This is a genomic window from Bartonella senegalensis OS02, assembly GCF_000312545.1.
Taxonomy (GTDB): domain Bacteria; phylum Pseudomonadota; class Alphaproteobacteria; order Rhizobiales; family Rhizobiaceae; genus Bartonella; species Bartonella senegalensis.
This window is the reverse complement of sequence record NZ_HE997542.1, coordinates 34,095-91,765: the sequence shown is the minus strand read 5'-3', so window position 1 is coordinate 91,765 and position 57,671 is coordinate 34,095. Positions and strand designations below refer to the sequence as shown.

At 38.6% G+C, this 57,671-nt stretch carries 54 protein-coding genes, 1 tRNA gene and 2 pseudogenes (1 of these 57 only partly in view); 12 read left to right on the top strand and 45 right to left on the bottom strand.

Annotated features, from left to right (window positions below):
• A protein-coding gene (locus BN200_RS06210; RefSeq protein WP_034989266.1) for an SPOR domain-containing protein crosses the window boundary here: on the top strand, nucleotides 1–1,711 show its 3' portion. Its footprint begins 812 nt before the window's first position; the window shows 1,711 of its 2,523 coding nt (coding positions 813–2,523); the start codon falls outside the window, past its left edge; the stop codon is at nucleotides 1,709–1,711.
• A 145-nt stretch (nucleotides 1,712–1,856) separates the two neighbouring features.
• On the opposite strand, the gene BN200_RS06205 is transcribed toward BN200_RS06210, so the two are convergent.
• On the bottom strand, nucleotides 1,857–2,201 hold the full coding sequence (locus BN200_RS06205) for a hypothetical protein (protein ID WP_019221683.1): 345 nt from the start codon (nucleotides 2,199–2,201) through the stop codon (nucleotides 1,857–1,859).
• A gap of 300 nt (nucleotides 2,202–2,501) precedes the next feature.
• On the opposite strand from BN200_RS06205, the gene BN200_RS06200 reads away from it, so the two are divergent.
• The gene (locus BN200_RS06200; RefSeq protein WP_019221682.1) at nucleotides 2,502–3,608 is read left to right on the top strand and encodes a branched-chain amino acid aminotransferase; all 1,107 of its coding nucleotides are present in this window, start codon (nucleotides 2,502–2,504) and stop codon (nucleotides 3,606–3,608) included.
• A gap of 128 nt (nucleotides 3,609–3,736) precedes the next feature.
• Here the strand turns inward: BN200_RS06200 and glpX are convergent, their stop codons facing one another.
• Together glpX and BN200_RS06190 are read right to left on the bottom strand one after the other, a co-directional pair.
• Nucleotides 3,737–4,723: a class II fructose-bisphosphatase gene (glpX, locus tag BN200_RS06195; protein ID WP_019221680.1), complete on the bottom strand. Its 987-nt coding sequence runs from the start codon at nucleotides 4,721–4,723 to the stop codon at nucleotides 3,737–3,739.
• Between the two features lie 149 nt (nucleotides 4,724–4,872).
• Nucleotides 4,873–6,183 carry a homoserine dehydrogenase gene (locus BN200_RS06190; RefSeq protein WP_019221679.1) on the bottom strand — a complete coding sequence of 437 codons (1,311 nt, stop codon included), beginning with the start codon at nucleotides 6,181–6,183 and terminating at the stop codon, nucleotides 4,873–4,875.
• 1,699 nt (nucleotides 6,184–7,882) lie between these two features.
• Here BN200_RS06190 and BN200_RS06185 point away from each other — a divergent pair.
• From BN200_RS06185 to BN200_RS06175, 3 genes are all read left to right on the top strand, one after another.
• A tRNA-Glu gene (locus BN200_RS06185) sits at nucleotides 7,883–7,957 on the top strand.
• Nucleotides 7,958–8,516: 559 nt separating this feature from the next.
• Entirely contained in the window at nucleotides 8,517–9,731 is a 1,215-nt protein-coding gene (locus BN200_RS06180; protein ID WP_019221677.1) for an NADP-dependent isocitrate dehydrogenase, read from the top strand.
• A 128-nt stretch (nucleotides 9,732–9,859) separates the two neighbouring features.
• Entirely contained in the window at nucleotides 9,860–11,287 is a 1,428-nt protein-coding gene (locus BN200_RS06175) for an MFS transporter (RefSeq protein WP_019221676.1), read from the top strand.
• Nucleotides 11,288–11,325: 38 nt separating this feature from the next.
• On the opposite strand, the pseudogene BN200_RS06170 reads toward BN200_RS06175, so the two are convergent.
• From BN200_RS06170 to ssb, 9 genes and pseudogenes are all read right to left on the bottom strand, one after another.
• A pseudogene (locus tag BN200_RS06170) lies at nucleotides 11,326–12,524 on the bottom strand (MFS transporter).
• Between the two features lie 1,303 nt (nucleotides 12,525–13,827).
• Nucleotides 13,828–14,946, bottom strand: a complete 1,119-nt coding sequence (gene tgt, locus BN200_RS06165) for a tRNA guanosine(34) transglycosylase Tgt (RefSeq protein ID WP_019221675.1) — start codon at nucleotides 14,944–14,946, stop codon at nucleotides 13,828–13,830.
• A gap of 2,272 nt (nucleotides 14,947–17,218) precedes the next feature.
• Nucleotides 17,219–17,431 (bottom strand): hypothetical protein, encoded by a 213-nt coding sequence (locus BN200_RS09380; RefSeq protein WP_034989193.1) that lies wholly within the window; start codon nucleotides 17,429–17,431, stop codon nucleotides 17,219–17,221.
• Between the two features lie 105 nt (nucleotides 17,432–17,536).
• Nucleotides 17,537–17,728, bottom strand: coding sequence for a hypothetical protein (locus tag BN200_RS06155; protein ID WP_019221672.1), 192 nt, complete (start codon nucleotides 17,726–17,728; stop codon nucleotides 17,537–17,539).
• 1,048 nt (nucleotides 17,729–18,776) lie between these two features.
• Entirely contained in the window at nucleotides 18,777–19,289 is a 513-nt protein-coding gene (locus BN200_RS06150) for a peptidylprolyl isomerase (RefSeq protein ID WP_019221669.1), read from the bottom strand.
• 19 nt (nucleotides 19,290–19,308) lie between these two features.
• Nucleotides 19,309–19,899 (bottom strand): peptidylprolyl isomerase, encoded by a 591-nt coding sequence (locus BN200_RS06145; protein ID WP_019221668.1) that lies wholly within the window; start codon nucleotides 19,897–19,899, stop codon nucleotides 19,309–19,311.
• The gene (gene coaD / locus BN200_RS06140; RefSeq protein ID WP_034989263.1) at nucleotides 19,889–20,407 is read right to left on the bottom strand and encodes a pantetheine-phosphate adenylyltransferase; all 519 of its coding nucleotides are present in this window, start codon (nucleotides 20,405–20,407) and stop codon (nucleotides 19,889–19,891) included. Before coaD ends, BN200_RS06145 begins: the two co-directional genes overlap by 11 nt.
• A gap of 24 nt (nucleotides 20,408–20,431) precedes the next feature.
• Nucleotides 20,432–23,227 (bottom strand): DNA gyrase subunit A, encoded by a 2,796-nt coding sequence (gene gyrA, locus BN200_RS06135; RefSeq protein ID WP_034989261.1) that lies wholly within the window; start codon nucleotides 23,225–23,227, stop codon nucleotides 20,432–20,434.
• A 231-nt stretch (nucleotides 23,228–23,458) separates the two neighbouring features.
• On the bottom strand, nucleotides 23,459–23,977 hold the full coding sequence (gene ssb, locus BN200_RS06130) for a single-stranded DNA-binding protein (RefSeq protein ID WP_019221665.1): 519 nt from the start codon (nucleotides 23,975–23,977) through the stop codon (nucleotides 23,459–23,461).
• Between the two features lie 343 nt (nucleotides 23,978–24,320).
• Here ssb and uvrA point away from each other — a divergent pair, with 343 nt between their 5' ends.
• From uvrA to BN200_RS06110, 4 genes are all read left to right on the top strand, one after another.
• Complete coding sequence (gene uvrA / locus BN200_RS06125; RefSeq protein WP_019221664.1) at nucleotides 24,321–27,221, top strand: excinuclease ABC subunit UvrA; 2,901 nt, start codon at nucleotides 24,321–24,323, stop codon at nucleotides 27,219–27,221.
• Nucleotides 27,222–27,510: 289 nt separating this feature from the next.
• Nucleotides 27,511–27,849: a P-II family nitrogen regulator gene (locus BN200_RS06120; RefSeq protein WP_019221663.1), complete on the top strand. Its 339-nt coding sequence runs from the start codon at nucleotides 27,511–27,513 to the stop codon at nucleotides 27,847–27,849.
• A 56-nt stretch (nucleotides 27,850–27,905) separates the two neighbouring features.
• Nucleotides 27,906–29,315, top strand: coding sequence for a type I glutamate--ammonia ligase (gene glnA, locus BN200_RS06115; protein WP_019221662.1), 1,410 nt, complete (start codon nucleotides 27,906–27,908; stop codon nucleotides 29,313–29,315).
• Nucleotides 29,316–29,466: 151 nt separating this feature from the next.
• Nucleotides 29,467–30,027, top strand: a complete 561-nt coding sequence (locus BN200_RS06110) for a hypothetical protein (RefSeq protein WP_019221661.1) — start codon at nucleotides 29,467–29,469, stop codon at nucleotides 30,025–30,027.
• A gap of 45 nt (nucleotides 30,028–30,072) precedes the next feature.
• Here BN200_RS06110 and BN200_RS06105 read toward each other — a convergent pair whose 3' ends face one another.
• A complete protein-coding gene (locus BN200_RS06105) occupies nucleotides 30,073–30,855 on the bottom strand; it encodes an ATP12 family chaperone protein (RefSeq protein WP_019221660.1) in 783 nt (260 codons plus the stop codon).
• Between the two features lie 801 nt (nucleotides 30,856–31,656).
• Between BN200_RS06105 and BN200_RS09715 the strand changes: the two are divergent.
• Together BN200_RS09715 and BN200_RS10110 are read left to right on the top strand one after the other, a co-directional pair.
• Nucleotides 31,657–31,901: pseudogene (locus BN200_RS09715) on the top strand (integrase); the annotation flags it as partial.
• Between the two features lie 313 nt (nucleotides 31,902–32,214).
• Nucleotides 32,215–32,313, top strand: coding sequence for a hypothetical protein (locus tag BN200_RS10110; protein WP_154645986.1), 99 nt, complete (start codon nucleotides 32,215–32,217; stop codon nucleotides 32,311–32,313).
• 342 nt (nucleotides 32,314–32,655) lie between these two features.
• Here the strand turns inward: BN200_RS10110 and BN200_RS06100 are convergent, their stop codons facing one another.
• A complete protein-coding gene (locus BN200_RS06100; RefSeq protein ID WP_019221659.1) occupies nucleotides 32,656–33,639 on the bottom strand; it encodes an RluA family pseudouridine synthase in 984 nt (327 codons plus the stop codon).
• A 215-nt stretch (nucleotides 33,640–33,854) separates the two neighbouring features.
• Between BN200_RS06100 and BN200_RS06095 the strand changes: the two genes are divergently transcribed.
• Nucleotides 33,855–35,714: a glucan ABC transporter ATP-binding protein/ permease gene (locus BN200_RS06095; RefSeq protein ID WP_019221658.1), complete on the top strand. Its 1,860-nt coding sequence runs from the start codon at nucleotides 33,855–33,857 to the stop codon at nucleotides 35,712–35,714.
• A 10-nt stretch (nucleotides 35,715–35,724) separates the two neighbouring features.
• Here BN200_RS06095 and alaS read toward each other — a convergent pair whose 3' ends face one another.
• The 31 genes from alaS to rpsJ all read right to left on the bottom strand — a co-directional run bounded on the left by alaS (nucleotide 35,725) and on the right by rpsJ (nucleotide 57,622).
• The gene (gene alaS / locus BN200_RS06090; RefSeq protein ID WP_019221657.1) at nucleotides 35,725–38,388 is read right to left on the bottom strand and encodes an alanine--tRNA ligase; all 2,664 of its coding nucleotides are present in this window, start codon (nucleotides 38,386–38,388) and stop codon (nucleotides 35,725–35,727) included.
• 210 nt (nucleotides 38,389–38,598) lie between these two features.
• Nucleotides 38,599–39,642, bottom strand: a complete 1,044-nt coding sequence (gene recA, locus BN200_RS06085) for a recombinase RecA (RefSeq protein ID WP_019221655.1) — start codon at nucleotides 39,640–39,642, stop codon at nucleotides 38,599–38,601.
• Nucleotides 39,643–40,255: 613 nt separating this feature from the next.
• On the bottom strand, nucleotides 40,256–41,575 hold the full coding sequence (locus tag BN200_RS06080; protein ID WP_019221654.1) for a replication-associated recombination protein A: 1,320 nt from the start codon (nucleotides 41,573–41,575) through the stop codon (nucleotides 40,256–40,258).
• Nucleotides 41,576–41,583: 8 nt separating this feature from the next.
• Entirely contained in the window at nucleotides 41,584–42,978 is a 1,395-nt protein-coding gene (locus BN200_RS06075) for a DegQ family serine endoprotease (protein WP_019221653.1), read from the bottom strand.
• 277 nt (nucleotides 42,979–43,255) lie between these two features.
• Nucleotides 43,256–43,684 carry a 50S ribosomal protein L17 gene (rplQ, locus tag BN200_RS06070; protein WP_019221652.1) on the bottom strand — a complete coding sequence of 143 codons (429 nt, stop codon included), beginning with the start codon at nucleotides 43,682–43,684 and terminating at the stop codon, nucleotides 43,256–43,258.
• Nucleotides 43,685–43,709: 25 nt separating this feature from the next.
• The gene (locus BN200_RS06065) at nucleotides 43,710–44,723 is read right to left on the bottom strand and encodes a DNA-directed RNA polymerase subunit alpha (RefSeq protein ID WP_019221651.1); all 1,014 of its coding nucleotides are present in this window, start codon (nucleotides 44,721–44,723) and stop codon (nucleotides 43,710–43,712) included.
• A 94-nt stretch (nucleotides 44,724–44,817) separates the two neighbouring features.
• A complete protein-coding gene (gene rpsK / locus BN200_RS06060) occupies nucleotides 44,818–45,207 on the bottom strand; it encodes a 30S ribosomal protein S11 (RefSeq protein ID WP_005865097.1) in 390 nt (129 codons plus the stop codon).
• Between the two features lie 159 nt (nucleotides 45,208–45,366).
• Nucleotides 45,367–45,735: a 30S ribosomal protein S13 gene (gene rpsM, locus BN200_RS06055; protein WP_019221650.1), complete on the bottom strand. Its 369-nt coding sequence runs from the start codon at nucleotides 45,733–45,735 to the stop codon at nucleotides 45,367–45,369.
• Nucleotides 45,736–45,913: 178 nt separating this feature from the next.
• Nucleotides 45,914–46,492 (bottom strand): adenylate kinase, encoded by a 579-nt coding sequence (locus BN200_RS06050; protein ID WP_019221649.1) that lies wholly within the window; start codon nucleotides 46,490–46,492, stop codon nucleotides 45,914–45,916.
• A complete protein-coding gene (gene secY, locus BN200_RS06045; protein WP_019221648.1) occupies nucleotides 46,489–47,835 on the bottom strand; it encodes a preprotein translocase subunit SecY in 1,347 nt (448 codons plus the stop codon). The genes BN200_RS06050 and secY overlap by 4 nt, the downstream gene beginning before the upstream one ends.
• A 158-nt stretch (nucleotides 47,836–47,993) precedes the next feature.
• On the bottom strand, nucleotides 47,994–48,461 hold the full coding sequence (gene rplO, locus BN200_RS06040; RefSeq protein ID WP_019221647.1) for a 50S ribosomal protein L15: 468 nt from the start codon (nucleotides 48,459–48,461) through the stop codon (nucleotides 47,994–47,996).
• A gap of 20 nt (nucleotides 48,462–48,481) precedes the next feature.
• Nucleotides 48,482–48,688, bottom strand: a complete 207-nt coding sequence (rpmD, locus tag BN200_RS06035) for a 50S ribosomal protein L30 (protein WP_019221646.1) — start codon at nucleotides 48,686–48,688, stop codon at nucleotides 48,482–48,484.
• 31 nt (nucleotides 48,689–48,719) lie between these two features.
• Nucleotides 48,720–49,268, bottom strand: coding sequence for a 30S ribosomal protein S5 (rpsE, locus tag BN200_RS06030; RefSeq protein WP_019221645.1), 549 nt, complete (start codon nucleotides 49,266–49,268; stop codon nucleotides 48,720–48,722).
• 115 nt (nucleotides 49,269–49,383) lie between these two features.
• On the bottom strand, nucleotides 49,384–49,746 hold the full coding sequence (gene rplR / locus BN200_RS06025) for a 50S ribosomal protein L18 (protein ID WP_019221644.1): 363 nt from the start codon (nucleotides 49,744–49,746) through the stop codon (nucleotides 49,384–49,386).
• A gap of 12 nt (nucleotides 49,747–49,758) precedes the next feature.
• Entirely contained in the window at nucleotides 49,759–50,292 is a 534-nt protein-coding gene (gene rplF / locus BN200_RS06020) for a 50S ribosomal protein L6 (protein WP_019221643.1), read from the bottom strand.
• A 38-nt stretch (nucleotides 50,293–50,330) separates the two neighbouring features.
• Nucleotides 50,331–50,729, bottom strand: a complete 399-nt coding sequence (gene rpsH / locus BN200_RS06015) for a 30S ribosomal protein S8 (RefSeq protein WP_019221642.1) — start codon at nucleotides 50,727–50,729, stop codon at nucleotides 50,331–50,333.
• A 14-nt stretch (nucleotides 50,730–50,743) separates the two neighbouring features.
• The gene (gene rpsN, locus BN200_RS06010) at nucleotides 50,744–51,049 is read right to left on the bottom strand and encodes a 30S ribosomal protein S14 (RefSeq protein ID WP_019221641.1); all 306 of its coding nucleotides are present in this window, start codon (nucleotides 51,047–51,049) and stop codon (nucleotides 50,744–50,746) included.
• Nucleotides 51,050–51,073: 24 nt separating this feature from the next.
• Entirely contained in the window at nucleotides 51,074–51,631 is a 558-nt protein-coding gene (gene rplE / locus BN200_RS06005) for a 50S ribosomal protein L5 (protein WP_019221640.1), read from the bottom strand.
• Complete coding sequence (gene rplX / locus BN200_RS06000) at nucleotides 51,624–51,938, bottom strand: 50S ribosomal protein L24 (RefSeq protein ID WP_019221639.1); 315 nt, start codon at nucleotides 51,936–51,938, stop codon at nucleotides 51,624–51,626. The genes rplE and rplX overlap by 8 nt, the downstream gene beginning before the upstream one ends.
• An 18-nt stretch (nucleotides 51,939–51,956) precedes the next feature.
• Nucleotides 51,957–52,325 carry a 50S ribosomal protein L14 gene (gene rplN, locus BN200_RS05995; RefSeq protein WP_019221638.1) on the bottom strand — a complete coding sequence of 123 codons (369 nt, stop codon included), beginning with the start codon at nucleotides 52,323–52,325 and terminating at the stop codon, nucleotides 51,957–51,959.
• A gap of 140 nt (nucleotides 52,326–52,465) precedes the next feature.
• On the bottom strand, nucleotides 52,466–52,708 hold the full coding sequence (rpsQ, locus tag BN200_RS05990; protein ID WP_019221637.1) for a 30S ribosomal protein S17: 243 nt from the start codon (nucleotides 52,706–52,708) through the stop codon (nucleotides 52,466–52,468).
• A gap of 11 nt (nucleotides 52,709–52,719) precedes the next feature.
• On the bottom strand, nucleotides 52,720–52,920 hold the full coding sequence (gene rpmC / locus BN200_RS05985) for a 50S ribosomal protein L29 (RefSeq protein ID WP_019221636.1): 201 nt from the start codon (nucleotides 52,918–52,920) through the stop codon (nucleotides 52,720–52,722).
• A 12-nt stretch (nucleotides 52,921–52,932) separates the two neighbouring features.
• On the bottom strand, nucleotides 52,933–53,346 hold the full coding sequence (rplP, locus tag BN200_RS05980; protein WP_019221635.1) for a 50S ribosomal protein L16: 414 nt from the start codon (nucleotides 53,344–53,346) through the stop codon (nucleotides 52,933–52,935).
• Between the two features lie 35 nt (nucleotides 53,347–53,381).
• Nucleotides 53,382–54,095, bottom strand: coding sequence for a 30S ribosomal protein S3 (gene rpsC, locus BN200_RS05975; RefSeq protein ID WP_019221634.1), 714 nt, complete (start codon nucleotides 54,093–54,095; stop codon nucleotides 53,382–53,384).
• Nucleotides 54,095–54,484 (bottom strand): 50S ribosomal protein L22, encoded by a 390-nt coding sequence (rplV, locus tag BN200_RS05970; RefSeq protein ID WP_019221633.1) that lies wholly within the window; start codon nucleotides 54,482–54,484, stop codon nucleotides 54,095–54,097. The genes rpsC and rplV overlap by 1 nt, the downstream gene beginning before the upstream one ends.
• A 2-nt stretch (nucleotides 54,485–54,486) precedes the next feature.
• Complete coding sequence (gene rpsS, locus BN200_RS05965) at nucleotides 54,487–54,765, bottom strand: 30S ribosomal protein S19 (protein ID WP_019221632.1); 279 nt, start codon at nucleotides 54,763–54,765, stop codon at nucleotides 54,487–54,489.
• A 15-nt stretch (nucleotides 54,766–54,780) separates the two neighbouring features.
• Nucleotides 54,781–55,614: a 50S ribosomal protein L2 gene (gene rplB / locus BN200_RS05960; protein ID WP_019221631.1), complete on the bottom strand. Its 834-nt coding sequence runs from the start codon at nucleotides 55,612–55,614 to the stop codon at nucleotides 54,781–54,783.
• A gap of 21 nt (nucleotides 55,615–55,635) precedes the next feature.
• Complete coding sequence (locus tag BN200_RS05955; RefSeq protein WP_019221630.1) at nucleotides 55,636–55,929, bottom strand: 50S ribosomal protein L23; 294 nt, start codon at nucleotides 55,927–55,929, stop codon at nucleotides 55,636–55,638.
• Entirely contained in the window at nucleotides 55,926–56,546 is a 621-nt protein-coding gene (gene rplD, locus BN200_RS05950) for a 50S ribosomal protein L4 (RefSeq protein WP_019221629.1), read from the bottom strand. The genes BN200_RS05955 and rplD overlap by 4 nt, the downstream gene beginning before the upstream one ends.
• Entirely contained in the window at nucleotides 56,546–57,286 is a 741-nt protein-coding gene (rplC, locus tag BN200_RS05945) for a 50S ribosomal protein L3 (RefSeq protein WP_019221628.1), read from the bottom strand. Before rplC ends, rplD begins: the two co-directional genes overlap by 1 nt.
• A gap of 27 nt (nucleotides 57,287–57,313) precedes the next feature.
• The gene (gene rpsJ, locus BN200_RS05940) at nucleotides 57,314–57,622 is read right to left on the bottom strand and encodes a 30S ribosomal protein S10 (protein ID WP_004855744.1); all 309 of its coding nucleotides are present in this window, start codon (nucleotides 57,620–57,622) and stop codon (nucleotides 57,314–57,316) included.
• Between the last annotated feature and the right edge of the window lie 49 nt (nucleotides 57,623–57,671).

The window sequence follows — 57,671 nt, the reverse complement described above, 5'->3', positions numbered from 1 at the left end:
TCCACCATCTTTGGATTCGGCGCAAACCAACAAGCCATCTGATTTAAAAGATTTTCTACAAGAAAATCATACTGATTCCTATCCTCAATTTTATGAAGAGAAATTCTCAAAACAAGAAACTTCTGCTGCACAAACTCCCCCATATGTTGATTCTCAAGCCCAATACATCAATAATACTGAAAATATCTCTAAGCAAAACAATGAAAAAGAGGTTGCTTATAAACAAAAGAATTTAAATGAGAGGTTATCCTCATCAGGTGTCTTTAAGGATACGCAAAAAAATCATTTTTTTGCTCATAACACTACTGTGCACAGGGATACTCCTCCTCCAAATGTCGATACTTATAAATTTGCTGAAGAAATCGTAGAAAAAACTGCACCGATTATGGTTCCAGAAGTTCCATATGAAATCCCAGAATATAATGTACCTACTGATGGTTTAAAAGAAGAGTTTGCCGATGTATTGAATGTAGGAAATATTCCAGCAGAAAATTTTTCACAGCCAAAACAACAAGATGAAGTTTTCAATGAAATCTTTCATCAAACCATACAAAATTCAAAAGAAAATGCTTCTATAAATCGCCAAGAACAGGGTTCCAATCATTTTTCTGCGAACAATATGGGGTATTATTCCTCCTCTCTTACGGAAAATTTATCATACACAGATGCAGATGAACCCGCCATTCATTCATCAACGCCTCCTCCTCTAAAGAATTCTATTGTTAGTAAAACTCTTACCAAGAGTGTTATTCTTCTTATTTTGATAGCAGTTGGTTTTGTAAGTTATTCTCGCTTTTTTATGTCCTCACAAAAGAATGAAAGCACACCTATTATCCACGCTGACAACACACCTTTTAAATTCAAGCAAGAATCAACAGAAACAAAGAGTGATGTCGCGTATAATTTAGATATTTATAAACAAACAACAGGACAAACTGAAAAACAAGAAAACACGCAACAATTTCTTATTGATAATTCGGAACACCCTGAAGATTTAGCAGCATTAAATCAACAAGAATCTCCAAGCCTTTCTCCCTCTTCTGTTGATGATTCTGATGTTGAAGATGCAGTAACAGAAGCTCTCAATCATACTGTTCCAACGCAAGAAGTACAAACTGTTATTGTAAAACAAGATGGCACAGTTATGCTCGCCCCAATGAATCAAACAGAGAAAAAAACTGCGGACGAACATGAAGCAGAAAAGATCGAGCAGACTACTGTGGATCAACCTCAAAAATCCCAATCCGTTTCTTCACAATTTTCTAATACAAAAAACAAAGAAACAGAAGATAATCTCAGGACCGATATTGATCAAATAATCTCTGAAAATATTTCGACAGCAAATGTTGAGAAAAAAACTGAAAATTCATTTGTACCACTTCCTTCACATACAAAGAGCAATTCACAAGTACAAACGCCTGCAGCTTCTCGCGAAATCCCGCCAGTTCAGGTGCGCACACAGAATTCAGAAAATTATTATGTACAGCTTGCATCTCAACCAACACAAGCACTTGCTCAGGATTCTTTGAAAAAAATGAAGTCTAAATTTGGATTCCTTATCGGCACGCGTCCTTTAAATATTCAGTCTGCTCTCATACCTGGAAAAGGAACCTATTACCGTGTTCGTATTCAAGCACAAAACCGTAGTGAAGCGATAAACCTTTGTGAAGACATCAAAAGTTCTGGAGGAAGTTGCTTCATCACACGCTAAACAAATGCTAAACACATAATGCAACAGTTTTAACAGCCGTTGCATTATTGTTTTTTCTCCCAATGAAGTAATGACTTGTTTTATTGCAGATTTTATTGCAGAAATGAGTATCCTATCAGATTTTTTCCAGTTCAAGAATTTAAGATTATTGAACACCTTGATCAGCACTTGGTTGAATTCTTTCCTCTGAAGAATTTTGCTGATAAAATGAAGGCGATCTCATATCCTTATGGCTATAAGGGACTGGAACTGTCGGATTTAAATCTTGTCTCGGGCGTGTAATAGTTTGACTTGGTTCTATGGTGTTACCATGAGAGATCCGTTCGGGAGATTTTGTAAAAAAAGATCCTAAAAAGCCAAAAATAAACCAGAGAACGAAAAGGGCAAGAAGAATAGCAAAAATGCCTTTGCCAAGTGAATTGCGCTGTTCACGCTCTGTCTTTTCTGCAGCTATCCGCTCCTCATATGTTTGGTAATTTCTATCAATCATAGTGAATTCCTTTTCCTAATTCCCCTAGCTTTGCTTAAAAGATATACATATACGAAATTATTCAGGTCCTTATTTTGTGAAAACGACAAAGAGGTATAAAGGTTCCAGATGACTTGATAGAATTGCGAAGAAAAATCATGAAAAAAGAAATAAACAATACCTCTCAAGAGCCTTCTCTTTCAATTCTATAATAAGGCATTGACACAAATCATTTGCTAATAATAAAGTTGTGATGAAAGCAGTTCATTGTTTTTTATAATAAAAAATACTTAGCAATAAAACGTATCAAAGGTTTTACTTATGAAATCTCCTACATCATCAATCCCATTTAAAATAGAAAAACATCCATCCCCTCTATCAAACGAAGAGCGTAAGCGTATTCTCCAAAATCCTGGTTTTGGTCAATTTTTTACAGATCACATGGTGATCATTAACTGGACGAAAGAGAAAGGTTGGCATAACGCTGTCATCTCTCAATACAAATCTTTAGAAATTAATCCAGCAAGTACTGTTCTGCATTATGGGCAAGAGATTTTTGAAGGTCTCAAAGCATATCGTGCAAAAGATGGACGTATTTTGTTATTTCGCCCTAATGCCAATGCACAGCGTTTTATAGAATCGGCAAGACGATTAGCCATGCCAGAATTGCCAGAAGATGTTTTTTTAGATGCCGTTCATCAATTAGTAAAAATTGATCAGAAGTGGGTTTCTGGAAATCCCAATGCGAGCCTCTATATACGTCCATTCATGTTTGGCAGTGAGAACTTTTTGGGTGTTCGCCCTTCTAAAGAATATATTTTCTGTATCATAGCCTCTCCTGTTGAATCCTATTTCAAAGGAGAAGAAAAACCTGTCAGCGTATGGCTTGAAACAGATTATAGCCGTGCTGGTCCAGGCGGAACAGGTGTAGCAAAATGTGGTGGTAACTATGCAGCAAGCTTACTTGCACAAAAGAATGCAGAACAAAACAATTGTAGTCAAGTACTTTTCCTTGACATGGTTGAACATAAGTGGATTGAAGAACTAGGCGGTATGAATGTTTGCTTTATTATGGCAGATAATACACTTGTAACCCCTCCACTTAATGGCACCATCCTTCCAGGAATAACTCGTCATTCAATTTTACAGTTGGCACAACAAATGGGTTTAACAACAGAAGAACGCCCTTATTCTTTTAAAGCGCTCCAGGAAGATGCACGAAGTGGTCAGCTGAAAGAAGTTTTTGCTTGCGGTACTGCTGCTGTTGTCACATCAATCGGCCATTTCAAATATAAAGATGGTGAACTTGTTATTGGAAATGGAATGATTGGCGAGGTCACAAAGCAACTTCGTACACAACTTGTTGACCTACAAAAAGGCAATAGAGAAGATGAAAATGGCTGGGTACATTCTATTCAGATCTCATAGCAATAAAAAAGATATTTCTAAATATAACTGTCGATGCTTCCATAAGTGCAGCTCTGAAAACCTTCATGGAAGCATCTGCTTGCAAAAGATCTGTTCTATTTTTTAATAACAACAGCAAAAAGAGAGAATTAATCAAATTTTGAATGGTCTCTATGCTGTGCTTTGATATTACGAACAGTACCAGTACCTGAACGCATCACAAGGGTTTCTGTTTGAATGTAACGAGAAGTGAATTTAACACCTGAGAGCATATTTCCGTCCGTTACACCTGTTGCAGAAAATAAAACATCACCCTTTGCCATTTCTTCCATTGTATAAACTTTATGAGGATTATCGATTCCCATTTTAGCTGCACGTGCGATTTTTTCATCTGTATCAAGCAGCAAACATCCTTGCATCTGCCCACCGATACAGCGTAATGCTGCGGAAGCTAACACACCCTCTGGTGCCCCCCCAATACCCATATAGATATCAATGCCTGTTTCCTCTGGATCAGTTGTATCAATAACGGCAGCAACATCCCCATCACCAATTAAGCGAATTGATGCCCCTGTTGATCGTACTTCATCAATCAGTTTTTCGTGGCGAGGCCGATCCATAATACAAACAGTAATCTGATTAACAGCCACTCCCTTAGCCCTTGCAAGGGCGTGAATATTATCGCTAGGAGAAACATCTATATCAACAATCCCCTTTGGATAACCAGGACCAATAGCAATTTTTTTCATATAAACATCAGGAGCATAAAGGAGGTTACCCTTTTCAGCAATTGCAACCACAGCTAAAGAATTAGGAAGATTTTTTGCACAAATTGTGGTTCCTTCAAGTGGATCAAGTGCAATATCAATTGCCAATCCATTTTGAAGACCTACTTTTTCTCCAATATAAAGCATAGGAGCTTCATCACGTTCACCCTCGCCAATGACCACTGTACCATCAACAGGCAATCGATTAAGTTCCTGACGCATTGCATCTACAGCTGCTTGATCAGCAGCCTTTTCATCACCACGCCCGCGCCAGCGTGCAGCTGCAACAGCAGCGCGTTCAGTGACACGTACTAACTCAAGCGTTAGAATACGATCAAGTCCATTTAATTTTTTTTGAGTTGTGGGCATATGAAAAATCCTACTGAATGAGTACTATAAAAAATATGAGTATTTATCACCAAGCATTTAAAATAAAGCTTTTGACAAAGATGAGAACTTTCTAAAAGAAAAAACACTCAAGCTTCCTCTTTGCTATTATATAAAACAAAGTGTCAATTCTATACCATAGGTTCGATACGAATAAATTGAGACTTTGCAATAAGATGACCATCTTTTTCAATAGCAGTAAGTGCTTGTTGTACATTCACCTCTGTTGTTTCATGAGTTATTAAAATAATTGTTTTCACACTCTGACTTTCTACAAAAGGTCTTTGAACAATCGACTCTAATGAAATGTGATTATCAGCCATATGCCTTGCAACCGCTGCAAAAACACCAGCGCGATCATAAACATTCAAACGAATAAAGTAACCACCCGCATGATGAGAGATACGTGCTTTTTTGTGAGGAATAAGTCCCAATGCTGGTCTTCCTAAAACAGGTGCATATTGAAAACCAGAACGTGCTTTCGCTATATCAGCCAAATCACCAATAACCGCTGATGCTGTTGCCATTCCTCCAGCACCAGGACCAGAAAGCAGTAATTCCCCTAATAAATCACTTTGAATAGAAAGAGCATTCGTCACACCGTGAATCTGCGCAATCATTGATGATGTCGGTACCATTGTTGGATGAACACGTTGCTCGATTCCAGTATCGGTTTTTAATGCAACCCCTAACAACTTAATGCGATACCCCAATTCATCAGCTGCACGGATATCAATCTGTGAAATATTACTAATTCCTTCGACATACACATCGTCTAATGAAACCGTTGTTCCAAATGCCAAACTTGTCAATAAAGCTAATTTATGGGCGGTATCATTTCCCCCAATATCGAAAGTGGGATCAGCTTCAGCATAACCAAGCCTCTGCGCATCTGCCAAACAATCTTTAAATGAAAGTCCTTCAGTAAACATGCGTGTTAATATATAATTACAAGTTCCATTAAGAATACCATAAATCCGTGATACGTGGTTACCGACAAGTGATTCTCTCATCGCTTTAATGACAGGAATTCCCCCTGCAACGGCAGCTTCAAAATGAACAAAAATCCCTTTTTTTTCTGCACTAACCGCAAGTGCCTCCCCATGCCGAGCAAGGAGCGCTTTATTGGCAGTAACTACATGATGTCCGCTCTCAAGTGCCTTTTTAACAGCTGCATGCACAACATCTGATTCGCCACCAATGAGCTCAACAAAAACGTCAATCTCATCAGAAGACGCCATGTCCACAGGGGAATCAAACCATTTTACATTACTAAGATTAATTCCCCGATTGCGATTTTTGTCACGCGCACTAACAGCAACAACTTTGATTGATCGTCCGCATTGACAAGCAAAACTCTCGGCTTTTTCGTATAAAATTCGAACAACTGAACTCCCAACCGTACCAAGTCCTGCAATGCCAACTTTTAAAGTTTCTTCCATTATCTAATTGCTTACCTTAAATCTTTACTCAAAAACGTCACATGATGTGCAAATTAACGCAAAATGATACTCTGCAACCTATAAAATCTAAAAAAGTCTCCTACTCTCTCTAACCTAATTTTTTTCTAATATGATAACATTGCTTGTTCAATTAAAATTCCTAGAGAACACAAATATTTATCTTTTTCAAAGACTAAAAACTTTTATAAAGTGATTGATTTAAATACTGAAGACTGCAATGAGTACAAGAGAAACTTGCACTTACGCCCCCACAGTTCTTTTATACATCTTTCGCATGATAGCAAGATACAAAGAAATCTTATTTTTAAAAGGCATTCCTAATGATAACTTTTATAAAAATAGAAATGCATCATACTCTAATAGGATTTTACATACATAAAAAACTATAACTCATCTTTTTCCAAGGGAAAAACTGATCTGCTTATCTTAACATTAAAACATGTTTGACACATGAACTAAACTGTTACAGATACTCTCAATGGAAAATTTTAAAACCTACAGATTCAGATTGTCATAAATAAATTTAGAAAAGAACAGTTTCATTTCTGAGAAAAAACAAAATCTTTTCCATAAAAAATAAATTCAAGAAACAAAAAGTTCTCAACGAACAATCCACAACTGCTTTTTGAAAACTTACAAAATATAGGCAGAATGCCTTTCCCAATTTAATAACGATTGAACAAATAACAGTCTTTCATAAGATAAATTTAAGAGAATGGATGAAATAAGACAGGCTAAAAGATAATACCATACTATCATTGCACAGCTTGCTCTCTCTGAAAAGTCTCTTTCCTTTCATCCAAAAGTCTTAAACACCCTACAGCTTAAATGAGATCTTACATCAAAGCAGAAATTACAAAAGCTGATTTAATATACAATGCAATCCTGAAATATTGCAAATAAAGGTGAAATTTGGAAACCCCAAATTTGATATCAACTGATCGACAAAAGCTTAAAATACTAGAAAATTAAGATTGTTCATACTTCAATCATCTCTCTGCATAAAAAACATCTCTAGACAAAAACAATTCAGATGTAAGGAGTAAGACTGTAATTTTTTCAAAGTTTTCTCAGCTTTAATTATTTGAGAGGTGAATATGAAGAGTAATGATTGACTTGTGCTTTACGCAATATGATTCAATGTTTTTCATTTTTAATGGGAGGAATTCTCTTTTATTCCATTAAATCAATCTATAAACTTATACATAAGAGGTAATTTTACACGATAGCATTATTAATGAAATGAGCAATAAATATTGCTGTTTTATTTCAGTAAAATGCTCTAAATTAACTTCTTTACTACAAAAAATTCTAAAATAATACTGTTTTTCATGAAAGATTTTAAGGAATTAAAGCAAGATTCTCACCATGCACACACCGTACAAAACAATAACATACTATACCTCAAAACAGCTGATTTTATTTCTCTACTTTTTTATAAAACAGAAACAACAAAAAGAACATTCGATTGTCATGACTCTAACAGCAAAACTTTCTATTCAGTATTAGAAATCTTCTTTATATTCTTTCACACAAAATTTTAAAAAGTAAAAAACGAGATGAGAGTAATAGAAGCGTAGGCAAAAAATAATTTAATAAAAACACATTTTTTTCAAAAAAATTACACAGAGGGCTTGCGAAGTAAAAAGATCCTCTCTATAAGCCTCATCATTGGTTTGCGCCCATCGTCTAGCGGTCAGGACGCCGCCCTTTCACGGCGGAAACAGGGGTTCGATTCCCCTTGGGCGTACCATGCTTGTTTTTTATCAAATAACATGCTGATTTCTCATATCTTTTTTTAGGGTTAGGGGCACTAGAATAAAGGTGCGGGAATAAGATTTCTTAATACGGCTAACCAGCTTGTCCCTTTTTGATAGATTTTTCTAATAATTCTTTCAAAGATTCTAAACTTTCTTAGAGTAAATCGTTTAAAATTCTAATACATATAAGAGAAGTTTCATTGTTAAGCGAATCATAAGAGCTTATGTAAGGACTTTATAGCAAGCATTTGTTTCTCTTATAAAAAAATCTGTATGTTCAGCTAAAGCATAAAGCCACCCTTTGATTTTTCCTATTCCAAGTGGGTGTGCACTTTTCTCCAATCTCTCCAGAAGACAAAAATGTGACAAACATCCTAATTTCTCAGTGAAATCTATAAAACATGAGTCTCTCAATTAAAATTTTACACTCTATAAATGATATGCTCTAATCGTGTCACATTTAAATGGCCCCTTATCATTCCTGTTTTTACTTTTCATTATAAGCCTGGAAGTGCTATAAAATAATTTCACTTAAACGAAAAAGGACTTCTAATGATAAAGATTAAAGTGGAAAACCCCGTTGTTGAAATCGATGGGGATGAGATGACCCGTATCATCTGGAAATATATCAAAGAAAAATTGATCTATCCCTATTTGGATATTGAACTTAAATATTACGACCTTTCCGTGGAAAATCGTGATGCAACCAATGATCAGGTAACTATCGATTCCGCTAATGCTATTAAAAAATATGGTGTTGGTATAAAATGTGCAACCATCACACCGGATGAATCGCGTGTTAAAGAATTCAACTTAAAAAAAATGTGGAAATCACCCAATGGCACAATCCGTAATATTTTAGGAGGTGTCATCTTTCGCGAGCCTATTATCTGTAAAAATGTTCCCCGCCTCATTCCTAACTGGACAAAACCAATCATTATCGGACGTCATGCTTTTGCTGATCAATATAAAGCAACAGATTTCAAATTCCCTGGCAAAGGAAAATTAAGTATTAAATTTGTTGGTGATGACAATCAAGTTATCGAACATGATGTTTTTGATGCCCCAAGTGCAGGGGTTGCCATGGCTATGTATAACCTTGATCAATCAATTCGTGATTTTGCTAGGGCATCTTTTAATTATGGACTACAACGGAATCTTCCAGTTTATCTTTCAACAAAAAACACCATTCTGAAAGCCTATGATGGTCGTTTTAAAGACATCTTTCAACAAATATTTGATGTAGAGTTTAAAGCTGAATTTGAAAACCGCAAATTATATTATGAACATCGCCTGATTGATGACATGGTTGCTTCTGCGGTGAAGTGGTCAGGGGGCTACGTGTGGGCCTGTAAAAACTATGATGGTGATGTCCAATCAGATATTGTTGCTCAAGGCTTTGGTTCCCTTGGTCTTATGACTTCTGTTCTCATGACACCAGATGGTAAAATCGTTGAAGCAGAAGCTGCACACGGTACAGTAACACGCCATTACCGTCAGTATCAAAAGAATGAAGAAACATCAACAAATTCTATTGCCTCTATTTTTGCATGGACACGTGGACTGGCGCACCGTGCCAAACTTGATAACAATGAGAAATTAAAAAACTTTTCCGAGACATTGGAAAACGTTTGTATTAAAACCGTTGAAGAAGGATTTATGACCAAAGATCTTGCACTTCTGATTGGACCTAAACAAAAATGGCTTTCCACGACAGGTTTTCTCGATAAAATTGCTGAAAATCTCAAAAAAGCAATGGAAAATTAAATCATCATTTCATTTAAATTCCAAAATTCCAAAGCTCTACAAAAGGAGGGCTTTGAAACCTCTCTTGGCAAAGACAAAAAACTCGCTTATAAATTAGAAAAGATGGATTTTTTATAAATAGTAAAAAAGTGAAAAAACAGAATTGGTCTGCACTTTTATCGGGTGAGAATGGTATCCGCTTTTTAACGTTTACAGGCGGCGTTTTGTTGCATGCCACTAACATTTATATTGTTATTACTATTTTGCCCTCTCTTATGAATGATATTGGCAGTGAGTTATATTATTCGTGGGTAGCTATTGTTTTTATTACAGCTTCACTCCTTGGTACTTCACTGGCGACAAAAATATTAGGGCAAATAGGCCCTCGCAAAGCCTATATTATCTCTAACCTCATTTTTATTATTGGCACTTTTACGTGCAGTATTGCTTCGAATATGCCATTATTTTTAGCAGGACGCTTTATTCAGGGATTTGGAAGTGGTTCTCTGCTATCCTTATCCTATTCTATGGTACGTATTATTTTCAATCCATCTTTATGGTCGCATGCATTGAGCATTATCTCTGGAATGTGGGGAATATCAACCTTGTTAGGACCAGCTATCGGTGGTATTTCTGTACAATATGGCATATGGAGAATATCCTTCTGGATAATTGGTGCATTAGCAACAATTTTTTTACTTATAGCTTTGAAAGTTTTGCCAAAAGAACATAAGAACCATATTCCAACATCTCCGCTCCCTCTCCCACAACTTTTCATACTTATCTTATCAATTTTTATCATTTCTGCTGGAGGCGCTACCGACACAACAATCACAAAAATCTGCGGATTAATTATCGGATTAAGCCTTCTCTTTTTTCTCGCAAAGATCGAATCCTCTACGCTTCATCCTATGTTACCGCGTAAATCCTTTTCTTTCTCTTCTGAGTTTTTTCCTGTTTATGCACTCATCCTCATTATGACGACAGTCGTATACAGTATAGAGCTTTATTTTCCACTTTTTCTTCAAGAGCTTCATGGACAAGCGCCACTTACTACCGGTTACATAGTGGCACTCATGAGCCTTGGTTGGACATGTGGCGTGCTATTAAGTGCCAATATATCAGCAAAAAAAATTCATCGAATGATTCTCTATTCCCCCATATTAAGCCTGTTAGGCATAGGCATTCTTTTATGGCTCATTCCAACAGAAGTTTCAGGACCTGAATCTGTTTTTATTATTTGCTTAGCATTGTTTTCTATCGGAGTAAGTGCTGGTATAGCATGGCCGCATTTGTTAAAACGGATTTTACAATGTGCAAATGATGAGGATTCTTTACGTGCAAGCGAATCCCTCACCTCTGTACAATTATTTTCAGCCGCCTTAAGCGCAACACTCGCAGGAACAATCACCAATCTTGCTGGGATCTTTAATCCTGGAGGAACCATAGGAATGATTTTAGCAGCAAAAACTCTTCTTGCAGTACTCATCAGTCTTTTATTTTGTCTTGGTATTCCATTTGCCTTACGCGTTTCTTATAGCGTCTTTAAAAACCCAACAGGACAATCAAAGAACTGAATAAAAAATATTTTTTCTCTCAAAAGCGAAAAGAAATGCTAATCACATTTTTCCGTATACCATGAAAAGCAAAAAATTATTAACCCACAGAGTGTTAAAAGCCCCCCAAGAACAGCGGTATATTCATAACTATAACCTAACTTCAAAATCCACGCTCCAGATTCTGCTCCAAGAGCATTGGCAATATTAAAAGCAGATTGCATTAATGCTCCTGCTAAAATCTGTCCATGGCAAGCAACATCCATGATTTTTGTTTGTATAGAAGGCATAGATGCAAAAGAAGTACCAATCAAAAAGCATCCTAATACTGCTGTTAATGGAGCATGGGATAAAAAGAAAAAAGAAAAAAAATAAATGTACTCCAAAGCATAGAGCAAAATATCATTGGTGAAATACCAACTTTCACTGCAAATTTAGGCCCTAAAAGATTACCGACCACCATCCCTAATCCAACGAACGGCATAATAAATGGCACCCAATCAAGCGAAACACCAGAAATATGCATTAATGTTGACTTAATATAAGTGAAAACAGAAAATAATCCTGATGCTCCCACAGAAACCATTAGCAAGAGAAACCACACCTGCTTTTGCTTTAACGCATTCAATTCGTGGTAAGGACTTGTTTTTGAAACATTGAGAACGGAAGGCAAAAATTTCCAAACAAGCAAACAACACGATAAAGCAAGAGTACCGACAAGAATAAAAGCAATCTGCCAACCAACAATCTGTCCCATCCAAGTTGCACCAGGTGCTCCCAAAACGGTCGCTATTGTTAAACCAAGCATAACAGATCCAACAGCTTTGGAGCGTTGATTCATTTCCACCATTGAAGCTGCAACCATAGTCGCAAGACCAAAATAGATGCCATGCGGAAGCCCACTCAGAAAGCGCAACGCTACTAATATGCTAAAATCAGCAAAAAAAGCACTAGCAATATTTGCCAGCGCATAAAAAAACATCAGCCCTATTAAAACAGTTTTGCGTGAGAACTGAGCTGTCGCAACAGCTAAAAGAGGTGCTCCAATCACCACACCCAATGCATAAGCAGAAACATATTGACCCGCTGTCGGAATATCAACAGATGAGCTTCGCGCTATCTCCGGCTGCAATCCCATTGCAACAAACTCTGCCGTACCAATAGCAAAACTTCCCACCGCAAGAGCTAAGATTGCCAAACGCCGTGTTCTTACATCAATTCCTGATACAAGAACGTTTTGTTTATGAGAAACCTTCATATAATCACTTCTATATAGATAGAACTTTTAATCGTAAATATCTGTAATAATGAATAAACAAAAACTCAAAACATTGTCACACACATATGAAGTCATCCACAATAAAGCTTTTAAGAATATCTTGATATATGGAGCATTTTATGAGGTTTTAAGTGCTATTCTTTAATGAAAAATTTTTGAATGCCTAACAGCTATAGATTTGTTCACCTGTTTTTATAAGTGTGGTAAGATAATGAACTTTTTCCCATCTTTTCAGTAGTTTAAATTTTACAATGAAACATTTATTTTGAGACAGTATGCCATATATTATAAACACTTATAAGATTTGTCGAAGAATACATTGCAAATGAGTAAATAATATCTCACCACTATTTTGATATAAATACAAAACTGCTACAAAATCTATTATTTCTCTATTTATGATTTTATCTTCATAAGAGAATGTATGTCCATCAAATGGCTAATCCATAATTTGTACTGTGAAACCATCTTGATGAATTATTTTAAATTCATTTAAAATCTCTTATAATAAGATTGCTTGTTTTTTACATTTATCAAATAATTTTATTTTAGGAATATTGCCTTCTCTCTCATCTGATAGGTGGGAATATCATCAGATAGTTTTTTATCTATTTTAATGTGTTGTCTATCAACAACATTTATTTGCCTTCCTACATTTTCACTTTTTTCTATTGGCTTCTTAATAACTTTATTAAAATATATCTCTGCAAATTTAAAATATTTATATATTATATTATATAAATTTTTAGATAAAAATAATATAAACTTAGCTTATATTATAAGTATTATTATTTTATAAAATAGAATTATTGATGTTTTATAAATTAGTTAATTATAATAAAATATTAATAAATATTTTAAATTTTTTATGAAAATTTTCAAAATTGTAATATAAATTACATTTTTATTGAAATTTACTTTCAAACAGTGACCTTGAAAGAAAAAATACAAAAATACCTTATAAAAACGCAATCTTCATACTTCTTTAAGGGTTCGCTAACTCCTCATTAATATTGTTGCTCTAAACAATCATCATCAACAGAGAAACTGTTTTTCTCCGGATCAGGTAGTGCGTACCGGAGTAACAGTTTTGCTTGCAATCACCAAGGTATTACCTTCCAGAGGGAATATGTGCCGATAAAATTGCATATCCATTTTTGAGAGCAGTGTAATTTTATGCTTTGGAAAGCATTTCTAACTTCATATTTTAAGCAAAAGTTCTTACTATAAAAATAATTGAGCAATGTGTAAAAGGTAAACAGCTATACAGAAGACCAGTGGTTTATCGCCCTTTCTTCCATAGAGAACGAGTTTCAGCACAGAAATCAGCATAACACCCTTCCTCAATAGCATCACGAATTCCCTGCATAAGCTGTTGGTAATAAAAAAGATTATTCCAAGTCAACAACATACCACCAAGAGATTCACCAGATCTAATCAAATGATGTAAATAAGCACAACTATAATCATTTGCTGCAGGACAAAGTGACTGTGGATCAAGAGGATGTGGATCTTCTGCATAGCGTGCATTACGCAAATTAATCCTCCCAAAGCGGGTAAAAGCTAGACCATGACGCCCTGCACGTGTTGGCATTACACAATCAAACATATCAATACCACGAGCAACACTTTGTAAAATATCGTCAGGTGTTCCAACTCCCATAAGATAACGTGGCTTATCCTCTGGCAAAATTGGGCAAGTAGCCTCTAACACAGCTATCATAACGCTCTGCGGTTCACCAACTGCAAGCCCTCCAATAGCATAGCCTTTCAAGTCCATCTCTTTTAATGCTTGAGCAGAACGTTCACGCATTTTCATATTATCACCGCCCTGAACAATACCAAATAATGCCTTATCTGGCTGATTACCAAAAGCTGTTTTACAACGCTGTGCCCATCGCAATGAAAGTTCCATAGCAGACTCTATTTCTTTTTCACTTGCAGGTAATGCAATACATTGATCGAGCTGCATCTGGATATCAGAGTTAAGAAGCCCCTGAATTTCAATGGAACGCTCTGGACTCATTTCATAGTACGCTCCATTAATGTAAGAGCGAAAAATCACGCTTTGTTCGGTAATTTTACGGATTCCTGCCAACGACATAACCTGAAATCCACCAGAATCGGTTAAAATAGGTCCATGCCAACGTGAGAAATGATGTAAACCTCCCAAACGTGCAACACTCTCAGCTCCTGGACGCAGCATTAAATGATATGTATTGCCCAAAATGATATCTGCTCCAAGAGCACGTATCTGATCCATATACATAGCCTTAACGGTTCCAGCTGTTCCCACGGGCATAAATGCCGGTGTACGAATACACCCACGTCCCGTTATAATTTCACCCCGACGTGCACACCCATCTTGAGCAATTTTTCTATAATGAAATGTCTTTATCATCACTCTCGTCTTTTTGATTTTATAAACTCATATCGTCATAGAAAACAAAGAGAGAACTCTTTTGATAACATTCATCATGAGCTGTAGGAAATTGATCTTTGATTCGCTAAATATGTACTTCAGCATGAAACAATAAAATGAATAAAGTTGTATCATTAAGCGATCACAATAATTAAGTTGATAATCTAAGTTCACAAAAATACTGAGGGTGCTTAATACAGAAATACCTCAAGATAGCTACAATCATTCATAACAGTGTTAAACAACTAAAAAAACTTTGTTTCGACAATATGTTCTTATTTTTATAGGCTCTTAACAACCAATAACACCAAGCAAACTGAGCTTGGAGAGAAGAAACTTTTGAATCATTGCATCGTCTCTAACACCTTTCACTTTTACAAATAAAAAAATTCTACCTTTATAAGAAAGGTAGAAAATTAGTTGTCTAGCAATTTTTTGATAAAATGCAAACAGAGTAACGGGATTCTATAGACTTCTCACGCTTTGATCCCAAAAAATAATTGAAACTTAAGAAAGAAAACTTATAAAAAAGAAAATACTTTCTTATCAAAACATTAGGGCGTACATATATGTGAAGTATTCGAATTGATTAAAAAATATTTGATAAAGTGACATTTTAATCAAGATGTTTATCATTGTTCTAAACCGTTTTTTGAATTGAGCAGAAAAAAGAAGAGAAGGGTATTTTGCTTCCTTAACCCGAGTTTTTGTTTCTCTCAACCCACCCTCTATCACTAATAATTTGTGCATTCTAAACATTCAACAAGCTAATCTGATTGGACTATATATCATTGCAATATCTGGAATGAGAAGCAAATATTAAGAAAACAACTCAAAGCACTCCACTACGGGCATGACTCTCCTGCTCCAACCTTTGTTTTTTCAACACTTCCCTCTTATGAGAAATAACCTCTCAAGCACATCATCTACACTTTCAGTAAAAACATGCACAAAAATAAAGGGAGCATTATCCCTCATAAATCACCATCATAACCGATAATTCTTGGCAAATGCTTCCAAAAACCGGACATGAATTCTCTTGCCTGATGCCAAGATTATAACATTTATCGATGCGATATCAGGAGAACTCTTACTATTTTTAAAATAAAATGAACTTCCCAATAAAAACGACGGATAAAGTTCTAACTCCTCACTCACATCCTAAAAAACCATCCCCCAATAAACAATAAATCCTTTGCCAATCCATAAAATCTGATGCCAGACTTCTCGATGCTAATAATCCTATTCTTTACAAATAAACCGTTATCATCGCTCCACCTTTTATCTGAAATTGTAGCTTAAACAAAAAAATCTAGCATTTTTGCTATACCTTTTAACAAGTACAAAAGCTTCAGACTTTTCTTATCTTAAAATATCTTAACCATGGTTTAGCAGGCCCCATATAGATCAACGGCATATAACAGCTAGTATCAATGGCTTTTTACTAAATTCAAATAACTTTCATAAGCTCGAAACTTACATCTTCCCTTCATCGAAAACCTTCAAATGAGGTGAATATAAAAATCTTCTTATATCTGCTTGTGAAACAAACAAAATAATTCATTCACCTAGACAAAAAAACCTTCATACTAACTTTTACGCTAGACTATTTTCTTTCCATTAGATTCCTCCTAATTCCCCTTGCATAAAAATAGGAGCTACACTGCAATAATTATTGCAACTTATTGATTTATAATGACAATAAACCATTTTTCAATTTGAATGATAATCCCGAACACAATAAATTTTTCTTATTGCAAACTCTCTCATAGTGAATCAATGAAAGTCGCTCGCCTGTCATAATCGCAGCTGGCATGTGGGGAAAAATTGTTACAAACAAAAACGATGCTCCCCATATGAAAATCCTTTTCTTAACGAACCTGAAATTTGTACTGGTAATCAGATTATTTTAAGACACCTATCACGAAGCAAAAGTGGTAGATCCTAATACTGGAGAGGAAAGAGATATATCTGCAAGTTCACGTTATTGAGAAAGAAAACGAAAAAATTATTTTAATATGCATGGCTATATTGACTACAGGATTGAGGCATTACAGGTTGTGGTAAAAGTGAAGAAGAAAAACGCCGAGAACAAAAAGAAGAACAAGCTAAAAAGTTTTTTGAAACAGATACATCATCTACAGATCGTTGACATGCATTTTAAAAATATCCTACAATGATAAAATCATGAATTATAAATCTTAAAATAAAGAAGCCACCATCCATTTCTCAAAAATAAATCATAGCTTCTTTAACTCTTATCTATCTCAGATGATGCTCCAGAAATTGTATTTGCAAAAATATTATTTGTTCTAGCTCCATCGAATTGGGATTTATTATCACGAGAGAACTTAATATCGTTATATTCTAGTGGTGTAGGTGAAGCATTAAAACTAAGGTTTGCTGCATCTTCCATTTCGAGAACACAAAAAACAGCCATAGTTCCAATGCCTTTTAAATTCATATCGGTGATATCTCTAATTTTGCAAAAAACTGATCGAGTTTGATCTAGAGAAACCGATTTAGCTTGAGACTGATGCGTTCTGGTAAAACGATTTTCCCCCTCCAACTACATGTGGATTTCCGCCCGATTGAGGTTTATTATCACTATTTTAAAAGAGTTTCCTGTCATTTGATAAGCGTTTATATTGTTACCTACTCCCGTCATAGAACCACCACCGCTCATTCCGGCGCCCATTCCACCACTTGCTCCTCCTCCTAAAGCACTCCCTGTTCCGCAAAAAGCTGAAGCTCTACTCACAGTAGCTAGCTAGTGCTACTGCTCCAGCAGTTGCTGCTGGAGCAGCTCCTCTATAGCGCAGCTACCCACCATTACTCCTAAATACTTTTGAAAGTGGTAAAATCTAACCAAAAGGTGATGTGTAAGCTGTTAACTGGTTTTTACTTCCACAAATCCATATTTTCCACAATGAGTCTGTCTCCCTGTTTTAGAAATTATACCAAAAGAGATAAGCAATATTCTTGTTTCTATTTGGCATACAAAAGCTGCAACAGTAGAGAAAACCCTTATTTTCGTTTCAATCTTTGTCCCAAACATGCTGCAACACCAAGTTTAGATGTTAATTTACAGATAACAGAAAAAGCAAAAGCTTGATCATAAACAACAACACCAAAACCACGAATAAACCAGCTATGGATTGGAGAGATAGAACGGACGTTTATGAAACACAAAACAGTGAAGGAGTAATTATCCTATACTCCTGAGCTCTGTTGAACATAGTTAATCGTGCTAGAATGACAAAAGTGGCATAGTAATTATAAAGTCTCAGACTTGGATGTAACTTGACGATAGTTTTTTTTAATTTGATATCTAATTTTGCACAAATTTATTTCTCAACGAATTCTCACCGATTCTTTAAAAATCTCTCAGAGACTTTCCCCCTTTTTTCTGTAAGATTTCGATTTTAGAAATTTTTCCTACTTCTTTCAAAATTTTGCTCTCACATTTGAGATCATACTTCATAGTGGCAAAGTGGCAAAAAATATTCATTGTAAACAATGAATTACTACATATTTTTATCTCTTCTCAGGAGTACAAAATCTCGTGCAAAATAACATTAATAAACCGCCATAAGTAAGCAATAAACTAGAAAAAATAATAAAAAAGGCACAACCAGCTTACTTTCATCTAAAGATGATAGAATTTCAGACTGTAAAGAAATATAAAGCAGTCAAAATGCTTTATGGAGATCATAAGCAGAAATAACGGATCTCCACCAAACTCAAGACAACAATCAAACGGGAATATCTTCGCTTGACAAGCTTATGGTTGAAACCAGTTCATTATCCTACTCTCTATCCGCAGCAATCGTAGCTTTAATGATTGCATCAGGATCGATAACAGGTTCACCACGCTTAATTTGATCGACATTTTCCATACCTTCAACAACCTGCCCCCATATAGAATATTGGCGATCAAGCCAAGGAGCATCGGCGAAGCAAATAAAAAACTGCGAATTAGCAGAATTTGGATTCTGACTACGTGCCATAGAAACTGTACCACGCTTATGAGAAAGATTCGAAAACTCTGCTTTTAAATCAGGTTTTGCTGAACCACCCATACCAGCACGTGATAAATTGAATTTTTCACCATCCTTCTTTCCAAATTGCACATCACCAGTCTGCGCCATAAAACCATCAATAACACGATGAAAAATAACGTTATCATAAGCCCCTTCACGCACAAGCTCTTTAACCCGTGCAACATGAATAGGTGCTAAATCAGTAAAAAATTCAATAATAACCCTTCCCTTCGTTGTTTCAAGAATTAAGGTATTTTCTGGATCTTTAATTTCGGCCATACAGTTAAACTCCTTCTCATCACTCAGCTTGTAAAGTGGCAGTATTAATAACATCAGGATTTGTTACAGATCCATTATTACTTGTGGTACCTTTTTTAATTTTATCAACAACATCCATTCCCTTGATGACCTCTCCCACAACAGTATATTGACCATTTAAAAAAGCAGCATCATTAAAACAAATGAAAAATTGAGAATTCGCGGAATTCAGATCTTGCGAACGTGCCATTCCAACAGTGCCACGCTTAAATGGCTCCTTTGAAAACTCTGCTGATATATTGGGATAATTTGATCCGCCCATACCAACGCGTTTAGGATCAAAATCTGCACTCCCCTTTTTTCCAAATTGCACATCACCAGTCTGCGCCATAAAACCTGGAATGACACGGTGAAAGACAACATTGTTGTAAGCGCCTTCCTTTGTTAACCTCTTGATTTGTGCGACATGCTTTGGTGCCAAATCAGGGCGAAGACGAATAACCACATCACCATTTTTAAGAGATAAAACAAGAACATGAGAATCGTCAGCTCTCTTCAAATCATCCGCTACAACACTCAAAGAAAAAAAGCAAAAAACACATGTTAAAACAGTCAGAATTCTAAGAGACACAATTATTCTCCCTTGAAGATTGAAATTTTAAGGACAAAGCTCTAGCAACATTTGCAGGAACAAAAGGTGCCACATCCCCTCCCATAGAGGCAATCTGGCGTACCAATGTAGAGGTTATTATACGCCCAGAAACGCTTGCCGGTAAAAAAACGGTCTGCAATTCAGGAGCCATGATGCTGTTCATCCCTGTCATTTGCATTTCATAATCAAGATCAACGCCATCACGCAACCCGCGAATAAGAAAAGAAGCACCAATTTCACGAGCCTTATCAATCAAAAGACTATCAAACGAAACAACCTGTAACCGATCAGTCCCTATATTTAACAAGTCTTTTCCTACCTGAGTAATCAAATCAACACGCTCTTCAAAACTAAAAAGTGGTTTCTTTTTAGCCTGTATACCTATAGCCATAACTACCTTGTCTGCTAAAACAAAACTGGCTTGTAAAATATCAAGATGACCATTTGTAAGAGGATCGAAGGAACCCCCATAAAGAGCAATTTTCATCATTTTACTCCGCACTCTTGAGAATTATTGCCCTTCGCTCATATCAACCATATCAGAATCACCAACTGCTTCAGAATTTTTTCCAGTTTCATCCTCTAATTGGTTATCATCATCTTCAGATTCAGAAATACGCTCAACCGATACGACTTTTTCACCTTCAGCTGTATTGAAAATTGTCACCCCCTTAGTTGAACGACCGGCTATACGAATACCCTCAACAGGGACGCGAATAAGCTGCCCACCATCTGACACTAACATAATTTGATCTTGCGCCTTCACTGGAAAAGCCGCCACTAATTTACCGATTTCAGCTGTCTTAGATGGATCTGTGGCACGAATTCCTTTTCCACCACGTCCCGAAATCCGAAACTCATAGGAGGAAGATCGTTTTCCATAACCAAATTCACTCACTGTTAAAAGCATCTGTTCGCGCGCATGAAGCTCTGCATAGCGTTCCTCTGTTAACTCTGTTTCGGCTGCCTCCTCTTCCTCCTCAAGAGTTACAATATCCTCAGCATCAGAACCAGCAGCACGCCGTTCATTAATCACACGTTTAATATAGGCAGAACGCTCAACAGACGTTGCTTCAACATGCTCTAAGATTGTCATTGAAATGACTTTATCACCGTTAGCCAAATTGATACCACGCACTCCCACCGAATTGCGACCTGCAAAAACACGAACCTCAACAACAGGAAAACGAATACATTGTCCCTTAGCTGTTGTTAAAACGACATCATCATGTTCTGTACAGGTTTCGACAGAAAGAATTTCGTCCTCTTCATCAAGTTTCATGGCAATTTTGCCATTGCGATTAACCTGAACAAAATCTGATAATTTATTACGACGCACAGTTCCACGCGTAGTTGCAAACATCACATCCAATGCGCTCCAACGCGCTTCATCTTCTGGCAAAGGCATAATCGTTGTTATGCGCTCACCTTGCTGTAAGGGAAGCATATTGATCAGAGCCCGCCCACGTGATTGCGGCGTACCAAGTGGCAAACGCCAAACTTTCTCTTTATAAACAATTCCACGCGTTGAGAAAAACAAAACAGGTGTATGGGTATTAACCACAAACAAATGCGTTACAAAATCCTCATCCTTAGTGGACATACCAGAACGCCCCTTACCCCCGCGCCGTTGCGCACGGTATGTACTCAAAGGTACCCGCTTAATATAACCACTATGGCTGACCGTGACCACCATATCTTCCGATGCGATCAAATCCTCACAATCCATCTCAGCGCTACCAGAACCAAATATGGTACGCCGAGGAGTTGCAAATTCCTCACGAAGAGCATTAAGTTCATCTTTAATGATACTCATAATTCGTGAACGGGATGCCAAAATATCAAGATAATCGGTAATATCCACTCCAATTTTATTCAATTCATCAGCAATTTCATCGCGCCCAAGCGCCGTTAACCTTTGCAAACGCAATTCTAAAATAGCACGCGCCTGTTCTTCAGAGAGATTATAAGTATTATCAGCATGAATAATATGACGAGGATCATCAATAAGTCTAATCAAAGGTGCAACATCAGCAGCCGGCCAACGCCGTTCCATTAACTGCACACGCGCTGTCTGTGGATCAGGTGCCTTGCGAATGAGCGCTATAATTTCATCAATATTGGCAACAGCAAGTGCAAGACCGACCAAAACATGCGCACGTTCCCGTGCTTTACGCAAAAGATATTTTGTTCGCCGACTGACCACTTCCTCGCGGAAAGAAACAAATGCGCGCAGCATATCAAGCAATGTCATTTGTTCAGGTTTTCCGCCGTTTAACGCCACCATATTACAACCAAAAGAAGTTTGCAGAGGCGTATAACGATACAATTGATTCAAAACAACATCTGCAACAACATCTCTCTTAAGCTCAATAACAACGCGATACCCATCACGATCAGACTCATCACGCAAATCAGAAATTCCTTCAATGCGTTTATCACGCACCAATTCGGCCATTTTCTCAATCATCGTTGCTTTATTAACTTGATAAGGGATTTCGCTTACAATGATTGCCTGCCGACCATTGCGAATTTCTTCAATATCAACCTTAGCACGCATAATAATCGAACCGCGTCCCGTTTCATAAGCAGAACGAACACCGGAATGACCAAGGATGATACCACCCGTGGGAAAATCAGGACCAGGAATAATTTCAATGATTTTATCAAGCGTTATATCGGGATTATCAATCAAGGCGATACAAGCATCAAGAACTTCACCAAGATTATGGGGCGGAATATTGGTTGCCATTCCCACGGCAATACCACCTGATCCATTGACCAAAAGATTAGGAAAACGCGCTGGTAAGACGATAGGTTCACGCTCACGCCCATCATAATTATCCTGAAAATCAACGGTATCTTTATCAATGTCAGCGAGAAGCTCTTGCGAAACTTTTTCTAAACGACATTCTGTATAGCGCATTGCCGCAGGCGGATCACCATCAACAGAACCAAAATTTCCTTGCCCATCAATCAAAGGATTGCGTAAAGAAAAATCCTGTGCCATACGCACCAAAGCATCATAAATCGAAGCATCTCCATGAGGATGAAATTTCCCCATGACTTCACCAACAACACCTGCAGACTTACGATAAGGCTTATTAAAAGAAAGCCCCATCTCATTCATGGCATGAAGGATACGTCGATGAACAGGTTTAAGACCATCACGAACATCAGGAAGAGCACGCGAAACAATCACGCTCATCGCATAATCAAGATAGGAGCGTTGCATTTCATCAAGAATACTAACCGGTTCAATACCGGTTAGCACATCACGTTCTGGATATGGGTTTAGATCTTTCACAGCTTCAAGACTTTCAAAAAGAATCACTTTACTCTTTGTATAGCGAAAAACACATCAAAATGCTAACTTCCCCTACAAGAGAAAGGAAATTTAACAATAACTTTCAACATGTTATTTATGTTAAAAATCGCTGATAAAATCAATCGGGCATCATTTTTTGAACGTCAAAAACCTCAAACAAACAAATGAAAAGATATAAAGATCAATAACAAAAGTGCTTATTAAGCATCATCAAAAAGGCACTTCATCATCTAATTTGTGTGAAAAGCTTTCTCCCGACTGACTATTGTTGGAACCAAAAACATCTCTCTGATTTGCGCTGTTATCACCAAAACTACCACTGCTATAAGCGCTACTTGACTGATGTGCTCCTTGCATTTGTTCTCCCCCCATTGCTCCTCGCCCATCAAGCATTTGTAATTCACCACGGTATTTTTGCAAAACAATCTCTGTTGTATAACGATCATTGCCATTTTGATCTTGCCATTTGCGTGTCTGCAACTGACCTTCAATATAGATCTTACTGCCTTTTTTTAAATATTGCTCTACAACTTTGATAAGGTTTTCATTAAAAATAACGATACTATGCCACTCTGTGCGCTCTTTACGCTCATTTGTATTACGATCGCGCCAACTCTCTGAAGTCGCAATACGCAAATTTGCCACTTGATCACCAGAATTTAAACGACGAATTTCAGGATCAGCACCAAGATTACCAATCAAAATAACTTTATTAAGGCTACCAGCCATCTCATAAACTCCAAAGTCTTAAAATTTGCAAAACAACTTCCGTTCTCTCGCTATTATTACTATCTTGATCTTATCACTTACCCATCTACATTTGCATTTGCAATTGACCTCAATGTGGATCTTGCTACCCTTTTTAAAATATTGTATCGTGCGATTATAGCAAAAGATGATAACAACGCATAGTTTATTTCATCACTAGAAAGTAAAAAGCTTCTTTTTAATCTTTTTCCGAAGAGCTTGCACTCTCTTTTCACGTTAAAGCAATGCTTACAATCTAAGGAAATAGCTTTATTCCACTTTGGATGCTATGCTTAACTTTTGTCATATATGCCAAGGATAAAATATGGCTCATCAAAAATATATCTCCATTCGCGGTGCACGTGAGCATAACCTTAAAAATATTGATGTAGACCTTCCTCGTGACAAACTGATCGTTATAACAGGACTTTCTGGATCAGGGAAATCTTCTTTAGCTTTTGATACAATTTACGCTGAAGGTCAACGCCGCTATGTTGAAAGCCTTTCTGCTTATGCACGCCAATTTCTGGAAGTGATGCAAAAACCGGATGTTGACCGCATAGATGGGCTTTCTCCCGCAATTTCCATTGAACAAAAAACAACCAGCCGCAACCCACGTTCAACGGTAGGAACCGTCACTGAAATCCACGACTATATGCGCCTTCTCTTTGCCCGCATTGGTATCCCTCATTCTCCTACCACAGGACTTCCTATTGAGAGCCAAATGGTAAGCCAAATGGTTGATCAAATTATGGACTTACCAGAAGGTACGCGGATTTTTATTATGGCCCCTTTCGTGCGAGGCAGAAAGGGAGAATATAAAAAAGAGTTAACGGAGCTTTTAAAAAAAGGATTTCAACGTGCTAAAGTTGATGGAATTTTTTATGAAATTCCTGATATTCCTCCTCTTGATAAAAAATATAAACATGACATAGACGTTGTGGTAGACCGTCTTGTCGTGCAAGATGACATTACCTCTCGCTTAGCTGACAGCATAGAAACCTGTTTACAGCTAGCAGATGGAATTGCTGTTGTTGAAATGGCAGACCAACCTTTAGCAAAAGAAGTAACTTCAAAGGAATCTGCTCACAAATCAAAAAATGAAACGCACAAACGGCTTATTTTCTCAGAAAAGTTTTCCTGTCCAATCTCTGGATTTTCTATCCCTGAAATTGAACCACGGCTTTTTTCATTTAATAACCCTTTTGGTGCTTGCCCTAGTTGCGATGGACTTGGCACAAAAAAGGCAATTGACCCAAAAAAAATAGTACCAAATGAAAATCTCACTTTACAAGCTGGAGCAATTGCCCCTTGGTCGAAATCAGCCTCACCCTCTCAGAGCCAAATCTTAGAGGCATTAGGTAAAATTTATGGATTCAAACTCACGGATAAATGGAACACACTTTCAAATGAAGCGCAACACGCTATTCTCTATGGCATAAAAAGAAAGGAAATCTCCTTTGACAACAAAAATACTCCAAGCACATATAAAATGATCCAATATTATGAAGGTGTTATCCCTAATATGGAGCGACGATGGAAAGAAACCGATTCTGCTTGGTCACGTGAAGAAATCGAGCATTATATGTCTTCTTCGCTCTGTCCAGCTTGTCATGGGTATCGTTTAAAACCAGAAGCACTCGCTGTAAAAATCCACGGAAAGCATATTGGACAAATATCAGAACTTTCCATCTTAAAAGCAGATGATTGGTTTGCTAACATCCATCAATATCTCACTGAAAAACAACGGAGTATTGCAGTTCGCATTTTAAAAGAAATTCGTGAACGCTTAGCTTTTTTAAATCATGTAGGACTTGAATATCTTAGCTTATCTCGCAATTCAGGGACACTTTCAGGTGGAGAAAGCCAACGTATTCGGTTGGCATCCCAGATTGGCTCTGGTCTTACAGGTGTCCTTTATATTTTAGATGAACCCTCTATTGGTTTACACCAACGTGATAATGAACGCCTTTTGGAGATGCTGCATCATCTGCGTGATCTAGGCAACACGGTTATCGTTGTTGAACATGATGAAGATGCCATTCGCACAGCAGATCATGTCGTTGATATGGGTCCAGCAGCAGGCGTTCATGGTGGAGAAATCATAGCGCAAGGTACGCCGCAGGAAATTATAGAAAATCCTTCTTCTCTCACAGGGCAATATCTTTCAGGAAAAATGGCCATTACCATACCTGCTCAACGACGCAAAATATCAAAATCAAAAACATTGAAAATAACTGGAGCCCGAGGCAATAACCTCAAAAACATCAGTGCTGCCATTCCTCTTGGAACCTTCACCTGCATAACTGGCGTTTCAGGTGGAGGAAAATCAACATTCCTCATTGAAACTCTTTTCAAAGCTGCCTCACATCATATCATGGGCACACATCAAAGTCCCGCAATCTATGATAAAATTGAAGGGTTAGAATTTCTTGATAAAGTCATTGATATCAACCAATCACCTATTGGACGCACCCCGCGTTCTAATCCAGCAACCTATACAGGGGCCTTTACCCCAATTCGTGAATGGTTTGCCGAACTTCCAGAATCAAAAGCCCGTGGCTATAAAGCTGGACGTTTTTCATTCAATGTTAAAGGCGGACGCTGCGAAGCATGTCAAGGCGATGGAGTGATCAAAATTGAAATGCATTTTTTGCCTGATGTCTACGTGACCTGCGATGTATGCCAAGGAAAACGCTATAATCGAGAAACCCTAGAAGTAAAATTTAAAGAAAAGTCTATCGCCGATATCTTGGATATGACAATCGAAAAAGCAGAAGAATTTTTTCAAGCTGTTCCAGCTATTCATAACAAAATGAAAACCCTCATGAAAGTTGGCCTTGGCTACATCAAAGTAGGACAACAAGCCACAACACTTTCCGGTGGTGAAGCCCAACGTGTAAAACTTGCTAAAGAACTTTCACGCAAAACAACAGGTCGTACGCTCTACATTTTGGACGAACCAACAACAGGGCTGCATTTTCACGATATTTCTAAACTTCTTGAAGTCCTGCATGAACTTGTCGAGCAAGGAAACACAGTTGCCGTCATTGAACATAATCTTGAAGTTATAAAAACAGCCGACTGGATTATTGACCTAGGACCAGAAGGGGGAGATCGCGGTGGTGAAATTGTTGCAATTGGACGACCTGAAGATATTATTAGCGTTTCTGCTTCTTACACTGGAAAATTCCTAAAAGAAATTTTGCTGCGCCGGCCTTTATAAATCTAAATTCTTAAAAAGTCTGCATGTTATAAAATACATAATAGAACAGTACAAAAAAGAAGAGCAAAGTTTTATTGTATCATTCTGATTCTTTACGACACTCAAAGCGCTTTCCCTATAAAATAACAGCATTTCATTGTATGCTGTAAAGGAATCTGTCTTCTCCAAATATATCGTGACATAATTTTCGCATTTTCCGTGTAGAAAGTATCTTTTAATATATCTCACAGTTGTCAATATAAGGTGGTGTAGTCTAAAAGGACATAATAACGTTGGAGATAATTTCAGCATGAAAAAGATTGAAGCCATCATAAAACCCTTCAAACTTGATGAAGTAAAAGAAGCGCTTCAAAAGATTGGGTTGCAGAGTATTACAGTAACAGAAGCAAAAGGTTTTGGTTGTCAAAAAGGACATACAGAACTTTATCGCGGTGCTAAATATGTTGTTGATTTTCTACCTAAAGTAAAAATTGAGATTGTTGTTGCCGATGAAAAACTGGAACAGGCTATTGATACCATAAATAAAGCAGCTCAAACACAGCATATTGGAGATGGAAGAATATTTGTTTCTTCCATTGATCATGTCATTCGTATCGGCACAGACAAATCCGGAATCGATGCTCTTTAACAGCTATAAAGTCTTTCATCTTTTTTATCTCCCTCAGTCCAATAAGGAAATGGAATATGACAACCGCATCAGACATTCTTAAACAGATTGACAACAATGACATCCGCTTTGTTGATTTACGCTTTACCGATCCACGAGGAAAGTTGCATCACGTTACCATGGATATTGCAGAAATCAGTGAAGATACATTTAGCGATGGCGTTATGTTTGACGGTTCTTCAATTTCTGGATGGAAAACAATCAATGAATCCGACATGGTTTTGATGCCAGATCCAGAAACAGCCCACATTGATCCTTTTTTTGCCCAATCAACTTTGGTCATATTTTGTGATGTGCTCGATCCTGTTTCTGGAGAATTTTATCGTAGAGATCCTCGTTCTATAGCCAAAAGAGCTGAAGTTTATATGAAATCTTTAGGCATTGGAGATACAATCAATGTAGGTCCAGAAGCAGAATTTTTTATCTTTGATGATGTACGCTATAAAACTGACCCTTACAACACAGGATTTAAACTCGATTCAAGCGAACTTCCATCAAATGACGATACAGAATATGAAACGGGCAATCTCGGTCATCGCCCACGAATGAAGGGTGGATATCTTCCAGTTCCCCCCATTGATTCCTGTCAAGATATGCGCTCTGAAATGCTTACAGCACTTAAAGATATGGGAGTCCGGGTTGAGAAGCATCATCATGAAGTAGCAGCAGGCCAGCATGAATTGGGTATTCGCTTTGATACTCTTGTCCGTGAAGCTGATAAGATGCAAATTTTTAAATATGTTGTGCATCAAATAGCAAACAGCTACGGAAAAACAGCAACTTTTATGCCAAAACCGGTTTTTGGTGATAACGGCTCAGGGATGCATGTTCACCTGTCCATTTGGAAAGATGGCAAACCAATCTTTGCCGGAAATGAATATGCCGGGCTATCAGAAATCTGCTTATTTTTTATTGGTGGTATCATTAAGCACGCAAAAGCAATCAACGCCTTCACCAATCCATCAACAAACTCTTATAAGCGTTTGGTTCCTGGTTATGAAGCGCCCGTTCTTCTTGCTTATTCCGCACGTAATCGTTCTGCCTCTTGCCGCATTCCTATGACTCCTTCACCAAATTCAAAACGCGTAGAAGTTCGTTTTCCAGATCCAACAGCAAATCCATATTTAGCATTTGCAGCACTCTTAATGGCTGGTCTTGATGGCATCAAAAACAAGATTCATCCTGGACACGCTATGGATAAAGATCTTTACGATCTTCCTCTAAAAGAGCTCAAAGATATTCCTACTGTCTCAGGGAGTCTGCGTGAAGCACTTGAAGCACTGGATAAAGACCGTAGTTTTCTTAAAGCTGGTGACGTTTTTGATGATGATCAGATTAATTCTTTCATTCAAGTAAAAATGCAAGAAGTTTTACGTTACGAAACAACTCCACATCCCGTGGAATTCGATATGTACTATTCTGTTTAAAATATAATCATTATTTTCGATTTAAAAATGGAATTTAAAACTCCATTTCTGTGGATATTATGCTTATAAAAGAGCACAAATAGCTTTTTGCTTTCGTGCTCTTACTTTATAATACTAGTTGAATCTCTTCGAATTATTTATAAGGTTTCTAATGCTGCAAATTTTTTATCTTTTTCCTATTCTTTTATGCATTGCCTTTATTATCTCAATAACTCAAGCTTATACAATTACAAATTCAAAACTTACAGCCCCAAAATCTACAGCCTTTGAAGAAGCAGCATTTGCTTACAGTAAAGCGCTTCAAAATGCCGATGCAAATGCCATTTTAAATGCTATTCCCCCCCAAATTATCAGCAGCTTAATGAATAAAAAAAACATTAGTAAATTACAATTCCAACAAATCATGAAAAGCCAAATACAACGATTGGCAGAAAATTATAAGATTGAGAGTATACAAATCAACCAAAAGCAAAAACGTGAAGGCACACTTGATAATGGTATTCCTTATTTCGTTATACCCGTGAATTTTATAACTACAACAAACTCTGGAAAAAAGCGCTCTATTCAAACTGAAGTAATTGCTCTTCTTTCAGACAACAAATGGTATTTTATACGTGGGAATGACGAAGCAATTTTAAATATAACCAGTGATGCATTTCCTGGACTTGAGAAAATAAAAATCAATCCGCAAAAAATCACAAAAATAATGTGATGTTTTAGAAATGAGTGCATGAAGAAAAGCAGCAGAGAATTTAACCTATAGACAAGTTGTCATGATTGTTCCTGCTGCGTCAAATTCACTTTTCTTATAAGCACGGCGCATCATTGCTTCTTCATCAACTCCCCATTGTTCCATCATCCAATCTTCATCTAAATGGGCAATATTCCAAACATGATCTGCATTCATTTCTCCTTCCATAACAGCAAGAGCAAGAAGAGCTGATCCTGTTAAGGTTGTTATCGTATGCAGTGCTGCAAGCATATAGGGAGATTCTACTTTACGTAGATAATTGCTTACTGCTTGAATAGCCTCGCGTGATTGTTCAACATGCATAAGCCCTTCTGCTACATGAAAACGAGCACCAAGTTTTTCTTCTACCCAATCTAATAAAGGATCCCACTGTTCACGTTGTCGCTGTACCAGCTCTTTTGGTGTTTGTGCGCGATAAAAAGTCATATCACATGCGACAAAACGCAATAAATCTTCAAATACAACCTGCATATTATCAGCTATGCCATCAATCACAGTATTCACAAGACGTGTCATTGGCATTTTTGCTGGATCAATAACTTGCTTTTGGTTTTCAAATTCCTTTGCCACAAATGCAGCAAACATTTCTGTTGGCACAAGAAAATGCCGCTTAGCCGGCGTTTTAACTGGAAATCCATCCAATAAGAGGGAAAATCCTCCCTCCTCACAAGCAACCTTTACTTCGCTATAAAATCGTTTTGGAAGTGACTGGCAAGAAAGATTTTCAATCTTCTGGACAGAATGATTTTTATTCAAGGGTTTATCAAAATGATTCAAAATTTCACGCATATCATTTTACCTTTGATATTTTCAAAAAATTGACTAGTTTTCAAGTTTCTGTATGCCTTATAGGGTTGAGTTTACCTGTCACCCCTCCCTAAAGAAGAAAAAAGGCCTTACCAGCTCCAATCTGATTGAGAACTATATTTCAGATCTATTTTATAGACAAGACAACGATAATGCCTTGTTTTTCCATTCAGAAACAACTGTGAGAGTAATTTTTAAAAAGGATTTTTCTTGATTTAAAAACTTAAATGCATCGAACTTGAGAGTAAAAGTAAGCATGTTTACTACCTTTGCAAATTATCCGTCTACAAGAGTGATATCTACAAAGCATTCATAGCTTTTAAAATGCTTCTATAAAGTGTTGAAGAACAAGAAAGGGCATCACCAAAAAAGCTAAAGAGAGCCATGCATTTTACTCATAATTATACCTTGATACCTTGCTTAACATCCCCCAAAGTACCGCCATTATGCGCCTAACATAGGCCCAAGCAATCCACCCCTCACGGAACAATTTCCCTTCCTTATATAACCGCCCTAAACGACAGTATTTTATGGCATAATAGGATGATAAAAATTAAAGTTGCTCTCCTGTTACTATTGATCATTTTTCTATGTTAAGTCTCTCTTAAATAAAACATTGATTTATAACGATAATATAGCGTCATTCATATTAAATAAGAGCCCCGAACACTGTTAGGATTTTCTCATTTCAATCCTGTTTATATTGCATCAATTAAAACCACTTGTTTGCACATAACAAGTGAGATGAATATCTGGATAAAAATTATTAAGAAAGGACTAAAAATCGCTCTTATGAATCGTCTCAAGTGCCAAGGGCTTGTGTAACATTGGGGTCTGGCAAAGAGTATGATGGTACCGGCTTCTTCATAAGAGTAAAGATGGCGGTGCTCAACGGATTTATCATTATACCCTTTACGGACGCCGCCGTGAAATGGGCTTTGGTGCACTAAGAGGTCTCTTTAAAACAAGCCCTTAAATTGGCGACTGGGTGGCATTCTGTTTTACATGAAGGTCGTGACCCCATTAGACACCACAGGAGCACATCCATAAAATTGTTTAATCTTGCAGACTTATACTTATCATTCGATTAAATCTCAAATTTAAAATCTTTACATAATTGCATAGGATCTGTTAAAAGCAGACTTTATTTATTACTTTACTATCTTATAAATAATTTATAAAAAATAAACTAAATAAAAACACTGAATTTTAAATATAAAAATTAATTTATTATTTATAAAAAGCATATTATAAAAATTTTTACTGAAAAATACTAGAATATTTACATTTTATTTTTAAGAATATTTGTCTTGCATTTGAAAGTAAAAGTATCACGTTCATATTCCTAGCAGCTATCAACCTCAAATAGCAATATCTACACTCATGAACAGCTTAAAAGATATTTCTAATAAAAGTCTAAAACAAAAAAATCGCTTATGACTCAAAAAAAGTAATAGGGCCGTAACCTTTGATCACCTCCCTACTTCCCTATGAGCTTTGGATGCACACCAATTGACATTATTTGTCAATATATCCAACAGCAAAACACATCTGATATGTGAATTTATGATGTTTTATACGGCATAATAAGATAATGAAACTGTAGAAAAAATCTGTAAACGATATCTACAAATTCATCATTTAAAAAATACAATCCTTTAAGAGCGATTATTTTATCAAGAATTCTCTTCACAACAAGTGATATAGATAACACCTTCTTAAATTTACAAAAAACTGCACAACTCAAAAAAACAAATAACAAAAACTCTTCTTTTATTTTGTTTATTCTGTCTCACCATCATTCTCATTAAAAGCCAAAAGATTAAAACTTTGTACCATATGAGGTGGTAAAGGTGCGACGATATCCAATATCCCCCCTGAAGGATGAGGAACGCGAATCCGGCGTGCATGAAGATGAAGGCGATTTTGAATTCCCCCTGGTAACTCCCAATTACTATCAGAAAAAAAATATTTTGCATCACCAATGATCGGGTGATCCATGTGAGCAGCATGGACACGCAGCTGATGTGTTCTCCCCGTATAAGGTTCCATTTCAAGCCATGAAAGAGCGCGCCCTCGTGTATCTATAACGCGGTAGTAGGAAACTGCATGACAAGAGTCTGGCTCCCCATGTTCACAAACCCGCATTTTATCACCCTGGGAAGTATTATCCTTAACCATCCACGTTGAAATTTTATCTTGCTTTTTTTTAGGCACACCCCGCACCAATGCCCAATAAGTTTTTTTTGTTTCACGTGTTCGAAAAGCCGATGTTAAAGCCTGTGCCGCCCCTCTTGACCGCGCAACAATCAACACACCCGATGTCTCACGATCAAGACGATGAACCAACCGCGGTTTTTCACCTTTTTTATTACGCCATACCTCAAGCATACTATCCATATGGCGCGTCAAGCCAGAGCCACCCTGTACCGCTAAACCAGCTGGCTTGTTAAAAACAAAAACCTTTGGATCCTCATAAAGCAGCATTTTTTTCAAAATGACCCCATCATCCTGTCCTCGAAGGGTTTTATCCGTTACCGGAAGACTTTCTTTGTCATTAAAAGATAAAGGTGGTATGCGAACAACTTGGCCCATAAGAAGACGCGTCTCAGCTTTAACACGCCCACCATCAATTCGTATCTGTCCAGAACGCAACAATTTTTGTAAATGCCCAAATCCAAGTCCCGGGTAATGCGCTTTAAACCAACGATCTAAGCGCATTCCGCTTTCATCTGCTTCAACCTTTTTTATTTCTACGCCTGCCATGAAAATTCCCTTGCCCAGTAATTTTATCAAATAATTTTGCCAAATAATTTTATTGACCCGTTTTACACACTCTCTTTATAAACAAAAAATCCATATTCTATACAGTTGGTTTTATCACAGCATATTACAATCCGTATCCAAAATTGCATTTTCTTACTATCAAAACTTTATTACTTAAAAGCCTAACGATTACAATTGAGTGGAGATGATCATCTGTGGCTTTATTGAGAACCTATGCACGTGTCCTCACTTATCTAAATAAAGAAAAAAATGCATCCCTTTTAATCTGTTCTACGAATGTTATGTTGGCTATCATCACCATTGCAGAACCTATTTTATTTGGACACGTCATTGACTCTATTGCAGAAAAATCAGCTATTATCCCAACTCTTACGATTTGGATATGCTTTGGTATTTCCCATATTCTTGCCTATGTACTTATAGCTCGCGGTGCTGACCGCTTAGCACATAGACGTCGCTTAGCTGTTTTAACAGAATCTTTCGAACGTATTATTGCTATGCCTTTAATCTGGCATCAACAGCGCGGAACTTCTAATGCTCTCCATACACTTTTGCGTGCTATAGACTCTATGTCAACCATATGGCTTGATTTTATGCGTCAACATCTCTCAACTCTTGTTGCATTATTCGTTCTCATCCCCATAGCTTTTAACATGAATTGGCGCCTTTCAATAGTCTTGGTTGTTCTCGCCATCATTTATGTATTAATTGCACGCCTAGTGATGCGCAAAACAAAAGATGGTCAAGCCGCTGTAGAGTCCTATCATCATAATCTTTTTCAACATGTCAGTGATTCAATCTCTAACGTTTCCATTGTACAAAGTTATAACCGAATAAAAGAAGAAACTTCTATATTACATCAGCATACAAATGACCTTCTTAAAGCGCAAAACCCTGTTCTCAATTGGTGGGCTCTTGCCAGTGGCTTAAATCGCATGGCTTCAACCATTTCAATAGTTTGTGTTCTTCTCCTTGGAGCTTTTTTTGTAGCAAAAGGCCAATTACGTGTAGGTGAAGTTGTTGCTTTTGTCGGATTTGCACAATTAATGATTAGTCGTCTTGATCAAATGAGCAGTTTCATTAACCTAACCATATCCTCACAAGCAAAACTACAAGAATTCTTTGCAATGGAAGACTCAACCTTTCAGAGCAAAGAACCTGAAAACCTTCCTTTTTTGCAAAACGTTAAGGGTGCAATACAATTCCATCACGTGACCTATAAATTCCCAAATTCCTCTCAAGGCGTTTTTGACATTTCCTTTGAGGTTAAAACAGGACAAACTGTTGCGATTGTAGGACCAACAGGTGCTGGTAAAACAACATTAATCAATCTCTTGCAGCGCGTATACGATCCTACAGTTGGGCATATTTCCATTGATGGAATAAATATACGCTCTGTTAATCGTGAATCCTTACGAAAATCTCTAGCAACAGTGTTTCAAGATGCTGGTCTTTTCAACCGTACTATTCACGACAATATCTCGATAGGAAAAGAAACAGCAACAGATGAAGAGCTTTATGAAGCAGCAAAGATAGCAGCTGCTCATGATTTTATTTTGAAAAAAAACAATTGTTATAATACAATGATTGGTGAACGGGGTTCTCAATTATCCGGCGGAGAGAAACAGCGACTAGCAATTGCACGCGCTGTTTTAAAAAATGCTCCCATTCTTATTCTAGACGAAGCGACAAGTGCCCTTGATGTCGAAACAGAAGCGCGCGTTAAAGACGCTCTTGAGAGCATAAGTCACAACCGAACCACTTTCATTATAGCTCATCGCCTTTCAACAGTGCGCAGCGCTGATCTTGTGCTCTTTCTAGAACAAGGTCACTTAATTGAAAAAGGAAGTTTTCAAGAATTAATTGCTAAAGGTGGTCGTTTCTATAAACTGTTAAAGGCTGGTGGTTTGACAATTAACCAACCAGCGATAAAAAGAGAAGATGTAAATGTGATCCCCTTGCAGAAGCCATCGCATCATAAAATAACCTCTCCCTCTTTAAACAAAAACCGTATCTCAAAATCGTTCTTGACAGATCTCAAATCCCAATCATAAAAATCAGAAATTATTCCTCAAGAGCGGCTTTGAGTGCTGCAAGTGCCTGACCAGCTTTACTTCCTTCAGAACCACCAGCCTGCGCCATATCAGGACGTCCACCACCACCTTGACCACCAAGAATACCAGACAAAATACGCACCAAATCAACAGCATTCAACTTATTCGTTAAATCATCCGTAACACCAACAACAGCACTCCCCTTGCCATCTTCTGAAACACCAATGAAAGCAACAACTCCAGAACCAATTGTCTTCTTTCCAGAATCGACTAATGCCTTAAGATCTCGTGGCAAAATATTTTCAACAACACGCCCCATAAAAGAAATACCATTAATGATAGTAATATCCTCTTGACCATTTTTTACCATTCCACCACTTAGCAAACTCTTCTTGCGTTCATCACTCAACTCTTTTTCAAGTTTACGACGATCCTCGAGCAAAATCCGCACACGTTCTCCCACATCATCAGGAACAGTTTTTAAAAGATCAGCAATCTCATCGATACGTTCATCTTGCAGACAAAGATAAAGACGCGCTGCTGAACCTGTTAAAGCTTCAATACGACGCACTCCAGACGCGACAGAACTTTCAGAAACAATATGAATTAAACCAATATCCCCTGTTCTCTTCACATGTATCCCTCCACAAAGCTCAATAGACCAACGTCTCTTTAAGTCTCCTTTTTCAAGCTGGTTCCCCATAGAAACAACACGAACTTCATCACCATATTTCTCACCAAAGAGTGCCATCGCTCCTTCAGAAATTGCATCATCCACCAGCATGAGGCGGGTTGTTACCTCACTATTTTGCAGAACAATCTCATTTGCTAAATCTTCTATTTTTTTCAATTCTTCCAAAGAAACTGATTTTGGATGAGAAAAATCAAAACGCAATCGATCCGGTGATACAAGAGAGCCCTTCTGTGTAACATGAGATCCCAATACTTGACGTAAAGCTTCGTGTAATAAATGGGTAGCAGAATGGTTCACACAGATTTTTTTACGACGAACACCATCAATGGTTAATTCTACACAATCAGATGTCCTTGCTTGACCAGACTTAACTTCTCCAATATGGATAAAAACACCATCAGCCTTTTTCTGAGTGTCATACACTTTAAAAATAAAGTCCTCACCAGAAATAATGCCACTATCACCAACCTGCCCACCAGATTCGCCATAAAAGGGTGTCTGATTTACCACAAGAATGGCTTTCTGCCCTGAAGAAATATGATCAACAATTTTGCCATCACACACAAGAGCTGTCAGAATGCCTTCAGCTTTTTCTGTTTCATAACCCAAAAATTCTGTGCCCCCCACCTGATCACGAACAGAAAACCAAATGGACTCTGTTTTAGCTTCACCGGACCCAGACCAATTAGCACGGGCTTGTGCTTTTTGACATTCCATCGCCTTATCAAAAGCCGCAACATCAACAGATATTCCACGGCATCGAAGAGCATCTTGCGTCAAATCAAGCGGAAAACCATAAGTATCATAGAGTTTAAAAGCGATTTCACCATTTAAGTGATCCCCTTCTTTAAGATCGGTACTTGCTTCGTTCAACAAACCAAGTCCTCGTTCAAGCGTTTTACGAAAACGTATCTCTTCTAATTTTAAAGTTTCTGAAATCAAAGATTGAGCGCGTACCAATTCCGGATAAGCTTGTCCCATTTCGCGAATTAAAACAGGCAAAAGCTGCCACATTAAGGGCTCTCTAGCACCAAGAAGATGCGCATGACGCATAGCACGGCGCATAATACGACGTAAAACATATCCCCTTCCTTCATTAGAAGGAAGAACACCATCAGCAATCAAAAATGCAGAGGAGCGAAGATGATCAGCAATGACACGGTGGCTCGCAATAAAATCCCCCGTTGCCTCAACCCCTGTAATTTCCTGTGACGCACCAAGTAACGCACGAAAAAGATCAATGTCATAATTATCATGAACACCCTGTAAAACAGCAGCAATACGCTCTAATCCCATACCTGTATCAATAGAAGGATGAGGCAATTCAACACGCTTTTCCTCACTCACCTGCTCATACTGCATGAAAACAAGATTCCAAATTTCAATAAAGCGATCACCCTCTTCATCAGCACTCCCAGGCGGACCTCCCCAAATTTGATCACCGTGATCGTAAAAAATCTCTGAACAAGGACCACAGGGACCTGTGTCTCCCATCGCCCAAAAATTATCAGCCGTCGCAATACGGACAATTTTTTCATCTGGAAGACCTGAGATTTTACGCCATAATTCAGCAGCAACATCATCACTATGATAAACTGTCACCAACAATTTATCTTTAGGAAGACAAAATTCCTTCGTTAAAAGATTCCATGATAAAAAAATGGCTTCTTCTTTGAAATAATCACCAAAAGAAAAATTACCCAACATTTCAAAAAATGTATGATGGCGTGCCGTATAGCCAACATTGTCAAGATCATTATGCTTTCCACCCGCACGAACACATTTCTGCGCCGTTGTTGCCTGTTTATAAGAACGTTGTTCAAGTCCAGTAAAAACATTTTTAAACTGCACCATCCCTGCATTGGTAAACATGAGTGTAGGATCATTGCGCGGAACAAGTGGGCTAGAAGAAACAATTTTATGCCCATTAAGCTGAAAATAATCGAGGAAAGTTGAGCGGATACTATTAACATTATTCATATCGACACCTGCAGAGTATGGGCATAAAACTCTAAAAGCAAAATTGCCTCTCCTTAAACATCTTCTTGATCAAGCATAGAGTCAATTTAATCAAAAAGTGGAATAGTTTTTAAAAGAATCGAGAAATAACCGGTCTTATCTTCAAAAATTCTGACACATAAAAACAGAAAAATTTTAAAGGCAGGAAGGGTATTCAAACAAACACGCCCATCAAATGACTTCATCGCTTTCTGTGTTTTCTGATCCTGCATTTTCTAACAATTCAATCGCAATCAAACCAGCATTTTGACGCAAAGCTGTTTCGATTTCTGCAGCGATTTCTGGGTGTTCGCGTAAAAATTGCTTCGCATTTTCTCGCCCCTGTCCTAAACGTTGAGAATTATAAGAGAACCACGAACCAGATTTTTCCACAATACCAACCTTTACCCCCAAATCAATCAACTCACCTAATTTGGAAATACCTTCACCATAAATAATATCAAACTCAACTTGTTTGAATGGAGGTGCTAATTTATTTTTAACCACTTTAACACGGGTTTGATTGCCAACAATCATATCCCGATCTTTAATAGAACCAATGCGGCGAATATCCAGACGAACAGAAGCATAAAACTTTAAAGCATTTCCACCCGTTGTCGTTTCAGGAGAGCCAAACATCACCCCAATTTTCATACGAATTTGATTAATAAAAATTACCATACAGTTAGAGCGGAAAATTGATGCGGTAAGCTTGCGTAAAGCTTTACTCATTAAGCGAGCTTGCAACCCAGGCAAAGCATCCCCCATTTCACCATCAATTTCTGCACGCGGCGTTAAAGCGGCTACGGAATCAACAACGAGTACATCAACAGCACCAGAACGAACCAATGTTTCCGTAATTTCCAACGCCTGTTCACCCGTATCAGGCTGAGAAATGAATAAATTTTCTAAATCAACACCAAGTTTACGCGCATAAATAGGATCAAGAGCATGTTCCGCATCAATAAAAGCACAAACTCCACCATTTTTCTGTGCCTCAGCAATAGCATGAAGAGCTAATGTTGTTTTCCCAGAGCTTTCTGGTCCATAAATCTCAACGATACGCCCCTTTGGTAATCCACCAACACCCAAAGCAATATCCAAAGATAATGAACCTGTTGGTATTGTTTCAATTTCAACAACCTGCTCCTTTTGCCCAAGACGCATAATTGAGCCTTTTCCGAAAGAACGTTCAATTTGTGAGAGAGCAGCATCGAGAGCTTTTATTTTATCCACGATTATATCCTTGACCGATTCACAATAATCCAATATCCACTGTACACTGTTATTTGAACTTAACTAAAGTCTTCAGTTGAGATTTTCACAGACTATTTCCATTTTTTCCCCCATATTAGGTTCATAATATTTTTCCTTTATGATAGAAAAAACTACTATTCCTTCTAAACACCCACACACTTCAAAAAAACATGTCCCTATGAAGGAAAGAAACTCAATATATTTATATATCTCCTCTCGAAAAGAAACAATTTAAATTTTAACAGGGTGCTCTATAAAGAGTCCTCCTAATATTTCTTTATAAGCACTTAAGAGATGTAATTTTCATCCCCTGCATTAATAAAAAAAGCGATCTGCAAGCAAAACTGCGTACACCGCACACAACTGGAAGCAAAAATAAAAAAACAGCCTAAGAATGATAGCTAGACAAATATTTGTTAAATCTGCTTTTTAAGCCTATATGAATTTTTATACAAAACGCAAAACTTTTATTCTACGAAGAAGAATAAAAGTTTTGAATATAACCGAGACAATAAATAAAATTAAATTACAATCACATCACCGATTTAAAATAAGTGTAAAACCAATAAAAGACCTTGTCTCAACTCAGATATCATTTTTGATCAGCGCGTTTTTTGCGCAATTGTTTCCACCATTCCAGACGCTTAGCAATTTCACGTTCAAAACCACGCTCAACTGGTTGATAATAGCTCTGACGCCCAAGTTTTTCAGGAAAATATTCCTGTCCAGAAAAAGCGTCTGGTTCATCATGATCATAACGATAACCATGCCCATATCCTTCTTCCCTCATAAATTTTGTCGGCGCATTAAGAATATGCTTAGGGGGAGGCAGCGAGCCATTTTTGCGTGCACAATGCATAGCAGCCTTATAGGCAAGATAGGTTGCATTTGATTTTGGTGCCGTTGCAACATAAAGACACGCTTGTGCTAACGCCAATTCTCCTTCTGGAGATCCTAAATAATCATAAGCATCCTTTGCAGCATTACAAATGACAAGAGCCTGCGGATCTGCCAAACCAACATCCTCAACAGCCATACGCACCAATCTTCGACCAATATAAAGAGGATCTTCACCCGCATCAAACATACGAGCTAAATAATAAAGTGCAGCATCAGGATCAGAGCCACGAACTGATTTATGCAACGCTGAGATGAGATTATAATGACCATCTCGCCCTTTATCATAAATTGGAGCACGACGCTGAATAATTTTTTGCAAAGCAGCAGCATCAAATATCTCTCCCGGTCGTGCAACAGACCAAACTTCCTCTGCCAATGTTAACACCGCCCGTGCATCCCCATCAGACATCCCTATCAAAACGTCTCTGGCATCACCATCTAAGGGAAGAATTTTTCCTTCCAATTCTTCAGCACGCTTCAAAAGTATGCCCAAACTTACATTATCATGGGGAAGAAATGTTAAAACACGTGCGCGCGAAAGAAGAGCAGCATTAAGTTCAAACGAAGGATTCTCTGTTGTTGCCCCTATAAGAATAACAGTACCATTTTCCATAACGGGAAGAAAACTATCCTGCTGTGCACGATTAAACCGATGAATTTCATCAACAAACAAAACTGTTTGACGTCCAGACAGAAAACGTGTTTGAGCACTTTCAAAAATCTTCTTAAGCTCAGCAACCCCAGTAAAAATAGCAGAAACTTGCTCAAAAGCCAAATTCGTTTCAAGTGCTAACAAACGGGCAATTGTTGTTTTTCCTGTCCCTGGAGGACCCCAAAAAATCATCGAACCAATTGAGCCAGCTGCTAACATCCGTGAAAGCAAGCCCTCTTCTCCCACCAGATGCCTCTGTCCCGTTATATCATGAAAAGAGCGAGGACGCATTCTTTCTGCAAGCGGCTGTTTTTCATGAACCTGGTGCTCAAAAGACGAAATAAAAAAATCTTTACTCAAAAAAAACCTCAGCGAATAAATTGGCGAATATACATACCATCACGTTCATATTCTAATTGCCAAACACGTGGATGCTCTTGCATAAGAATCTTTTTTAATTGACTAACTGTTTGAATCTTATGCCCATTAACAACCCGCAAAATATCTCCGGCACGAAAAATTCCAGCCGCATTACTCATTTCATCAAGACTGCTAATCACAACACCTTTTGCAGAAGCAGGAAGATGAAACCGTCGACTATTTTGTGGTGTTAAATCCAATATTTCAGCACCAGAAAGAGGACCATCATCAATAATTTTTTCAGATTTTGAAAATGCAGATTCTGGTATTGATGAAATAGTTATTTTTGTCTTAAAAGTTTTTCCACCTCGTAAATATTCTAAAACAAGGCTATCTCCAATACCAGCTGTCATCAAACGATATCCAAGACTATCTGGACTATCAACGCGTATCCCTTGCACACTCAAAATAACATCGCCGACGTTTAAACCAGCTTTTTTAGCAGGACTATCTTTTATAACTTCGATGACAAGAGCACCATAGGGGCGTTCTAAACCTAAACCACCAGCAATATCAGGTGTAACATTTTGAAAAGATGCACCAATATAAGGGGGAACAAAATATTTTCCACCACGTTTAACCGTATCAAGCATCACTTTTACAAGATTTGCTGGAATAGCAAAACCAATCCCTACTGAACCACCTGAACGCGAATAAATAGCTGTATTAATGCCAATTAACTGTCCTTTCATATCAATCAAAGCCCCACCAGAATTCCCTGGATTAATGGCAGCATCTGTTTGAATAAAAAAGTCAAAATCAGAAATACCAACACGTGTACGCGCTTGTGCTGAAACGATGCCACTTGTAACCGTTTGACCAACACCAAAAGGATTACCAATTGCTAAAACAAGATCGCCCACTTCAACTGCATCAGAATTTCCCAAAGACAGAACAGGAAACTGTGCTCCCTTACTATCAATTTCAAGTACAGCAATATCCGTTGCCTCATCTTTTAACATAACCTTGCTTTCGAATTCCCGTCCATCAGAAAGAGCAACTTTAATTTCGCTTGCATCCTTAATGACGTGGTAATTCGTAACAATCAAACCACGTGCATCAACAATCACTCCAGATCCTAATGAAGATTGTTTACGCACAGGAAGATTATTTTGAAAACGGCTAAAAAATTGCTCAAAAAATGGATCACCTTCAAAAGGCGAGCGCGCTCTGATTTGTCGAGCTGCATAAATATTCACAACAGATGGAATAGTCTTCTTAACTAAAGGAGCAAATGAAAGAGCGATTTCTTTTTGTGTTTGCGGAATTTCCGCATAGGCACAACGAAATGAAACTTGTATCATAATTGCAAAAAAAAACCACGCTAAAAAACGATATCTCATGACGCGCTCCTTAAAAACTAACAGCTAACCTACTCTTAACATTAATAGGATAAACTTTCTCATCTTTCATAAACTAAAGAATATTCATTAATATTTTAGTGAAGAAGAAAAACAACCATTTGGACAATAAAATATTATAAAAATCATAGCATTCAATATATTATAATTTATTCACTTTGTTTATCTTTTGAGCAAATCGAATGTTGAAAGTCTTACAAAAAAACCGCCTTTAAAAGGGCGGCTTGTTAAAATTTAACAAAAAGAAAACACTCTATTTCTATGAAGAAGCTTCTTTTTCATTTGCAGCACTTTCTGCACGCACACGATCCACAGCACCCTTAGCATCAACATCACGATCAACAAACTCTATAACAGCCATGGGGGCATTATCACCAGTACGAAATCCTGCCTTCATAATACGCAAATATCCACCATTACGCGACGCATAACGAGGAGCAAGTGTATCAAATAACTTTGCAACTTTCCCTGCATCGCGGAGTGAAGCTATTGCTTGTCGACGAGCGTGCAAACCTCCACGTTTACCAAGCGTAACCAGCTTTTCAACGATAGGACGGATCTCTTTAGCTTTTGGAAGCGTTGTCACAATCTGCTCATGCTCGATGAGCGAAACTGCCATATTTGCAAACATCGCTTTACGGTGACTGGCAGTACGGTTCAACTTGCGACCTGACTTACTATGGCGCATAAACCTTCTCCTTAAGTTTTAATTTTTAATACTGATCTTCATAACGTTTAGCAAGATCATCAATGTTTTCAGGCGGCCACGCAGGAATTTCCATACCAAGATGCAATCCCATGCATGCCAAAACCTCTTTAATTTCATTTAACGACTTACGTCCAAAATTTGGCGTCCGAAGCATTTCAGATTCTGTTTTTTGGATAAGATCACCAATATAAACAATATTATCGTTCTTAAGACAATTTGCCGAACGAACTGAAAGCTCTAACTCATCCACTTTCTTGAGAAGTGCAGGATTAAAAGCAAGCTCGGAAGCAGACTCTTCAACAATTTCCTTCTGTGGCTCCTCAAAATTGACAAACAACGCTAATTGATCCTGAAGAATACGTGCTGCAAAAGCAAGAGCATCTTCTCCATTAACAGCACCATTTGTTTCAATTGTAAGCGTTAATTTATCATAATCGAGAACTTGACCTTCACGGGTATTTTCTACTTTATAAGAGACTTTGCGAATTGGCGAATAAAGACTGTCAACTGGGATCAGACCTATTCGCGCTTCATCAACACAATTGCGATCAGAGGGAACATAACCTTTCCCAGTATTAACAATAAATTCCATACGAATCTCAGCATCTTCATCAAGAGTACAAATGACATGATCTGGATTCAGAATTTCCATATCTGTAACAGTATTGATATCTCCAGCCCTCAGAACACCAGGACCTTCTTTAGAAACGACAATACGCTTAGGCCCCTCTTCGCGCATACGAAGTGCAATTTCTTTGATATTCAGAATAATATCTGTAACATCCTCACGAACACCCGGAATTGATGAAAATTCATGTAAAACACCATCAATCTGCACAGCGGTAATCGCAGCACCACGAAGTGATGACAATAATACACGGCGAAGCGCATTGCCTAACGTTAAACCGAAACCACGCTCAAGAGGCTCCACAATCACTCTTGAAATATTCGGATTATCATGTTTAGAAAACTCAACCTTATTGGGTTTAATGAGTTCTTGCCAGTTTTTCTGGATCATATTTTTATTCCCGTTCTTTAGTTCCGTCACCATTCAATCGTAACGGACAATGTGAACATCAGAGAAGCCTCCGACAACGAAAAACAACACTCAATTAAACACGCCGCCTTTTGCGTGGACGACATCCATTATGAGGAATTGGCGTTACATCACGAATTGAAGTAATAACAAAACCGACAGACTGTAAAGCACGAAGAGCCGATTCTCGCCCAGATCCAGGACCACAAACCTCAACTTCTAATGAACGCATACCATGTTCTTGGGCTTTTCTAGCACAATCTTCAGCAGCCACCTGAGCAGCAAAAGGCGTAGATTTACGTGAACCTTTAAAGCCCTGAGCACCTGCAGAAGACCACGCGATTGTGTTTCCCTGAGCATCAGTAATGGTAATCATCGTATTATTAAATGTTGAATTGATATGCACAACACCTGATGAAATATTTTTGCGCTCGCGACGACGAACACGTGTGGCTTCCTTGGCCATAGTTTTCCTTTCAACGATCTCTGCACTGCCGTAACACCAGCAGCTCCACCTATTTTATCCCTATTAAGAATCCTCAACAAGAAACAGAATACTGAAAAAATAAAAGCCTTTTTTAAAGAAACTCCTATTTTTCCTCACCAACAATATACTACGCAATTGCTATTTCTTCTTACCAGCAATTGCCTTAGCCGGTCCCTTACGGGTGCGTGCATTCGTATGTGTACGCTGCCCACGAACAGGTAAAGAACGACGATGACGCAACCCTCGATAACAACCAAGATCCATCAAACGCTTAACGTTCATTGCAACCTCACGACGAAGATCTCCCTCAACTTGATAACCTTGATCTATCGCTTCACGAATCTGCAACACTTCTGCATCAGAAAGCTCATGCACACGACGCCCTGTGGGAATACCAACCTTTTTAGTAATTTCTTGAGCAAATTTTGGTCCAATCCCGTGGATATATTGAAGCGCAATAACAACACGCTTATTTGTCGGGATATTGACGCCAGCAATACGAGCCACGCCTATTCTCCTTGATTACATTGACAATTAACCATAAAATACCTGATGTACCTTACAGAAAAATAGATCCGGCGTAAAGATCCTCCGAATCCGATTATTTTACTGAAACAAATTAAAGAGATTTTTGATAGATTTCAGCAAAAAAGTCAACTCTTTTCATTCATTCCCAAAAAAATCCCTATTTAAGAAACTCTCTAATCGTATGTGACACCTCAACAACCCCAATCATTCCATCAACTGTCTTCAACAATCCCCTCTCAGAATAAAATTTTGACAAAGGAGCTGTCTTCTCACGATATTCGACTAATCGTTTTGCAAAAGCAACAGGATTATCATCAGAACGAACCTGTCCACCAGCATTTATTGTTTCCTGAACACGCTTTTTCATTCTCTCAAGCAAAGCATCTTCATCAACAATCAGCTCAATAACAGCATCAAGCTGCATATTTTTTGATTGCAAAACCTGTTGCAAAACTTCTGCTTGTCCCACAGTGCGCGGATATCCATCTAAAACAAAACCATTTATGCAATCTGGTTCATCAATGCGATCGGATACAATTTGATTAACAATGTTATCAGAAACCAAAGCACCAGCATTGATAAGAGCTTTAGCTGTCTTGCCGATTTCTGTTTCTTTGTGAATAACTTCACGGAGCATATCACCTGTTGATAACTGAGGAATGCGATATTCCTCAGACAACATCTTAGCTTGTGTACCTTTTCCAGCTCCAGGAGGACCTAAAAGAACAATTCTCATCGATTCCTTTTACCTCCACGAAGTTTTGACTTTTTAATCAATCCTTCATATTGGTGCGCAACAAGATGTCCTTGAATTTGGGCAACTGTATCAAGTGTAACAGTTACAACAATCAACAAAGACGTTCCTCCAAGATAAAAAGGAACCTGTAGGGCAGATATCATAAATTCAGGCAACAAACAAACCAAGATAATATAAATGGCTCCTACAACAGTAATACGCGTCAAAACGTAATCAATATATTCAGCTGTACGCTCACCAGGACGAATCCCTGGAATAAAACCAGAATGCTTTTTTAACTGATCCGCTGTATCACTTGGATTAAACACGATAGCTGTATAAAAAAAGCAAAAAAATGCCATCAAAATGGCATAGATAATCATATAGAGTGGCTGTCCATGTCCAAGAGAATAAGAAATAGCCTGAACCCACTGCGGCATTTTATCAGAAAAATTATTAATAGTCGCGGGTAGCAACAGCAAAGAAGAAGCAAAAATTGGCGGAATAACACCGGCAGTATTGAGTTTCAAAGGAAGATGAGACATATCACCTTGAAACATCTGATTACCAACCTGACGTTTCGGATACTGAATAAGGATTCGCCGTTGTGCACGTTCAACAAAAACAATAATTGCGATAACAGAAACAGCAATAAAAACAATCGTTATTAATAAAAAAGTTGATAAATCAGCTTGACTATGCGCAGTCAAGAGTTGAGCAAAAGTAGAAGGGAGATTAGCTACGATACCGGTAAAAATAATGAGAGAAACCCCATTACCGACACCGCGCGATGTGATCTGCTCACCAAGCCACATGAGAAACATCGTCCCACCAACAAGGGTGATAACAGAAGAAATACGGAACATAAAACCGGGTTCTATAACAATCTGAAGACCTGTTCCTATACCAGCTTCAAGCGCAACCGCAATACCAAACGCCTGCAAAATCGCCAAAATCACTGTTACATAACGGGTATATTGATTAATAATTTTACGACCTAACTCCCCCTCTTTTTTAAGAGTTTCCAAAGAAGGGATAATTGAGGTAAGCAATTGTACAATAATTGACGCGGATATATAAGGCATAATCCCCAGTGCAAAAATTGCCATGCGTCCAACAGCACCCCCAGCAAACATATTAAACAACCCTAAAACACCAGAAGCATGATGTTCAAATGTTTGCCGTAGAGCATCAATATTAATACCAGGAAGAGAAATGTATGTACCAAAACGATACACGAGAAGCGCTCCTAAGGTAAACCAAATGCGCTTTTTTAACTCAGTGGCACGCGAAAAAGTACCGAAGTTTATATTGGAAGCAAATTGCTCTGCTGCTGATGCCATAAAACGTCTCCCGTCCACACTCCAGTTCTTTAAATCACAGAAGTATAACTTTAAAATTCATACTTTCATAATAAAATAAATACACAAGCTAAACAATTCTCATAAAAAGACATCTGTGAATGATGTATAAATCCCCCAAACATCATCAGAGAAAAGACTTACCGAACAGTTTCAGGAAAATGAATTTGCCCACCAGCTTTTTCAATTTTAAGACGAGCAGCCTCAGAAGCATAAGAAACATTAAAAGAAATTTTTGCTTTCAATTCACCATCAGAAAGAAGACGAACTCCATCCTTAACACGGCGAATAATACCTGCTTCTTTCAGCGCAATAATATCAACAGGTTTTTCAACATCCAACTTTCCTGCATCAACCGCCAACTGAATACGCCCCAAGGAGACTTCGTTATAATCCTTGGCGAAAAAATTTCTAAATCCACGCTTTGGCAAACGACGATAGATAGGCATTTGCCCACCTTCAAAACCATTAAGCGAAACACCAGAACGTGATTTTTGCCCTTTTACACCACGACCACCAGTTTTACCGGTACCAGAACCAATACCACGTCCAACACGTTTACGATTTCTCGTTGCACCTTTGCAATCACTCAATTCATTGAGTTTCATATTTTACACTCCTGCAACCTTTAACTTTCATCCACAACACGAACAAGATGCTGAACTTTAGCGATCATCCCCCGCACGCAAAGCGTATCCTCTAAAACACGCCTCCGATGCATTTTATTTAATCCGAGTCCCTTTAAAGTCGCACGCTGAATCTGTGAATTCCGAATCGGACTTCCAATTTGTTCGACCGTTACAGTTTTACTCTTCTGAGATTTTTTCTGAACCATTTCTTAATTCCTTTTCTGATAATCTCAGAAACTACCCTTCCACATCAACCAAATGCTGACGGCGTGCCTGTAAGATCGAGTATTTGATACCACGTTGAACTGCAATATCCCTAGGATGCATTTGACGCTTTAACGCATCAAAAGTTGCACGCACCATATTATAAGGATTAGAAGATCCTAATGATTTTGCAACAACATCCTGCATACCAAGGGTTTCAAAAATAGCCCGCATGGGTCCCCCAGCGATAATACCAGTACCAGCAGAAGCCGAACGCAATAAAACACGACCAGCTCCATGACGTCCTTCAAGATCATGATGCAAAGTCCGCCCAGAGCGAAGTGGAACATAAATCATTCCGCGCTTTGCAGATTCTGTAGCTTTACGAACCGCCTCTGGTACTTCACGTGCTTTACCATGACCAAATCCTACACGTCCCTTTTGATCCCCAACAACAACAAGAGCAGCAAAACCAAAACGTCGACCACCCTTTACAACTTTAGCAACACGATTGATATGAACAAGCCTATCGACAAATTCATTCTCACGTTCATCTCGCTCATTACGTTCTTTTTGTGCCATTCCTCATTCCTTTTTCTTTTCCGGAAGCACGTTAACAAAGTCCCATCATCAAAGCAAAGGAACTTAAACGAAACGCCCTAAAATCTCTTTACATCAATTTTTTAAATAAGCCACCTTAGAAATTCAAGCCACCTTCACGAGCAGCTTCAGCCAGAGCTTTTACTCTACCATGATAAACATAAGCACCACGATCAAAAACCACTTCATTGACACCAACTTTCTTGGCACGCTCAGCAATTAATTTACCAACAGCAAAAGCCGCTTCTTTATCAGAACCACTCTTTAATGTTTTTCTCAAATCACCATCAAGGGTAGACGCAGAAACAAGCGTACATCCACGCAAATCATCAATAATTTGAGCATAAATGTTTTGATTTGAACGATAAACACTAAGCCGCGGACGATCATTAGAAACCATTTTGATTCTCCGCCGAACACGCCGTGCACGACGCTGAATATTGTCCTTAGATGAAACCATGATGCAAGACCCTTATTTCTTTTTGCCTTCTTTACGAAAGATACGCTCATCTGCATGCTTAACACCTTTACCTTTGTAAGGCTCAGGTCTACGATATTCCCGAATTTCTGCTGCAACTTGCCCAACTTGCTGTTTATCAATTCCAGAAACAACAATTTCTGTAGGCTTAGGAACGGTCACAGTGACACCCAATGGCACTTTATAAATCACATCGTGCGAAAAACCTAACGATAATTGAATATCCTTCCCCTGCAAAGCAGCACGATAACCAACACCGTTAATCTCTAGCCTTTTTTCAAAACCATCCTTGACACCACAAAAAATATTTTCAATCATTGAACGCGACATCCCCCATTTAGAACGCGCACCTTTTGAGTGATCTCGCGGCGAAACCGATATAACATCTTCCTCGAGCTTGACTAAAACTTCATCATTAACAAGATAACTAAGTTCACCTTTCGGACCCTTTGCCTTAACCAACTGACCTTCAACAGTTGCAGTAACACCAGAAGGAACTGAAATGGGCTTTTTTCCAATACGAGACATTGTTCTAACCTATTTTTCTTCTGTTTTCTTGAGACAATCTAGAAAACACGACAAAGAAGCTCTCCACCGACATTTTGCTCACGCGCTTCATGATCCGCCATAACGCCTTTAGGAGTTGATAAAATCGAAATACCAAGACCATTTGCCACGTGAGGAATTGACTTAGCAGAAACATAAACACGACGACCCGGCTTTGAAACACGTGAAATCTCACGAATAGCAGCCAGCCCTTCAAAATATTTCAACTCGATTTCAATTTCAGATTTTCCATCACCTAAATCGACTTGATTATATCCGCGAATATAACCTTCTGCCTGAAGAACATCAAGCACACGGGCACGAAGCTTAGAAGCAGGCGTAATCACCTTTCCTTTTTTACGACCAAGCGCATTACGAATACGTGTTAACATATCACCAAGAGGATCTGACATAGACATTAAGTAATCTCCTCTCACCAACTAGACTTAACAATACCGGGAATGTGCCCTACAGAACCAAGTTCACGCAATGCAATTCGCGACATTCTTAATTTACGATAATAAGCCCGGGGACGCCCTGAAACCTCACAACGATTACGAACACGAACTTTTGCAGAATTACGTGGTAATTCTGCTAATTGGACAGAAGCTTTAAAACGTTCTTCGAGCGAAATCTTCTGATCCATAACGATCGCCTTCAAACGTGCACGACGTGCAGCGTAACGCTTCACCATCACTTCACGACGCTTATTTTTTTCAACGGCACTTACTTTGGCCATAATCCTACCTCGCTCCGTTTGCCGTTACGAACGAAAAGGGAAATTAAAAGCACGCAATAACTCACGCGCTTCATCATCCGTTTTCGCTGTCGTACAAACGATAATATCCATACCCCAAATTTGATCAACTTTATCATAATTGATCTCTGGAAAGATAATATGCTCTTTAATACCCATAGCAAAATTACCACGACCATCAAAGCTCTTTGGGTTCAAACCACGAAAGTCACGAACCCGCGGAAGTGCAATCGTAACAAGACGATCCAAAAACTCAAACATACGATCTTTACGCAATGTAACTTTAGCCCCAAGCGGCATACCTTCACGAACTTTAAAGGTCGCAATAGAATTACGCGCACGGGTAACAACAGCCTTCTGACCTGTTATGAGTCCTAAATCCTCAGCAGCAAGAGATGGCTTCTTAGAATCGGCAGTTGCCTCGCCAATCCCCATATTAACCACAATTTTATCAACCCGCGGAATTTGCATTGCATTTTTATAACGAAACTTTTCCTGAAGTGTTTTACGAACAACTTCAAAATAATGCGTTTTCATGCGGGGCGTTTGTTTTTCCTCAGCCATTAATCAATTCTCCCGAACGCTTGGCAAAACGAACCTTATTACCATCTGCATTCACACGAAAACCCACACGCGTAGGTTTACCATCTTTAGGATCAGCAATGGCCAAATTAGATAAATGAATCGAGGCCTCTTTAGAAACAATCCCAGCCTCCTGCTTTTGCGTCTGACGCTGATGACGTTTAATCATATTCACACCACGAACAAAAGCTTTACCTTCCTTTGGACTCACCTTAATCACTTCACCACTACATCCCTTATCCTTACCGGATAAAACAACAACTTTATCACCCTTTCGAATCTTCTGCATAACATCCGCTCCTTATCACTATAATACTTCAGGAGCGAGCGAGATAATCTTCATATGATTCCTACCACGAAGTTCGCGGGGAACTGGTCCAAAGATACGTGTACCGATCGGCTCTTTCTTATTATCTACCAAAACAGCAGCATTACCATCAAAACGAATGATACTGCCGTCTGCGCGACGAATATCCTTAGCAGTACGAACCACTACAGCCTTCATCACATCCCCTTTTTTAACACGTCCACGAGGAATAGCATCCTTAACCGAAACAACAATAATGTCACCGACCGAAGCATATTTTCGCTTTGAACCGCCTAACACCTTGATGCACATGACACGACGAGCGCCGGAATTATCGGCAACGTCGAGGTTTGTTTGCATCTGAATCATGACTGGCCACCTTCTCTTAACACTTATATCGGGTTATGCTTCTAACATACCCAGACTTGCCTGCCAAATAACAATAAAGCTCTTGCCTTCAAACCTACAAATGGAAAAACCACTGTCAAATCTCAAAACAATAAGCCTAGTTAATACGCTACACTGTCTTTAACAACAATCCAACGCTTATCTTTCGAAATCGGTTTAGATTCCTGAATAAAAATTTGATCCCCAACTTTAAACTGGTTACCCTCATCATGCGCCTTATACTTTTTAGACTGCCTAACAGTCTTCTTGAGAAGTGGGTGAGAATAACGACGTTCCACTTTAACAACTACAGTCTTATCGTTTTTGTCACTTACGACAACACCTTGCAAAATGCGTTTAGGCATCTCTTATTTCCTTAAACCTTACTTTCGTTTATCTTCTGACGAAGGAAAGTTTTAACACGCGCAATATCACGACGAACTTGCTTAACACGTGAAACCTTTTCTAATTGCCCTGTCGCCTTTTGAAAGCGCAAATTAAACTGCTCTTTCTTCAATTTTACCAACTCATCCTTCATTTGGTCGAGTGTTTGCGCCCGTAATTCCTTGGCCTTCATCGCTTAACCTCTTTATTCAGCAATACGCTGGATGAAACGTGTCTTAACAGGTAACTTCGCAGCACCCAATCTTAGTGCCTCACGTGCCACATCTTCAGGAACCCCATCAAGCTCAAACATAATGCGCCCAGGCGCCACACGAGCTGCCCAATAATCAACACTTCCTTTACCTTTACCCATACGAACTTCGGTTGGTTTAGATGTAACCGGAAGATCTGGAAAAATGCGAATCCACACACGACCAGAGCGTTTCATATAACGCGTAATCGCACGACGCGCCGCTTCAATTTGGCGTGCGGTAACTCTCTCCGGTTCAACAGCCTTTAAACCATAAGCACCGAAATTTAAATCCGTACCACCTTTAGAAACACCGTGAATACGACCCTTGAACTGTTTACGGAACTTTGTGCGCTTTGGCTGTAACATTGCTCTCTACTCCAAAATTTAGCTCAATCATAAAATTAGGTATTTTCACGGCGACGAGAACTGGACGAAGAACCAGAATGATCTGCTTCTGCCGCACGACGTTCCGAAGCCATTGGATCATATTCGAGAATCTCACCCTTAAAGACCCAGACCTTAACACCACAAATACCATAAGCAGTCTTAGCCTCTGCTGTACCGTAATCAACATCAGAACGCAAGGTATGAAGTGGAACACGACCCTCACGATACCATTCCATACGAGCAATTTCAGCGCCACCAAGACGACCAGAACAGTTGATACGAATACCCTCTGCCCCAAGACGTAGAGCTGATTGAACTGCACGCTTCATTGCACGCCGAAAAGCAACACGACGCTCTAATTGTTGAGCAATGGATTGCGCAATAATTGTTGCATCAATCTCGGGCTTATGAATCTCCACTATATTCAACGAAGTTTCAGCATCTGTCATCTCTGAAAGCTTACGGCGAAGCTTCTCAATATCAGCACCCTTTTTACCAATAATCAGACCAGGACGCGCTGAATAAATCGTTACACGACATTTCTTATGAGGACGCTCAATAACAACCTTAGAAACAGCTGCTTGTTTAAGTTCTTCAAGCACATAGAGACGAATTTTCAAATCCTCATGAAGCAGACGGCCATACTCACCACTATCAGCATACCAACGAGAATCCCAAGTCCGATTAACTCCAAGACGAAGTCCTATTGGATTGATCTTCTGACCCATTATGCTGCCTCCACTTTTTCGGTAACTTCACGAACAACAATAGTAAGATGCGAAAATGGACGTTCAATGCGACTAGCGCGTCCACGACCACGAACGTGAAAACGCTTCATGACTATCGACTTACCAACATAAGCCTCTGCAACAATAAGCGAATCAATATCAAGATCATGGTTATTTTCTGCATTTGCAATCGCTGATTCAAGGGTTTTTTTCACTGTCCCAGCAATACGTTTACGTGAAAATGTTAAATCAGCCAGTGCCGCACTCACTCTTTTACCACGAATCATCGCAGCAACCAAATTAAGTTTTTGCGGACTAACACGAATTGTCCGAGCCACAGCTTTCGCCTCATTATCTTTAAGCTGGCGCGGAACCTTAGCTTTTCCCATCCCTACTTCCTCTTCGCTTTCTTATCTGCACCATGCCCATAATAAGTCCGAGTGGGAGCGAACTCACCAAACTTATGCCCAACCATCTCTTCCGAAACAGAAACAGGAACATGCTTATTACCGTTGTGAACACCAAAAGTCAAACCAACAAATTGCGGTAAAATAGTAGAGCGACGACTCCATATTTTTATAACCTCATTACGTCCACTTGCACGTACCTTCTCTGCTTTAGCAAGAAGATAGCCGTCAACAAACGGACCTTTCCAAACTGAACGAACCACTCCAGACTACCTTTCTCATTTCTTGCGCTGATGACGCGTACGCATAATAAATTTATCAGTGGCTTTATTAGAACGTGTACGCTTACCCTTAGTAGGCTTACCCCAAGGAGACACAGGATGACGCCCCCCTGATGTACGACCCTCACCACCACCATGCGGATGATCAACGGGGTTCATAGCAACACCACGAACATGTGGGCGCCTGCCACGCCAACGCGACCTCCCTGCTTTACTATCACTAATATTTGCATGATCAGGATTTGAAACAGCACCAACAGTTGCAAAACAAATACTAGACACCAAACGCTGTTCACCAGAATTAAGACGAAGAATAGCCATTCCCTGATCTCGACCAACCAGCTGAGCATAAGAGCCAGCTGAACGTGCAATTTGGCCACCTTTTCCTGGTTTCATCTCAACATTATGAATAATCGTCCCTACTGGCATATTAGCAAGCGGCAAAGCGTTACCTGGCTTAATATCAACGTTTGAACCAGCAATAACAGAATCACCAATATCAAGACGTTGTGGTGCAAGAATATAACTTAATTGTCCATCTTCATAGCGAATAAGTGCAATAAAAGCAGTACGATTGGGATCATATTCCAAACGCTCAACCTTTGCAGAAATACCACGTTTAAAACGCTTAAAATCAACAAATCGATAGCTGCGCTTATGACCACCACCCTGAAAACGAGCAGTAATGCGACCACGATTATTACGCCCACCTTTCGATGTCAAACCTTCAGTCAAAGCCTTTACAGGTTTACCCTTATAAAGACAAGAACGATCTACGATAACAAGCTGACGTTGCCCGGGCGTAGTTGGATTAAATTGCTTAAGTGCCATTATTCTTATCTCCGAGCCTCTCTAAAGACCTGTCGAAACGTCGATGGACTGACCACTCGCCAGTGTCACGATCGCTTTCTTGACATCATTTTGCCGACCAACAATACCTTTGAAACGCTTCACTTTACCTTTACGGACTATCGTATTAACCGCTTTAACTTTAACGCTAAAAAGTGCCTCAACAGCAGCCTTAATTTCAGGCTTTGTCGCTTTCGGCGCGACATTAAAAGCAACTTGATTATACTCAGAAATCATCGTCGACTTTTCAGTAATAACTGGACTAACAATTATATCATAATGGCGAAGGTTTTTCATTTAAAACGCTCCTCAAGAGCCTCGACAGCTGTTTTTGACAAAACAAGTTTGCTGCGACGCAAAATATCATAAACATTAATTCCTTGAACTGGTAGAATATCAATATTAGGAATATTAGATGCAGCACGACTGAAATTGTTATCAATTTCGTTGCCACCAACTAAAAGAGCATTATTAAACCCAAGATTAGCAAAACAAGAAACAAGCACTTTGGTTTTAGCATCCTTAACATTCAACTCATCAATAACAATCAAATCATTTGCTTTTAATTTTGCTGACAAAGCAAGACGCAATCCAAGTGCACGAACCTTTTTAGGTAGGTCATGGGCATGACTACGAGTAACCGGACCATGCGCTTTACCCCCACCTCGAAACTGTGGCGCACGAGCAGACGAGTGCCGAGCACGTCCAGTTCCTTTTTGCTTAAACATCTTTGCCCCTGTCCGTGATACATCAGATCGTCCCTGCGATTGATGTGTCCCCTGTTGACGACGCGCAAGCTGCCAACGGACAACACGTTGCAAAATATCCTCACGCGGCACAAGACCAAAAACACTCTCCAAGACCTCTAATTTACCAGCCTCATTCCCATCAAGAGTTTTTATCAAAAGATCCATTATTCGGCTCCCTCAGCTTTAGAGGTTTCCGTCATCGGAGCAACCATTTCCGTTTTCTCCTTCGCAAGTTGGCGAATACCAGCAGGCTTTGGCACATTATCAGGAAGAGACTTTTTTATAGCATCCCGCACCAAAATCCAAGCACCCTTAGAACCAGAAACAGCGCCCCGTACTAAAATCAAACCACGTTCAACATCTGTAGAAACAACCTCAATATTTTGTGTTGTTACACGGACTTGCCCCATATGGCCAGCCATTTTTTTACCTTTAAACACTTTACCTGGATCTTGACATTGTCCTGTCGAACCATGAGCACGATGTGTGATTGAATTACCATGCGAAGCACGATGACCACCAAAATTATGCCGTTTCATAACACCAGCAAAACCTTTACCAATAGTCGTACCTGTCACATCAACCCTCTGCCCCGGAACAAAATGTTCCGCTGTAATCTCAGTACCGACATCAAGAAGATTATCGGGACTGACACGAAATTCTGCTATTTTAGCTTTTGGCTCAACGCAAGCCTTAGCAAAATGTCCACGAAGAGCTTTCGAGGTATTTTTTACCTTAGTAAAACCTACACCTAATTGAACGGCAGTATAACCATTCTTTTCAACTGTACGCTGAGCAATAACTTGACAATTTTCTAAACGAAGCACCGTCACTGGCACATGTTCACCAGCATCATTATAAATACGGGTCATGCCCAGCTTCTGTGCTATTACACCTGAACGCATCGGGTCTGTTCCTTCTGTCCTCAAACCTCAGAGCTTAATCTCGACATCCACACCAGCGGAAAGATCGAGCTTCATAAGCGCATCCACCGTTTGCGGTGTTGGATCAACAATATCAAGAAGACGCTTATGTGTACGCATTTCAAACTGCTCACGGCTCTTCTTATCGATGTGCGGTCCACGATTGACCGTAAACTTCTCAATCCGCGTTGGAAGCGGAATAGGACCACGGACATTCGCACCAGTACGCTTAGCGGTCGACACAATCTCACGCGTCGACGCATCAAGAATTCTGTGATCAAACGCTTTCAAACGAATGCGGATATTTTGACTGTTCATGCTCTTTATTTCCTTGTTACGCAAAACGCCTTTAACAATAAAGGCGCTT

Excerpts from the sequence above, each read along its gene's own strand:
- uvrA (WP_019221664.1), top strand. The coding sequence starts at position 24,321 with ATGGCTCATCAAAAATATATCTCCATTCGCGGTGCACGTGAGCATAAC.
- rplB (WP_019221631.1), bottom strand. The coding sequence starts at position 55,614 with ATGGCACTTAAGCAATTTAATCCAACTACGCCCGGGCAACGTCAGCTT.
- BN200_RS06100 (WP_019221659.1), bottom strand. The coding sequence starts at position 33,639 with ATGGCAGGCGTAGAAATAAAAAAGGTTGAAGCAGATGAAAGCGGAATG.
- rplP (WP_019221635.1), bottom strand. The coding sequence starts at position 53,346 with ATGTTACAGCCAAAGCGCACAAAGTTCCGTAAACAGTTCAAGGGTCGT.
- rpsJ (WP_004855744.1), bottom strand. The coding sequence starts at position 57,622 with ATGAACAGTCAAAATATCCGCATTCGTTTGAAAGCGTTTGATCACAGA.
- rplR (WP_019221644.1), bottom strand. The coding sequence starts at position 49,746 with ATGGTTTCATCTAAGGACAATATTCAGCGTCGTGCACGGCGTGTTCGG.
- rpmC (WP_019221636.1), bottom strand. The coding sequence starts at position 52,920 with ATGAAGGCCAAGGAATTACGGGCGCAAACACTCGACCAAATGAAGGAT.
- rplX (WP_019221639.1), bottom strand. The coding sequence starts at position 51,938 with ATGCAGAAGATTCGAAAGGGTGATAAAGTTGTTGTTTTATCCGGTAAG.
- rpsH (WP_019221642.1), bottom strand. The coding sequence starts at position 50,729 with ATGTCTATGTCAGATCCTCTTGGTGATATGTTAACACGTATTCGTAAT.
- BN200_RS06110 (WP_019221661.1), top strand. The coding sequence starts at position 29,467 with ATGCTGCAAATTTTTTATCTTTTTCCTATTCTTTTATGCATTGCCTTT.
- BN200_RS06120 (WP_019221663.1), top strand. The coding sequence starts at position 27,511 with ATGAAAAAGATTGAAGCCATCATAAAACCCTTCAAACTTGATGAAGTA.
- rpsQ (WP_019221637.1), bottom strand. The coding sequence starts at position 52,708 with ATGCCTAAACGCATTTTGCAAGGTGTTGTCGTAAGTGACAAAAACGAT.
- rplO (WP_019221647.1), bottom strand. The coding sequence starts at position 48,461 with ATGAAACTCAATGAATTGAGTGATTGCAAAGGTGCAACGAGAAATCGT.
- BN200_RS06150 (WP_019221669.1), bottom strand. The coding sequence starts at position 19,289 with ATGGCCGAAATTAAAGATCCAGAAAATACCTTAATTCTTGAAACAACG.
- tgt (WP_019221675.1), bottom strand. The coding sequence starts at position 14,946 with ATGATAAAGACATTTCATTATAGAAAAATTGCTCAAGATGGGTGTGCA.
- BN200_RS06205 (WP_019221683.1), bottom strand. The coding sequence starts at position 2,201 with ATGATTGATAGAAATTACCAAACATATGAGGAGCGGATAGCTGCAGAA.
- BN200_RS06190 (WP_019221679.1), bottom strand. The coding sequence starts at position 6,183 with ATGGAAGAAACTTTAAAAGTTGGCATTGCAGGACTTGGTACGGTTGGG.
- rplQ (WP_019221652.1), bottom strand. The coding sequence starts at position 43,684 with ATGCGCCATAGTAAGTCAGGTCGCAAGTTGAACCGTACTGCCAGTCAC.
- secY (WP_019221648.1), bottom strand. The coding sequence starts at position 47,835 with ATGGCATCAGCAGCAGAGCAATTTGCTTCCAATATAAACTTCGGTACT.
- rplD (WP_019221629.1), bottom strand. The coding sequence starts at position 56,546 with ATGGATCTTTTGATAAAAACTCTTGATGGGAATGAGGCTGGTAAATTA.
- rplN (WP_019221638.1), bottom strand. The coding sequence starts at position 52,325 with ATGATTCAGATGCAAACAAACCTCGACGTTGCCGATAATTCCGGCGCT.
- rplF (WP_019221643.1), bottom strand. The coding sequence starts at position 50,292 with ATGTCTCGTATTGGAAAAAAGCCCATTTCAGTTCCTTCTGGTGTTACT.
- rpsK (WP_005865097.1), bottom strand. The coding sequence starts at position 45,207 with ATGGCCAAGGAAGCCACACGTGTTCGTCGTCGCGAGCGCAAAAATATT.
- coaD (WP_034989263.1), bottom strand. The coding sequence starts at position 20,407 with ATGAAAATTGCTCTTTATGGGGGTTCCTTCGATCCTCTTACAAATGGT.
- BN200_RS06180 (WP_019221677.1), top strand. The coding sequence starts at position 8,517 with ATGATAAAGATTAAAGTGGAAAACCCCGTTGTTGAAATCGATGGGGAT.
- alaS (WP_019221657.1), bottom strand. The coding sequence starts at position 38,388 with ATGAATAATGTTAATAGTATCCGCTCAACTTTCCTCGATTATTTTCAG.
- BN200_RS06050 (WP_019221649.1), bottom strand. The coding sequence starts at position 46,492 with ATGAGAATTGTTCTTTTAGGTCCTCCTGGAGCTGGAAAAGGTACACAA.
- BN200_RS09380 (WP_034989193.1), bottom strand. The coding sequence starts at position 17,431 with ATGAATTTAAAAGGCATTGGAACTATGGCTGTTTTTTGTGTTCTCGAA.
- rpsC (WP_019221634.1), bottom strand. The coding sequence starts at position 54,095 with ATGGGTCAGAAGATCAATCCAATAGGACTTCGTCTTGGAGTTAATCGG.
- glpX (WP_019221680.1), bottom strand. The coding sequence starts at position 4,723 with ATGCCCACAACTCAAAAAAAATTAAATGGACTTGATCGTATTCTAACG.
- rpmD (WP_019221646.1), bottom strand. The coding sequence starts at position 48,688 with ATGGTTCAGAAAAAATCTCAGAAGAGTAAAACTGTAACGGTCGAACAA.
- BN200_RS06105 (WP_019221660.1), bottom strand. The coding sequence starts at position 30,855 with ATGCGTGAAATTTTGAATCATTTTGATAAACCCTTGAATAAAAATCAT.
- BN200_RS06200 (WP_019221682.1), top strand. The coding sequence starts at position 2,502 with ATGAAATCTCCTACATCATCAATCCCATTTAAAATAGAAAAACATCCA.
- rplE (WP_019221640.1), bottom strand. The coding sequence starts at position 51,631 with ATGGCTGAGGAAAAACAAACGCCCCGCATGAAAACGCATTATTTTGAA.
- ssb (WP_019221665.1), bottom strand. The coding sequence starts at position 23,977 with ATGGCTGGTAGCCTTAATAAAGTTATTTTGATTGGTAATCTTGGTGCT.
- rpsN (WP_019221641.1), bottom strand. The coding sequence starts at position 51,049 with ATGGCCAAAGTAAGTGCCGTTGAAAAAAATAAGCGTCGTGAAGTGATG.
- rpsE (WP_019221645.1), bottom strand. The coding sequence starts at position 49,268 with ATGGCACAAAAAGAACGTAATGAGCGAGATGAACGTGAGAATGAATTT.
- glnA (WP_019221662.1), top strand. The coding sequence starts at position 27,906 with ATGACAACCGCATCAGACATTCTTAAACAGATTGACAACAATGACATC.
- BN200_RS06075 (WP_019221653.1), bottom strand. The coding sequence starts at position 42,978 with ATGAGATATCGTTTTTTAGCGTGGTTTTTTTTTGCAATTATGATACAA.
- rplV (WP_019221633.1), bottom strand. The coding sequence starts at position 54,484 with ATGGGAAAAGCTAAGGTTCCGCGCCAGCTTAAAGATAATGAGGCGAAA.
- rplC (WP_019221628.1), bottom strand. The coding sequence starts at position 57,286 with ATGCGTTCAGGTGTAATAGCACAGAAGCTGGGCATGACCCGTATTTAT.
- BN200_RS06065 (WP_019221651.1), bottom strand. The coding sequence starts at position 44,723 with ATGATCCAGAAAAACTGGCAAGAACTCATTAAACCCAATAAGGTTGAG.
- BN200_RS05955 (WP_019221630.1), bottom strand. The coding sequence starts at position 55,929 with ATGAAAAACCTTCGCCATTATGATATAATTGTTAGTCCAGTTATTACT.